Consider the following 57,414-nt stretch of genomic DNA (forward strand, 5'->3'; position numbering starts at 1 on the left):
CCCTCGCCGCCGACCCAGGCCGCGCTCTGGGCGCGTGAGCTGAAGGCGAGCGTTGCGCTAGGTGCTGGGTGCCTGGCCCCCACCGTGCGCTCGGACATGAACAGCCGGGCACCGATCTGCCTGGTGCAGATCCGTCGCCACGAGCTGAGCCACATCGGTCTCGCGTGGTGCCAGAACTGGTCCCCGAGACGGTTTCGACCGTAGCCCCGGAAGCGGCTCCGCCGAGTGCCAGCCGGGCACCGGCATCCGCAGGTCAACGACTCTCTCCGCTTGTGAATCTGGTCACAAACTCTACCCTGGCCGTCACGATCGGTGCCAGCATCCTGATCATGACCGATGGGGTTTCTGGACCTCCGGGCCGCCCGGACGGGTTCGATGTCTACCCCGATGGCTACGGGCAGTTGTTCGACAAGGCCGTCGAGGTCCTGTTCCGCGATGCGCGGGTGCGAGGCATGTGGCTGCACGGCGCATTCGGCCGCGGCGCCGCGGATTCCGCGAGCGACCTTGACATCAGCATTGCCATCGCCGACCCGGAGTTCGACGAATTCGCGGCGGGTTGGCGGGACTGGCTGGCCGAGATTACGCCGACGGTCAATGCCGACCCGATCGCCCCAGGGTGCTTCTTCGCGATGACCCCCGGGTGTGAGCGGGTGGACGTGATCAGCGAGCGTGTCAGCGACCTGACGACCACCCATCTCACCCGCCGCGTGCTGATCTTCGATCGCGACCGCCTGGACGCCACCATCCCGGCGCCCGATGACCCACCACCGAACCCCGAGACGATCGCGTACGTGATCAAGGAGACGTTGCGGACGGCGGCCAACTTCGACACCGTGGTCGTCCGGGACGACTGGCTGCTGGGCGTCGTATCCGTACAGACGGTTCACTCGCTGCTCTACCAACTCTTCACCGAAGCCAACAAGCCACAACCGCCGACCGGACCCAAGCAGTGGAGCTTCAAATTATCGCCACGACACCGGCGGCTGTTGGAAGCGTTGCCGGTGCCCCAGGCTGAGCGGGAGTCGGTGATGGCCGCACGGCAGGCGGCGTACGGCCTGTTCGTCGCCGAGGCACCGGCGATCGCGGACGCGTACGGCGTGCAGTGGCCGGCTGATCTTGAACGAACCGTAGGCAATCACCTCGACCGCAATGGCCTAGGTATTCCCCACTCCGCTTGACCGACTTGCGACCCGGAGTCCGACTGGAGGCACTGATGCCCGACCCGATCACTCCCCAACTGACCGCTGACTGGAACCGGCCACAGGCCTGGAAGCTCAACAGCTACGAGGATTCCGGCGGTTACGCGACTCTACGGGAGGCTCTGGCGCGGGAGCCCGGATCGATCGTCCAGGCGATCGAGGACTCCGGGCTGCGCGGCCGCGGCGGCGCGGGATTCCCGACCGGACGCAAGTGGGACCTGCTCGATCCCGACCGCAGCAAGCCGCGCTACCTGGTCGTCAACGCCGACGAGTCCGAGCCAGGCGCCTGCAAAGACATGCCGCTGATGATGGCCAGCCCACACAAGCTGGTCGAGGGCATCGCACTCACCTGCTACGGGATCGGCGCCCACCACGCCTTCATCTACGTCCGCGGCGAGGTCCTGCACGTCATCCGCCGACTCCGCCAGGCCGTCGCCGACGCGTACGCCGCCGGCTATCTCGGCCGGAACATCCTCGGCTCCGGATTCGATCTCGAAGTGATCGTCCACGCCGGCGCCGGCGCCCACATCTGCGGCGAGGAGACGGCGCTGCTGGAGTCCCTTGAGGGCTATCGCGGCCAGCCCCGGCTGCGACCGCCATTCCCCGCAGCCTCCGGGATCTACCAGTCGCCGACCTTGATCAACAACGTCGAGACCATCGCGTCGGTGCCCATGATCATCCGTAACGGCCCGGAATGGTTCCGGAGCGTGGGCACCGATCGCAGCCCCGGGATGGGCATCTTCTCCGTTTCCGGCCACGTTGCCCATCCAGGCCAGCTTGAGGTGCCGCTCGGCACCACCTTGCGTCAACTCCTTGACCTGGTCGGTGGCATCCGGACCGGACATCAGCTCAAGTTCTGGACCCCGGGAGGATCATCCTCGCCGATCTTCACCGCAGATCATCTCGACCTGCCGCTGGACTACGACTCGGTCATCCAGGCCGGGTCGATGCTCGGGACCCGATCGATCCAGGTGTTCGACGAGACCACGTCAGTCGTACGGGCCGTGCTGCGCTGGTCGGAGTTCTACCGGCACGAGTCCTGTGGCAAGTGCACACCGTGCCGGGAGGGCACCTGGTGGATCGTGCAGATCCTGCAGCGACTCGAAGCGGGCCAGGGCCAACCCGGTGACGTCGACAAGCTGCTCGACCTCTGCGACAACATCGCCGGTAAGGCGTTCTGCGGTTTCGGCGACGGGGCCATCGGCTGCGTGACCTCGGGTATCAGGTACTTCCGGGAGGAGTTCGATGCCGGGATGCACACCCCCGCCCGGGAACTCCTGCCATACGCGGCGAGCACGCGCCACGCGTCCGCGCCCGCCGCGCTCACCACATGACCCACCGAGGCCGGTGCGGGCGGGAGAGCAGCGGTTCCAGCTCGGCTGTCAGCGATCTTTCTGCCACACCGAAACGTGCTGCGTGCTCTCGCCGGTGAACGGAGACCCGATCCAGTCCTCCCATCGCGCGTACAGCTGCATGCCCGCCAGTTGGGCCGTCAGATCCAGCTTCGACGGCCACACATAGCGGAACGGGATCTCCCGATACTCCGCCGTCCCATCGCGGAAGACGATGTGGTGTGACGATGTCAGGTTGCTGATGGTGTTGAAGACGAGATAGACCAGCGAGAAGCCGCCCTCGACACGCGTCGTGGCCATGTCGCCGATGGTGACCTTGATCGACTCGCCGCCCGGCTTGTGCCGGAGTTGGTCCACCATCGCCCGGGACAGCTCGACGCCCTCGACCTCGACGCCCGCAGCGGCCAACGGCAACGCGATCCGGCCGGTTCCGATGGCAAACTCCAGAGCCGTATGCCAAGGTGTGGGCGTCCTCGTGCACCCTACTCGCCTGGATGCGCCCGGCGACGATTTCGCAGAAGGCACATCCTTTGGTGGTGGCACACGACTGCCGAACGACAGGGCCGAGATCAGCGATGCCGGTCATGCGCGCCACCCTGACATGGCCCAGCGCCGCACGCTACAGAAATGAGCTCAGCGAACTCGTCCCCGAACCGCCGCGCCAGCTACACCCTCCGCCAGTCGTGGACCGTGGTGTCGCCGAGCCACCAACCGGGGTGTCGCGCCGTGCGTGCGAGCTTGAAGTCATAGCCCGTGCCGGGCGTGAACTCCCGCGCGACCTCGTCGGCCTTGTCCAGGCCAACGCCTTTGTCGAGCGCGAGCTTGCCGCAGCTGGTCGAGAGTTGAACGTACGGTGACCCGAATCGAGAACCCGGTCGGACTTCCGTCGAGTCGACCGTGCAGCGTCTCCATTGCCGACCGGTCGAGTCCATCACGAAGAGCACCACCATGTACGCGATCGTCAGGAACACCAGGATCAGGAAGGCGAGCGTTGCGTACGAGCCGATCCGCTGCTTCGTCGTCGGCAGAGGACGCGGCGACGCGGCGTCGCGACTTCGCCTCGGTCTCGACCTTGGCAGTGACCTCGGAGATCTCCTCACCCCGACGCCCGACGCGAGGCGCGGGTTGGGCATGAGTCACATGCAGTCCCAGTGGTAGCGGATACCACTGGTGTCACCCGAGACGAGCGCGGCCGGGTCTCCGAACAGATGCCCGACGCCCGAATCCCCCCAGCCGCCGACGTCCATCGAGTCCAACTCGATGATCAGTGTCGCCGCAGCTGTGCCGACCGCCGGGTACGCTCCGCTCCCGCGCGGATCCTCCTGGGTGAAGGACGGATAGCCGCCGACTCGGCTGCCACCACCGAATTCCGTCAGGCCCGAGGACCCACCGCGGATGTACTCGTCGTAGACATAGGCCGGCTCCGATCGGCTCTCACCGAAGGCCATCGCCACCCGTTCCCAGACCGTGTCCTGGCGGACCTCAGCCGGCAGCTCGTCCCAGGACGGGATGCTGGCGCCCCGGCCGAAGCCGATCCTGGTCGGCCCGACGAACTCCATCGGCACCTCCTCCACGTGATCGGTCGGGGTCGGCGCGTCCGGCGCTGCCGCGGGTGCGGCCGAAAGGTCCGAGTACCAGCGGACCGAGAATCCGGCGGCGCCCGCGGTCTCGTCGAAGGTGAGCCCATAGGTCTCGTCGGTGTCGACGAACCACTGCAGCAGTCCGGCGGACGGGAATCCTTCCAGCACTCCGACCTCGGCGAAGTTGATCTGGCCGACGAAGAACTGCGGTCCGTGCTCGCCCTCCGGCCAGTCGCACCCCTGGGGTAGGTAGGGATGTCCGGTCAGGTAGCTCTGGGTCGGGTCACTCGCCGCGCCTCCGACCGAGATCGAGGCACACGACCGGGCCACGGCCGCCAACACGTCGCGGACCTGATCGGCGAGATAGGGACTGAGGCCTGCGGTCGACCTGGCCGGCTGTGACGGCGGGGTGATCTGCTTGCGCCAGCGATCCCAGAGGGCGTTCACGAGGTCAAGGCTACGGCCGGCAGCGGCCGCACCCGGTCACCAACGCGGGTTCGGCGGCACTCGCTGGCAGTGCGGGCAGCGGTAGGCCGACCGGTTCATGAAGTGCTCGCGCCGAATCAGATGGCCGCACCGAGGGCAGGATCTTCCGTCCTGTCCGTACGCCTTCAAGGACCGGTCGAAATAGCCGCTCTCGCCGTTGACATTGATGTAGAGCGAGTCGAAGCTGGTGCCGCCCTCGTCCAGGGCGAGTGCCATCACCTCCCGGGCCGCGTCCAGCACGGTGATCACCTGTTTGCGACTCATCGCATCGGTCGGCTTGGCGTAATGGGTCCTGGCCAGCCAGAGCGCCTCGTCGGCGTAGATGTTGCCGATCCCTGACACCACCGTCTGGTCGAGCAGGGCGCGCTTAATGCCGGTCCTGCGACGCCGGATCCGGTCGGCGACCGCGACCGGGTTGAAGTCCGGGTCGAAGGGGTCCAGGCCGATGTGCGCGATTTCGGCCGGCAGCAGGGCACCGTCGGCTGCCAGCGACAGTCCGCCGAACATCCGCTGGTCGACGAAATGCAGCTCCTGGCCGCTGTCGGTGAAACTGAATCGGATCCGGGTGTTGCGGACGTCGGGATGACCGTGGTCGGCGACCAGGAACTGGCCGCTCATGCCCAGGTGGGCCAGCATCGCGTCGCCGTCGGTGAACGGCAGCCAGAGATATTTGCCGCGTCTCCGCGGGACGTCGAAGGTACGACCGGTCAGTGTTGCTGCGAAGTCGTCAGGCCCGGCGAGGTGGCGGCGTACGGGCCGGGGATGCAGCACCTCGACCGAACTGATCATGCGTCCGGTGACCGCAGGCTCCAGCCCGCGCCGGACGACCTCAACCTCGGGTAGCTCCGGCACCGCTGTCGGGCCCGCCCGCCTGGTCCGACACCGCTTGCTCGTCCGCGGGCTGTGCCGCCATCTCGCGTACGGCGGCAAATGCGATGGCCGCCGCCTTCTGCTCGGCTTCCTTCTTGTTGCGGCCTTGGCCGGGTCCGTACGTCCGGCCATCCAGCAGCACGCTGGCGGTGAAGGTCTTCGCGTGGTCCGGTCCGGCCTCGGTGACCAGATACTGGGGGGCGGACAGCCCGGTGAGCGAGGACAGTTCCTGCAGGCTCGTCTTCCAGTCCAGGCCGGCGCCCAGGGTGGCGACCCGGTCCATCACCGGATCGAAGAGGTGGTGCACGAAGCGCCGGGACTGCTCGATCCCGTGCTCGACGAACACGGCTCCGATGACCGCTTCGGTGGTGTCGGCGAGGATGGACGACTTGTCGCGTCCGCCGGTGCTCTCCTCTCCGCGGCCGAGCTTGACCACCGCACCGAGGTCGAGCCCGCGCGCGACATCGGCGAGGGCCCGCGAGTTCACCACCGCGGCGCGGAGCTTGGCCAGCTGGCCCTCCGACATGTCCGGGTGGGTGGTGTAGAGATGCTCGGTGACGACCAGCTGGAGCACCGCGTCGCCGAGGAACTCCATCCGTTCGTTGGTCGGCAGGCCGCCCTGTTCATAGGCGTACGACCGGTGCGTCAGAGCGCGCTCCATCAGCTCGGGAGCGATGGTGATCCCGAGCTCGACGAACACCTCAAGCACGCCGGAGCGACCAGGCTCAGCGGCAGCCATAGCCGACAAGATCAGGAAGCGATGACCTGACGACGCTCGCCGCGCGGACCGTACTGGCCGCAGGACGGGCAGGCGGTGTGCGGCAGGTGCTTCTGGCGGCAAGCCGGATTGGCGCAGGTCACCAGGGTCGGCGCGGAGGTCTTCCACTGGGACCGGCGATGCCGGGTGTTGCTGCGGGACATCCGGCGCTTCGGAACGGCCACGATCAATCTCCTCGTACTTGTTGCCTGGACGTACTGAACAACGGGTTGCGGTCCAGCGATCAGTCCTGCTGCTGTGGCCACGACGCGAGCCCTGACCACCGGGGATCGATCGGGGCCGCGTGCTCGTGCTCCGGATCCTCGTTCAGGTCAGCCCCGCAATCGGGACACAGACCCGGACAATCCGGGCGACACAGCGGCTGGAACGGAAGCTCCAGCACGACCGAATCGCGCAGCACCGGCTCGAGATCGAGCAGGTCACCCTCAAGGTGCCTGATCTCGTCCTCGGTTTCGGCATCGCCGGACTCGTTGTCGGGATAGACGTACAGCTCCTGGAAGTCCACAACCGCGGTCTCGGTTATGTCCACCAGGCACCGAACGCACTGCCCCGCCAGCCGGACCTCTGCCGTCCCGGTCAGCAGCACCCCCTCGACCACCGCCTCGAGTCGCAGATCGAACTCGACGGGTGAGCCTTGGGGCACCCCGATCACATCGATCCCCAGCTCCGCCGGAGCCTCCGCGGTCCGCCGGACGAGCATCGACCGCCCGGCTCCGCGGCCCAGTTCGTAGGTGTCGACCACCAGGTCCGAACGAGCGTCGAGCGGGCGAGCTGCCGTAGCCACAAGCAGATCCCTTCAGCACAGCGGTCAGAACATCGTCATGACCGACGACAAACTTTACCGGGCGGGCGGCCTCGGTCCAAAACGATCGCTGAGCCTGTCGAAGCGGTGCCGCCCAACAAGCTCGGGATCTGCGTGTCAGTCGAGCGTCGGGAGTTCGGTCGTCCGGACCCGGCGATCCTCCTCGACGTGCGCACCGTTGCGCTCGGCCAGCCGCTTGCGGGCCGTCCGGACCTGGGAACTGGTCTTGGCCAGGACGGACTCGAAGCCTGCCATCCGGGAGTCGATGAACAGGTCCACCTCTCGCCGCAGCGCCGCGGCCTCCGCCTCGGCATCGGCGATGATCTTGGCGGCCTGCTCCTCCGCCACCTGGACCTGAGCACTGTGGGCAGCCTGCTGGAGGGCGTGCTGGTGGGCCTCGGCGATGATCCGGTCAGCCTCGGCCTTGTCCTGCGATGCCTGGTCGCGCTGTCCCTGGATGACGCCGCGAGCTTCCTCCAACTCAGCCGGCAGAGCGTCGGCCACGTCGTCGATGGCCTTCAGCACCTCGGCCCTGTTGACCACGCACGATGCCGACATCGGCATCGCCCGGGCAGACGCGATCAGCTCGCGCAACTGTTCCAGCCGAGCCTCAGTGGTCAGCTCCTCCGGCATTGGATGTCCATCCTCCCCAAAATGCTCTGCGTTCCGACGCGACTGCGCGGAAAGCAATGTAGTCCGCCGCCGTCCTGCTGATCGGCCTTCCTCGTCCAGTGTCCCGCTGTTGGGTGCCGATCACGAACTCGGAGCGAGCTTCTGCCGGGTGCGGGCGGCGATCTGCGGGGTGACGAACTGGTCGAAGCTGCCACCCAGCCGGGCGATGTCTCGGACCAGGCTCGACGACACCGCCGCCCATTGCGGTTCGGCGGGCAGGAACAGCGTCTCCAGACCGGTCATCATCCGGTTCAGCTGTGCCATCTGCGCCTCGTAGTCCAGGTCGACGGCCCCTCGGATCCCCTTCACGACGGTGCCGATCCGGTTGTCGCGGCAGTAGTCGACGGTCAGCCCGGCGAACTGATGCACCTCGACCCCGGGCAGGTCGGCCAGGGCCTCCTCGAGCAGCTCCACCCGCTCGCTCGGCTCGAAGAGCCCGGGTTTGTTCGGATTGAAGCCGACCAGCACGTGCACGTGGTCGAAGATGGCCGCGGTCCGGGTGATCACGTCCAGATGCCCCAGGGTCGGAGGGTCGTACGATCCCGGGCAGGCTGCTCGTCGCATTCGCGGGTTCCCCTATCGCTGCCAGAAGTGCAGGGTGGTCTCGCCGTACGGCTTGGCCCACACGTCGGCCGGGTCCTCGGGCCAGCTCAGGTCCTCGGTCCGGGAGGAGCGTTCGACGACCACCAGCGCCTCGTCGTTGATCCACCCCGATTCGAGCAGTGCCGCCAGGGTCCGGGACAGTGCCGCGGAATCCACCTCGTAGGGCGGATCGGCGAAGATCACGTCGTACGGTCCCGGCGGCGGCTGGGCGATGACGTCGTCGACCCGGCCGGTCCTGACCTGGACCTCGAGCTTCAGGGTGCGGGCGTTGTCGGCGATGATCCTGGCCGTCCGCCGGTCGGATTCGACCAGTAGCACCGGCGAGGCTCCCCTGCTCGCCGCCTCCAACCCCACCGCACCGGAGCCGGCGTACAGATCCAGGAAGGCCAGCCCGGCCAGGGACTCCTCGCTCGGGCTGCCGGCCGTGCCGGCCCACGACGCGATCACCGAGAACAGCGCCTCGCGGACGCGGTCGGTCGTCGGTCGGGTGCGGTCACCGGGCGGGGTCTGCAGCCGGTGCCCCTTGCGGGTCCCGGCGATGATCCTGCTCACTGGCAGCTCCTGGTTCGCGGGCAGCTCATGATCGTTCCAACCACTCCCCGGACAACGACTCGATCCGCTCAACCGTATCGGCAAGCCCGGGGTCGGTGAGTTCCGGATCGCCGGCGATGCAGTCGTCGGCGATCTCCCGGGCCTGACTGATCAGCTCGCGGTCCCGGAAGACGTTGAGCAGCCGCAGGCTGGAGCGGCGTCCGGCCTGGGCTGAGCCGAGCACATCTCCTTCGCGGCGCAGCCGCAGATCCTCCTCGGCCAGCTCGAAGCCGTCCCGAGTGGCCGCGACCGCGGTCAGCCGCTGGGCGGCCAGACTCTCGGGCGGACTCGAGCTCAGCAGCAGGCAGACGCCGGGATGCTGCCCCCGGCCGATCCGGCCGCGCAGCTGGTGCAGCTGGGAGATGCCGAACCGGTCGGCGTCGCAGATCACCATCATCGAGGCGTTCGGTACGTCGACGCCGACCTCGATCACGGTGGTGGCGACCAGGACGTCGATCTCACCGGCGGCATAGCGGCGCATGGTGTCGTCCTTGTCCTCGCCGCTCATCCGGCCGTGCAGCATCGCGACCCGCAGGCTGGACAGCGGGCCGGTGCTCAACTGGCTGTAGAGCTCCTCGACGGCCATCGCCGGCCGCTGCGGTCCCTCGCCCTCCTCGGGCTCGTCCTCAGCGATCCGGCCGTCCTCCCAGCCCTCGGCCTTGTCTCCGGCGGTGATCCGGGAGCAGACGACGTAGGCCTGCCGCCCGTCGGCGACCTCCTCCACGATCCGCTGCCAGGCACGATCGACCCAGGTCGGGCTGTTGACCATGTCGACCACCACCGATTGCACCGCGGCCCGCCCGGACGGGACCTCGCGCAGCACCGAGGTCTCCAGGTCACCGAAGCTGGTCATCGCCACCGTCCGCGGGATGGGGGTCGCGGTCATCACCAGGACGTGCGGCTGGGTCTCGGCCTTGCTGCTCAGCGCCGCCCGTTGTTCGACGCCGAACCGGTGCTGCTCGTCGACGACCACCAGCCCGAGATCGGCGAACTGGACCTGGTCGGACAGCAGTGCGTGGGTGCCGATGACGATGCCGGCCTCACCGCCGGCCGCGGCCAGCAGCGCCTCGCGCTTGCGGGCCGCGGGCATCGACCCGGTCAGCAGCGTCACCTGGGTCGCATGGTCGGCGGCGTCCAGGGTGCCGCCGGCGGCGAGTTCGCCGAGCATCCGGGTGATGGTCTGGAAGTGCTGGGTGGCCAGCACCTCGGTGGGTGCCAGGAAGGCGGCCTGGCCGCCGGCGTCGACCACCGCGAGCATCGCGCGGATCGCGACCACCGTCTTGCCGGAGCCGACCTCGCCCTGCAGCAGCCGTTGCATCGGGTGGTCGGCAGCCAGATCGGCGAAGATCTGGTCCGACACCAACTGCTGGCCCTCGGTCAGCGTGTAGGGCAGCTTCGCGTCGAAGGCGTCCAGGATCCCGTCGCTGCGCCGCGGCCTCGGCACCGAGGGATGCTTGCGGGCCTCGGACCGGCGATGGGCCATGGTCAGGCCGATCGCGAACGCCTCGTCGAACTTGAGCCGGCCCAGCCCGTCGGCCGCCTCCGCCCGGGTCTGCGGCTGGTGGACCGCCTTGTACGCCGCCAGCAGGTCCGCCACACCGGCCTGCTCGCGCACGCGCGCGGGCAGCGGATCCTCCATGCCGGCCAGCGAGTCCAGGGCCAGATTGACCGAATCCGCGATCGTCCAGGTGCGCAGTCTCGAGGTCGCCGGATACAGGCCGATCAGCTCGGTCCGGGTCACCTCCGCCAGGACCACGTTCTCCTTGCGACCGCCGGCGAAGCGGCCGTATTCGTCGAGCATGACGAATTCGGGATGGGCCAACTGGAGCTCGTCGCGGAACCTCCCGACCTTCCCGGCGAAGATGCCGCGGGAACCTTGGGACAGTTGCTTCTGCCAGTACGTGATCAGGTGCGGCTTGCCGAAGAACGCCAGTGTCAGGTAGCCGTGTCCGTCGGTGATCCTCGCTTCGAGCCGGCTTCGCGGTCCATTGCCGTGTTGGGACGTGCTGGCGACCTCGGCCAGCACTGCGACCTCCTCGCCCTCCTTGAGGGTCTTCAGGTCGCTCAGTTCGGTGCCCGACATGTAGCGGCGCGGAACGTGGGCCAACAGTTCCCCGACGGTGCTGATCCGCAGCTTCTCGAATTGTTTGGCGGTCTTGTCGCCGATCACCCCGTCCAGCTTCTTCGCGAGGCGGGCGTACGCGTCGGTGCGCCACCGGCTCACGGTCGTACTCACGGCGGCCAGCCTAGCCAGCGGCGCCGACAGCGTTGCGTTATAGGCTCAGCCACCGACATGGCCGGGGTGCCCGAACCAGCAGTACGGATCGGGCTGAGAACACACCCGCCGAACCTGATCCGGGTCATACCGGCGAGAGGGAGCCACCATGGCGGGAATGCCGCCGATCATGTTGTCGATCGCCGGGTCGGATCCGTCCGGCGGTGCCGGAGTCCAGGCCGATCTCAAGACCGCCACCGCGCTCGGCGCCTACGGCGCTGCCGTGATTACCTCGCTGACCGTGCAGAACACCCGCGGGGTCACCGGAATCCACCAGGTGCCGGCAGGCTTCGTCGCCGACCAGGCCCGCGCCGTCCTCGACGACCTGGACGTCGGCGCGATCAAGATCGGCATGCTCGCGACACCGGAGATCGCCGAAGCGGTCGGCTCGGTGCTGGCAGAGCATCCGGGGATCCCGGTGGTCCTCGATCCGGTGATGGTCGCGACCTCAGGAGACCGGCTGGTGACCGCGGAGACGACTGCGGTGATCATCGAGAAACTGCTGCCCGCAGCGACGCTGGTGACGCCGAATCTCGGCGAGACCGGGACGCTGCTGGTCGCCGAGCCACCCCAGAGCCCGGACGAGATGGTCACCGCCGCGATCCGGCTGCGTGAGCGGGGCTGCCCGGCCGCACTGATCAAGGGCGGACACCTCGACGGTCAGCGGGAAGTCCTGGTCGACGTACTGGCAGACGCCGGCGGCATCGAGTTGATCGAGGGGCCACTGATCGACACCGCCAACACCCACGGCACCGGCTGCACGTTGTCGTCGGCGATCGCCTCCCGACTCGCCTCCGGTGATCAGCTGCGGGACGCGATCCGAGCCGCCAGGACCTACCTGACCGGGGCGCTGAGGTCCGGCGCCGACCTGGAGATCGGCCGCGGCCACGGGCCGGTCGATCACCTCTGGGAGCGACACGAGGAGCAACGATGACCGGCTTCTGCGAGCAGGCCTGGCGTGGGGTCGGCGACTGGTTCGCCGCGATCACCGGACACCCGTTCCTGACCGGCCTGGCCGACGGATCGCTGCCCGAGCCGGTCTTCGACCGCTATCTGCTCGATGACGCGCATTATCTGACGGGCTATTCGGCGGCCCTGGCCGCGCTCTCGTCCCGGGCTATCGACCCGGATGGCCGGCTGCTGTTGGCCAGGTCCGCCGCCGGTGCCGTCGAGGGCGAGCGCCAACTGCACCGCGGGCACCTGGTGCCGCGCGGCATCGACCCGGACGCCCCGGGCGCTGCCGAGCCGAGCCCGACCTGTGTCGGCTATGTCGAGAGCCTGCGGGCCGCTGCGGCACTGGGCCCCTTCGCTGTCGGGATGGCCGCCGTGCTGCCCTGTTTCCGGGTGTACGCCGAGGTCGGCGCCTGGATCGTCGCGCAGCGGAAGCCGACTGCCGGCCACCCGTACCGGGACTGGATCGACACCTACGCCGATCCTGCTTTCGCCGAGATCGTACGGTCTGCCGAGGACTACACCGATCGGCTGGCCGAGGCGGCAGGCCGGCTGGAACAGGCGGCGATGCTGGCTGCGTACACTCGATCGACGCGCTTCGAATGGATGTTCTGGGACGCGGCCTGGCGGGGCGAACGCTGGCCGGAGGTCGACTGAACCCACCCCGGTGGCGGTCGATTCGCGATCCGGCCCCGGTTTCAGATATTCTTGTGCGGTTGCTCGGGCTCGGTCCCGGGCTGATCCATCTTCGTTGAACCTCAATCAGGAGTAACTCCAGTGGCAGCCGTGTGTGATATCTGCGCCAAGGGCCCGAGCTTCGGCCACAACGTGCCCTGGTCGAAGAAGAAGACCATCCGGCGCTGGAACCCCAACATCCAGCGGGTACGGGCGGTCGTCAACGGCACCCCGAAGCGCCTCAATGTGTGCACCTCCTGCCTCAAGGCCGGCAAGGTCACCCGCGCCGCCTGACCAAGCGCCACCCGACATAATCGAGGGCCCATCCCGATGGATGGGCCCTTGTCGTGTCCGCTCCTGTCGTCGGCCCCCTCGTCGTCGATCCCAGGCTTGACCGGTCAGGACTTGGTGAGGGCGGCCCTGACGAACTCCCGCAGCAGGGTGCGGCGACGCTCGTGGTCCGATTCGGGATCCTGCACAGACGCCGTGTAGATGCCGCTGACGGGCGACCAGGTGCAGGCCGCCGCGATCACCATCGCGATGATGTCGAACGGATCACCTGCCCGGATCGTGCCGGCCGCCTGAGCTTGCGCGATCGCCTCCAGCTTCGGCCGGTGGTCGTCGTTGTCGAAGAGCATCCCGGTGGGGCGGCGTTCGAGCCGGAACCAACCGGACAACCGGACGAGTTCCGGGTGCTCGACATTGGCGTCGTACAACTGGACCGCCCAGTCCCACAGATTGCCGCCGTCGAACGGCGCCGCCGACGTGATGCGATGGACCGAGTCCGCGATCACCGCGTCGAAGAGCCCGTCCTTGCTGCCGAAATAGGCGTACACCTGCGCCTTGTTGGTACGGGCCGCGCTGGTGATGCGGTCGATCCGCGCTCCGGCGATGCCCCGCTCGGCGAACTCCTGGGTGGCGGCGGCCAGCACCCGCTGCCGCGTCGCCAATCCCCGTTCGGTCGTTGGTGTGATCGGCATACATCGATTCTAAAGCGACCGACTGGTCGGTTGCCTGGATCGCGTACTGGACCTACTCTAAAACAAACCGACTAGTTTGTTTACAAGGAGACTTCATGCGCACCACCTCCGCCTGGCAGAGCTCGAACGGCTCGACCGACCTGGAACGCGTACGGATCGAACGCCGTGACCTGCGCGAGGACGACCTGGCCGTCCGCGTCGACTACTGCGGCATCTGCCACAGCGACCTGCATATGATCCATCGCACCACCGACGGCACCCTGGTACCGGGGCACGAATTCACCGGCACCGTGACAGCGATCGGTAGCGCGGTCACCGGATTCGCACCTGGAGACCAGGTCGCCGTCGGCACCATCGTCGACTCCTGCGGCACCTGCCGCGCCTGCCTGGCAGGTCGCGAGAACTATTGCGAGGCCTATCCGACACTGACCTACAACGGAACCGATCGGATCGACGCGACGACGACGATGGGCGGCTACAGCCGGGAGTACGTCGTCCGGGAGTCCTTCGCCTACCCGCTGCCCGCCGGGCTCGATCCGGCCGCTGCAGCTCCGCTGATGTGTGCGGGGATCACGGTCTGGGAACCGCTGCGCGCAGCCGGGATCGGACCGGGCAGCCGGGTCGCAGTCGCCGGACTCGGAGGTCTCGGTCACCTGGCGGTGAAGCTGGCCGTCGCCCTCGGTGCAGAGGTCACCGTGCTGAGCCGGAGCGCCGACAAGGAAGCCGATGCCCGTGCTCTCGGTGCGAGTCGGCTACTGCTGACCACCGACAGTGATCAACTCGCCGGAGCTGCTCGCCGCTTCGATCTGATCCTGGACACGATCTCGGCGACCCACGAGGTGAAGCCGTACATCGACCTGCTCGACATCGACGGCACGATCAGCCTGCTCGGCTTCTTCGGCCCGATCCCGGCCAACGTGATGGACCTGATGATGGGCAGCAAGAAGATCACGTCCTCGGGCACCGGCGGCCGGAAGGGAACCGCCGAACTGCTGGCCTTCTGCGGCGAGCACGGCATCGGCGCGGACATCGAGTTGGTGCCGTCGACCCAGGTGAGCGAGGCGCTGGACCGGCTCGAGCGCGGCGACGTCCGCTACCGGTTCGTCCTCGACCTGGCCGATCTCGACGAGAAGTAGGCCCCGACCTGGAAGCCCGGTCAGACGGCGACGACGACCGGGATGATCATCGGGCGGCGGCGGTAGGTGTCGCTGACCCATTTGCCGACCGTACGCCGGATCACCTGCTGCAGCCGGTGGGTGTCATCGACACCATCCTCGAGTGCATCGGTGAGCGCCTGGGTGATCCGGCCGCGTACGGCTTCGTACACGGTCGGGTCCTCCAGGAAGCCTCGGTCGTGGATGTCGGGACCGCTGAGCACGGTCTTGGCCCGCAGGTTGACCACCGTGACCACCGAGATGAAGCCCTCCTCGCCGAGGATCCGGCGATCGGTCAGCGCCGACTCGGAGATGTCTCCGACGGTCGAGCCGTCGACGAAGATGTAGTCACACTCGATCTGGCCGACCACCCGGGCCTGATGATCGCGCAGATCGACGACGGTGCCGTCCTCGGCGATGATCGTCCGCTCTCGCGGCACACCGGTCGCGACCGCGAGATCGGCGTTGGCGATCAGGTGCCGAGCCTCACCGTGGACCGGCATCACGTTGCGCGGTTTGAGCAGGTTGTAGACGTACAGCAACTCGCCGGCGCTGGCGTGGCCGGAGACGTGCACGAGTGCGTTGCCGCGGTGCACCACCCGGGCACCGAGCTTGGTCAGCCCGTTGATCACCCGATAGACGGCGTTCTCGTTGCCGGGCACCAGCGAGCTGGCCAGGAGCACCGTGTCCCCCGGTTCCAGCTTGATCGCCGGGTGCTCCCGGTTCGCGATCCGGGCCAGTGCCGACAGCGGCTCGCCCTGCGACCCGGTGGAGATCAACACGACCTGGTCGGGTCGGTAGTTGTCGATCTCGCGCAGGTCGATCAGGGTGTTCTCGGGCACCGTCAGGTAGCCGAGATCACGGGCCACGCCCATGTTGCGGACCATCGATCGGCCGACGTAGGCGACCTTGCGCCCGTACGCGACCGCGGTGTCCAACACCTGCTGGATCCGATGCACATGGGAGGCGAAGCTGGTCACGATCAGCCGCTGCTTGCTGGTCGCGAAGGTACGCTGCAGCGCCGGCAGGATGTCCTTCTCCGGCGTGGTGAAGCCGGGGACCTCGGCATTGGTCGAGTCGACCATCAGCAGGTCGACGCCCTCCTCACCGAGCCGGGCGAGCGCGCGCAGGTCGGTCAGCCGGCCGTCCAGCGGCAGCTGGTCCATCTTGAAGTCGCCGGTGTGCAACACGGTGCCGCCGGCGGTTCGTACGAAGACCGCCAGGCCGTCGGGGATGGAGTGGTTGACCGCAAGGAATTCCAGGTCGAAGCCGCCGAGCGTGACCCGGTCGCCCTCGGCGACCGGCCGCGGCTGGACGCCGGACAGCCGATGTTCCTTGACCTTCTCCGCCACCAGCGCCAAGGTCAGCCGGGAGCCGAGCAGCGGGATGTCGGGCCGCTGCCGCAACAGGTACGGCACCGCGCCGATGTGATCCTCGTGTCCGTGGGTCAGCACCAGGCCGACAACATCGGACAGTCGGTCGGCGATGGCATCGAAACCGGGCAGGATCAGGTCGACGCCGGGGTGGTCGTCCTCGGGGAACAACACCCCGCAGTCGATCAACAGCAACTGTCGGTTGATCTCGAGCGCGGCCATGTTGCGGCCGATGTCACCGAGGCCGCCGAGCGGAATGATCCTCAGGGTGTCCTTCGCCAGCCGCGGCGGGGTTCTCAATTTGGTCGCTGCCACGGACGAAAGGTTATCCGCTCGCGCCTGCGGCACCGATCCCGCGGGCTGTTCCTGCCGGTAGACGATGTCGAAGAATGTGAGCTAACTCACAACATAGAACGTGTAACTGCGGCACCCCCATCCGCAATGATTAAGAATAAGTCCGCGACTACCTGAACCCCCGAGCAGGCGGTCGCGGACTTTCTTCATGCTCACCGCTGCTGGTGCTCCCGCGCCCGTCACGTACCATCACGCCGTGACCGAGCATCCGATCGCCGACTCCGTACGCCTGGCCCTCGCGTCCGAGGCGGCTGACATCGCCGCGATCCAGCGGCGCAGCTGGGCCGACCGGCTGCCGGCGCCGATCGCCGACCGGATGCTCACCGACACGACGCTGGACGAGATGACCGAGATCTGGTCGGCGGCGATCACCCGCCCGCCGGAGGCACGGTTCCGGGTCCTGGTCGCTCTGGGTACCAGCCAGGCCGACGCAGAAGGCACCGGCTCAGGCGCCGCCCGGGTGGTCGGTTTCGCGACCACGGTGCCCAGCGACGACGCCGATGCCGACCCCGGCACCGACGGAGCAGTCGGGGAATTCGTCGTCGACCGGCCGGCGCAGCGCCAGGGACACGGCTCCCGGCTGCTCAACGCCACCGCGGACACCTTGCGCGCCGACGGCTTCACGCGGGCGCGCTGGTGGCTGGACACGACCGACGACGTCACCCGGACGTTTCTGACCGCGGCCGGCTGGCAGCCGGACGGCGCCCATCGCGAGATCGGCACCGAGGACGGCAGTTACCGGATCAAGCAGGTCCGCCTGCACACCGACATCAGCGAGCCGATCAGCGCGTCAGCGTGACGTCGGTGCCGCTGACACCCAGCACGATTCCCCGGGAGTCGGCGCGGGCACCGCTCCACTCGAGCCCGGATGCCAGCGGCGGCAATGGCACCCGGAAGAAGTCGCCGAACAGCCGGTCCATGAGGTCGCCGGAGGTGCGCCGACCGTCGACGCTGTACGACGCCTGGTCCAGGTAGAGCACACCACTGCGGTCGAGGGTCGGCTTTCCGGTGACCGCGGTGACGCTGCCCAGTTGCAGGGTGATGAAGCCGTCGGGCGTGCTGCGCTCGTAGGAGACCGGGATGCCGACCACTGTGGACACGGTGGCGTAGTCGATCGTCGCGGAACCGGTCAGGTCGCCGACGCCGAAGCTGCTGTAGGTGAGGTTGGGCCGGACATCGGCAAGTGTTGCGTCCAGCTCGGCGATCTGCAGCCGATGGCCCGTGTTCGGCACCGGTACATCCCGCGCGGTGATCGAGATCTTCCGGTAGTGGCGGCTTGCGACCTGGGTCAGGAACGGGAAACCCGCCAGCCGGACGACCGGACGTTGGTCCAGGTCGAGCGCGGTCTGGACCGTGGCCGCCAGCCGGTCGCCGACGATCCGGGGAGCCATCCGGTCCGCGGCGACGACCAGCGCGAGCCCGGCCAGCACGGTGACGAGCACGACTGCCAGGGTCCGACGCGGGGACGCCGGTGGAGCGCCCAGCGGCCGACCGCCACCATCCGGCCCGACCGGTCGCACGTCGTACGCCGACTGCCCGACCGGCGGCACCTGCGAAGTCCGTGGTGGTTCGAAGTCCGGGTATCCGGGTCCCGTGGTCATCGGATTCGGCTCATCCCAGGCCGAGGATGTCCTCGATGCCGATGGTCAGCCCGGGGCGCTCCCCGACCGCCCGGACGGCGGCGACCACGCCGGGCATGAACGATGCCCGGTCCAGCGAGTCGTGGCGGATCGTCAGGGTCTCGCCCTCGGAGCCGAGCAGCACCTCCTGGTGGGCGACCAGACCCCGCAGGCGTACACCGTGGACGTGGATCCCGTCGACCACGGCACCGCGGGCACCATCGATCTGCTGCACGGTCGCGTCCGGCACCGGTCCGAGACCGGACTCGAGCCGGGCCAGCGAGACCCGCGCAGCGGTCGCAGTCGCGGTCCCGGATGGCGCGTCGACCTTGTTGGGGTGGTGCAACTCGACGATCTCGACGCTCTCGTAGAAGCGGGCGGCCTGTTCGGCGAACCGCATCGTCAGGACCGCGCCGATCGAGAAGTTCGCCGCGACCACGATGCCCAGACCGGTCCCCTCCAGTCGCCTGCCGAGATCGTCCAGCCGCTCCTCGGTCAGGCCGGTTGTGCCGACCACCGCATGGAGCTGATGCTCGATGCACCAGTGCAGGTTGTCCAGGACGACGTCCGGCCGGGTAAAGTCCACGACCACGTCGGCAGTCGCTGCCGCTTCGCGGTCGTCGCCCGATCCGATGGTCGCCACCAGCTCGAGCCCGTCGGCAGCGGCCACCGCCCGTACGGTCTGAGATCCCATCCGGCCGTGTGCTCCGAAAACCGCAACCTTGATCACACCGGCAACCCTAGCGCTGCGCCCGGGTGCTTCAGTTGATCAACTTCTCCAGCCGCCTGGACGGTCGGCGCGGACCGACCAGGGCCAGCACCGGTGGCCGGCTGAGCAGGTCCGCCGCGACCTTGCCGATGTCGTCGCTGGTGATTCGGTCGTATTCGTCCAGCAGCTGCAGCACGGTCCGGGTGTCGCCGATCAGCTCGGCGGTGCCGAGCCGGCTCATCCGGCTCTGCGGACCCTCGTACGACAGCACCGTCTGGCCGCGCATCTGCCCCTTGGCGCGGACCAGCTCCTCTTCGGTCACGCCGTCTTCGGCGATCCCGGCCAGCTCATGGCGTACGAGTTCGAGGATCTCCTCGACCTTGTCCGGCGCGGACTGCCAGTCGACGCTCCACAGGCCGTGGTCGGTGTAGCTGGTCTCCCCTGCTTCGATCCCGTAGGCCAATCCGCGACGCTCACGGACCTCGACGAACAGCCGGGACGACATGCCGCCACCCAGGATCACCGACAGCAGCCCGATCGGGAACCGCTCGGCCTCGAAGATGCCCGGGCCGCGGTAGGCCAGCGACACCGTGCTCTGCTCGAACGGCCGGCGATCGGCGATCACCTGCGGACCGGCCTCGCCGAAGCCGCCGGCACGGACCCGACGCCGCGCTGCCGGATCACCGAAATCACCGATCGCCGCCAGCTGCTCGACCAGATGATCATGGTCGACCTGGCCGGCGGCCGCGACCACGATGGAGCCTGGGTGGTAGCTGCGGCGCCAGTGCCGGACGATCTGCTGCCTGGACAGCGCGTTGATGCTCTCCTCGGTGCCGATCACCGGCAGCCCGAGACCGGGATGCGGCAACAGGTGGTCCGAGACCATCTCCTGCACCGACTCGACCGGGTCGTCGCCGTGCATGGCGATCTCGTCGAGGATCACCGCACGCTCGGCCTGCACATCGGTCGTCCTGATCACCGACGAGGTGATCATGTCCGACAGCACGTCGACGGCGAGATCACTGTTCTCCGCCAGCACCCGGGCGTAGAAGCAGGTGTGTTCCTTGGTGGTGTACGCGTTCAGCTCGCCGCCGACCGACTCGATCGCCGCCGAGATCTCCTCCGGATTGCGACGCCGGGTGCCCTTGAAGAGCACATGCTCCAGGAAATGCGACGAGCCGTTGATCTTCTCCGTCTCGTCCGCCGAGCCGACTCCCGCGAAGAAGCCGACGCTGAAGGTGTGGCTGTGCGGCATCCGCTCGGTGACGACACGGAGGCCGTTCAGCAGCACCGTGCGGCGGACATCTCCGCCGAGGTACTGCCGAGCGGCCCTCGAACCAGCCTTGCTCGTCGGACCAGGTTGGCGAGCCATCAGGCCTCGGCGGGTGCCGGCTCCTTCTCGCCCTCGGCAGCCTCTTCGATCACCGGGACCAGCGACAGCTTGCCCCGGTCGTCGATCTCGGAGATCTCGACCTGGATCTTCTGGCCGACGCTGACCACGTCCTCGACCGCCTCGACCCGTTTGCCACCAGCCAGCGGACGCAGCTTGGAAATGTGCAGCAGGCCGTCCTTGCCGGGCAGCAGCGACACGAACGCACCGAAGTTGGTGGTCTTGACGACCGTACCGAGGTAGCGCTCGCCCTTCTCCGGCATCGTCGGGTTGGCGATGGCGTTGATCATGGACCGGGCCTGCTCCGCGGCCGAACCGGCCTCGGCGCCGACGTAGATGGTGCCGTCGTCCTCGATCGTGATCTGGGCGCCGGTGTCGTCCTGGATCTGGTTGATCACCTTGCCCTTGGGGCCGATGACCTCGCCGATCTTGTCGACCGGGATCTTCAGGGTGATGATCCGCGGTGCGTACAGGCTCATCTCGTCGGGCTGATCGATGGCCTCGGCCATTACCTCGAGGATCGTCAGCCGGGCGTCCTTGGCCTGCTTCAGAGCGGCCGCCAGCACGTCGGCGGGAATGCCGTCGAGCTTGGTGTCCAACTGCAGCGCGGTCACGAAGTCCGGGGTGCCGGCGACCTTGAAATCCATGTCGCCCATGGCGTCCTCGTCACCGAGGATGTCGGTGAGCGTGACGTAATGGGTCTTGCCGTCGACCTCTTCACTCATCAGGCCCATCGCGATACCGGCCACCGGCGCCTTCAGCGGGACACCCGCATTGAGCAGCCCAAGGGTGGAGGCGCAGACCGAGCCCATCGAGGTCGAACCGTTGGAACCGAGGGCCTCGGAGACCTGACGGATCGCGTACGGGAACTCCTCGCGCGTCGGCAGCACCGGCACGATGGCCCGCTCGGCGAGCGCACCGTGACCGACCTCGCGCCGCTTCGGCGAACCGACCCGGCCGGTCTCACCGGTGGAGAACGGCGGCATGTTGTAGTTGTGCATGTAGCGCTTGGTCTTGTCCGGACCAAGATTGTCCAGCCTCTGCTCCATGCCCAGCATGTTCAGCGTGGAGATGCCGAGGATCTGGGTCTCGCCGCGCTGGAAGAGCGCCGAACCGTGCACCCGCGGCACGATGCCGACCTCGGCCGACAGCGTACGGATGTCAGCCAGGCCGCGGCCGTCGATGCGGACCTTGTCGGTCAGCACCCGCTTGCGGACGATCTTCTTGGTCAGCGCGCTGAAGGCCCCGGAGATCTCCTTGTCCCGACCCGGGAACTGCGGCTCGAGCTCGGCCTTGACGATCGCCTTGTACTCGGCGATGGCGTCGTTGCGGGCGGCCTTGCCGGCAATCTGGGTGATCCGGTCCAGCTCGGCCGAGGCCTGCGCCTCGACGGCGGCGAAGACGTCGTCCTCGTAGTCGCGGAAGATCGGGAACTGCGCGGTCTCCTTGGGGAATTTCGCGGCCAGCTCGGCCTGGGCGTCGCAGAGCACCTTGATGAAGGGCTTGGCGGCCTCCAGACCCTGAGCGACGACCTCCTCGGTCGGCGCGGTCCGGCCGGCCTGGACCAGATCCCAGGTCTGCTCGGTCGACTCGGCCTCGACCATCGCGATGGCCACGTCACCGTCGGGCAGCACCCGGCCGGCGACGACCATGTCGAAGGCGGCGTCGACCAGCTGCGACTCATCGGGGAAGGCGACCCACTGGTCACCGATCAGCGCGACCCGCACACCGGCCACCGGGCCGGAGAACGGCAGCCCCGCCAGCTGGGTGGACATCGAGGCCGCGTTGATCGCGACGACGTCGTACAGCTTGTCCGGGTTCAGCGCCAGCACCGTGATGACGACCTGGACCTCGTTGCGCAGGCCCTTGACGAACAGCGGGCGCAGCGGGCGGTCGACCAGCCGGCAGGTCAGGATCGCCGACTCCGAGGGGCGACCCTCGCGACGGAAGAACGAGCCGGGGATCTTGCCCGCGGCGTACATCTTCTCCTCGACGTCGATCGTCAGGGGGAAGAAGTCGATGGCATCGCGCGGCTTTGACTGCGCGGTGGTCGCCGACAACAACATGGTGTCGCCGTCGATGTAAACCGCTGCCGATCCGGCGGCCTGCTGGGCAAGCCGACCGGACTCGAAACGGATGACGTGATTTCCGAGGGCACCGTTGTCGATGACGGCCTCGGAGAATTCAATACCTGGTCCCTCCACGGGGACTCCTCTCGTGTGTGCGATCGCACCCACACTCACAGGGTCCCGGGATCACAGTCCGAGAGGCGATCTCGGTCCAGGTCTGTACTGGAGGCCGGTCTTCGATCGAGGTCCGCGGGCCTGTCCGCCGCGCCGGTGCGCAGTGTCTTCCCGAAAACCACTACCGAGGACCGGGACTACCGGATCCATCGGACCCTGAGCCCGTTGAAGGGCAAAGCGTGGGGGCAATCATTCTCTAATTGCTCTGTGTTCAGTTGTGCTACGGCCGATTATCCAGGCCAACCCGGGTGAATCGCCAACCTGACACCCGGGACCTACGAGAAGAGCGGCCCCCCTTGCCTCGGAGGACCGCTCTTATCGATTCAGCGCCGCAGACCCAGGCGCTCGATCAGGGACCGGTAGCGCTGGATGTCGTTCTTGGCGATGTAGTTCAGCAGTCGGCGCCTCTGGCCCACCAGGAGCATCAGACCACGACGGCTGTGGTGGTCGTGACGGTGCTCCTTGAGGTGCTCGGTCAGGTGGGCGATCCGCTTGCTGAGCAGTGCGACCTGGACTTCCGGGGAACCGGTGTCGCCCTCAGTGGTCGCGTACTCGTCGATGATCTTCTTCTTCTCGGCAGCGTCGATCGACACTAGCTCTCCCTTCGAATCCGTTGCGCGGCGCTCCCGGATGGGTGAGAATCTCTTCACCCGCTGTCACTCGGTGTGGCTGGGAGCTCTTGGGCTTCCGCGGCCGATCAAACGGCGTCCCAAGGTTACCAGCGGGTTGCGATCCGTCCCAATCGTCGCGCCCGGGCGCTCGGTGCCGCCTCCGACGCCCTCGCTTCAGTTCCGTGCCCTTGCTTCCGTTGCCCGGGAAGCGGGCGCGCCAGCGTGAAGCAAGAGCCGTACGAACTGCCGTGCGTCGCCGATTCCGTACGGCTCTGTCCCGGCGTCACACCAGCGCGGTGGAACAGCGCAGCTCGACCAGCGGTGGGGTGAAATCCCGCTGGTCGTCGATCTTGACCTCCCCGTCCGGCTGCCAGCCCTGCCGGCGGTAGAAGGCGATCGCGCGGTCGTTGCCCCGCAGGACCCACAGGTAGGCGTGGGAGTACCCGAGCCCGACCAGTCCGTTGGTTGCAGCCGAGAACAGCGCCGTGCCGATCCCCCGCCGCCAGAAGTCGGGATGGATGTTGAGCGCCCACAGCTCGCCCCAGCCGTCGTCGACGTCGTCGCGCGGCGGACCGTACGAGGTGAAGCCCGCGATCCGGTCATCCACCATCGCCACCAGCGTCGTCGCATCCGATCCGCCCTCGACGATGGTCCGCCGCCACCGCTCGGCCCTGGCCCCGGCGTCCAGCCGGCTGAGATATCCGCTCGGCATCAGGCCCCGGTAGCCGATCTGCCAGGCGGCGACATGCGCCGCCCCCAGACCGTCGGCGTCCTCGGCGGTCGGCTCACGGATGACTACCTCCACACTACGGTCCACGCCACGTGACCTTAGGACACTGCCGCAACCTCGTTATGCTCCCCGGTGTGATCACGGTCGCCGCTCTGAGCCCCTCCGTCGACCTGATGTATCTGGTCGACCATCTCAAGCTGGGGGCCATCCACCGCCCGGCGGCCGTCCGGGTGGCCGGTGGCAAGTCGCTCAACCTGGCCCGCGCCGCGGCCACGCTGGGAGCGGATGTAGCGGCAGTCGCCGTCCTCGGCGGCGCGACCGGGGACTACATCGAGCAGGAGCTGGTCAAGGCCGGAATCGGCATCCGATCGGTCGGCTCCCCCGGCGAGACCCGGGTCTGCGTCTCGGTCGCGGGCGCCGACCAGGACGGGCTGACCGAGTTCTACCCGTACGCCCCCGAAATTCCGCCCGAGGTGTGGTCGGCCTTCCGGACCCGGCTGGCGGGCATGATCGCGTCCCGTCCCGGCTGGCTGGTGATCAACGGCAGCGCGCCCCAGGGACTGGACGACTCGGCGTACGCCCAGGTCGTGGAGATGTCGCACCAGTCCGGACTGAAGGTCGCGGTCGACACCCACGGTCCGGTGCTGGCCGCCGCGGTCGATCGGGCACCGGATCTGGTCAAGATCAATCGCTACGAGGCCGCCGAGCTGGTCGGCGTGGATGCCGACAGTGCCGACCTCGAGGCATTGGCCGCGGTCATCGGCGAGCGGACCGGCGGCCAGGTGATCATCACCGACGGCCGGGCTGGTGCGGTCGGCCGGGCGGCCGACGGCGCGACTCATCTGATCAGCCTCCCGGAAGCGCTCAACGGCCGCTACCCGGTCGGCAGCGGGGACGCATTCCTCGGCGGCTGGCTGGCAGCGACCGACATCGGCGCGAGCCCGGCAACGGCTCTGCGGCTGGCGACCGGCTGTGGCACGGCCAACGCTCTCCTGCCGGGCCCGGGCAATCTCGATCCGGAGACCGCACGCGAGGTCGCCGACCGCTGCACCGTACGCAGCCTTTGATCTGCTCGCATACCCGTTACTCTCGGCATGTAACCACCGTTAGGCGGCGATAACAGCGAGAGGACAGCGGGGTGACGGGTGTCGGTGTTCCGGCCGCAGAACTGGCTCGACCGCCTGTTCGCGATCAGCATCATCCTCAAAGGTCTGGACGGACTGGGCGAGTTGATCGCCGGTCTGTTCCTGCTGTTCGTCCGCCCCCGGACGGTCAACCGGATCGTCGTCGTGCTGACCCGAGGCGAACTGCGGGAGGATCCGCGGGACTTCGTCGCCACGCACCTGGTCGCCGCCGCCCACCGTCTCGACGTCCACAGCCTGCTGTTCGTCGCGATCTATCTGCTCGCCCACGGCGTGATCAAGGTCGTCCTGGTCGCGGCCCTGCTGCGCAACAGGTTCTGGGCCTACCCGTGGATGCTGGTCGCACTGATCGCCTTCATCGCCTATCAGGCGTACGAGATCGTGATCGAGCCGCGCATCAGCCTGATCCTGCTGACGATCTTCGACATCATCGTTGTGCTGCTGACGTGGAGGGAGTACCGGGTACAGAAGCAGCGCCGAGCGCCGACCGACTAGCCGCCGATCAGCAGGGTCCTGGCGCGGTCGATGTCGCGGTGCATCTGATCGATCAGCGCTTCCATGCCTTCGTACTTGACCTGCCCGCGCAACCGGTGCTCGAAGTCGACCGCGATCTCGATCCCGTACAGCTCCAGATCGGTCCGATCGAGTACGTAGGTCTCCACCCGCCGGTTCTCCCCGACGAAGGTCGGGTTACTGCCGACCGAGATGGCGGCCGGCCAGCGCTCAGCGTCCGGGTGGTCCAGGCAGGTCAGCCAGCCGGCATAGACGCCGTCGGACGGAACCGCCATCCCCTCGGGAACCGGCACGTTGGCCGTCGGGAAACCCATCTCCCGCCCGCGCTGGGCGCCCTTGATCACCACGCCCCGCACGCGGAACGGGCGATCCAGGAGCCGGCAGGCCTGCTCGACGTCGCCGGCGGCGATGGCCGCCCGGATCGTGGTCGACGAGTCCGGCTGACCGGCGGCACTGGACAGCGACACCGGACTGACCGCGAAGCTGTCGTCTTCCTTGCCAAGTCGGGTCAACAGGCTGACGTCTCCCGCCGCCCGGAAGCCGAAGCGGAAATTCTCCCCGACCATGATCAGATCCGGGTGCAGCGGGCGCAGCACCTCGTCGACGAAGTGCTCCGGCGCCCAGGACGCCACCTCATCGGTGAAGTTGACCACGACGACCTCGTCAACTCCGGACGCGTGCAATAGGTTCTCGCGTTCGTCGAGGGTGGTGAGCAGCAGCGGCGTCCGGTCGGGTCGGATCACCGACATCGGGTGCGGCCAGAAGGTCACTGCGATCACCGTGCCCTCACCGGCTGCCGCCCGGGCTGCCGAGATGAGTTGCTGGTGCCCGCGGTGGACGCCGTCGAAGTTGCCGATCACGACGACCCGGGCAGTGCTCATGGTCGCAAGTTAATCACGAGACGAAGACCGCCTCCGGTACGGCGTCGCCACCGTCCGGGCGGTACAGCGCGAGGAATTCGCCGTCGCCGGCCAGCAGCGCTGTCAGGCCGTCCAGCCGCATCCCGGGCAGTCGCCGGCCGCTGCGCACCCAGGCCGTCAGCTGGTCGTCGAGCTCGCGGATCGGGAAGAGCTCACGCGCCACGGTGCCGATGCCGATCAGGCTGCCGGCCACTCCCGGTGTCCTGGGCTTATCGAAGGACGAATCGTCCGCCAACTGCTCCAGCGTTGCCGCCTGCCCGACCGCGAAGACCCCCGAGCGGGTCCGCCGCAGGCTGGTCAGATGTCCGCCCGTGCCGAGAGCGGCGCCGAGGTCGCGGGCCAGCGCCCGGATGTAGGTCCCGGACGAACAGGTCACGTCGACATCGAGGTCGACGACCGGGACGCTGCCGTCGTCCGGGCCGACGACTAGATGATCATGGCGGCCGAGCAGGTCGAAACGGCTCACGGTGACCGGCCGCGCGGCCAACTCGACCGCCTCGCCGGACCGGACCCTGGCGTAGGACCGGACGCCGTTGATCTTGATCGCCGAGACTGCCGACGGCACCTGCCGGATCTCACCGGTGAGGGCACGGATCTCTTGTGCCAGCAGGGATTCCTCGACTCCGACAGCACCGTTCGCACGGGTGATCTCACCCTCGGCATCATCGGTCACCGTACTGACCCCGAGCCGGATCGTGGCCCGGTACTGCTTCTCGTTGAGCGTCAGGTACCCCAGCAGCCGGGTAGCCCGCTCGATGCCGATCACCAGCACCCCGGTCGCCATCGGATCCAGAGTGCCTGCATGGCCGACCTTGCGGGTGCCGGCGATCCGCCGGATCCGGCCGACCACCTGATGGGAGGTCAGACCGGCCGGCTTGTCGACGACCAGGATGCCGGAGGGCGGCGGGTCAGCCTTCTTTGCCATCGGGTGCGTCGGATCCGTCCTCGTCCGGCTCGTCGTGCTTGTACGGGTCGGCCTCCCCTGCATAGCTGGCACCTTCGCGGCGCTTGGCCACCTCGTCGTCGCGCGCCTTCGCCGCGGCGATCAGCTCGTCCAGCTGCCGGGCCGTCTCCGGCACCGCATCCGGTACGAACGCCAGCGTCGGGGCGAATCGCAGCCCCAGCCGCTTGCCGACCGTGGAGCGGAGCAGACCGGTGGCCGACTCCAGCGCGGCTGCGGTACCGGCCCAGTCCCCCCCATCGATCGACCCAGTCTCCCCGAGCACGGTGTAGAAGATCGTCGCCTCCCGGGTGTCGCCGGTCAGCCGTACGTCGGTGATCGTGACGAACCCCAGTCGCGGATCCTTGATCCGGTTGTGCAGCATCTCGGCAACGATCGTCTTGATCTGATCTGCGAGTTTCAGCACACGTGGCGATGGCATAGCGGACCTTTCCCTAGTCCTGTCTGTCTAGTCCCGGGGCACCGGCTCGGTCAGGTCGGCCCAGATCTGGTCTGCGACCTGTTCCGGGCCGTCACCCGGTTCGAACTCATCCTGCAATTCTTCGGCGATCTCCGACATCGCCTTGCTGGGCTGGGTGGACAGTGCCCGTTCCAAGCGACTCCGGAACAACGGCAGCAGTACGCCGGGCACCAGCAGGAGGCCCCGCGGGCGCACCCGGAGATCCACCTGGATCAGCCAGCTCTCGACGGTCGACTGTTCGACCCGGAACGTTCCGCCGACCTTGACCGCCGCGGAGCGTGCCGAGAACCGGGCCTGTGGTTCGGAGAACCAGAAGTCGTGCAATCTGATGCCGGCCTCGAGCCGCACCGACCGGCCGAAGATCGCCGGCATACCGGACGGCATGCCCACCTCGGCCGCCATTGACGCCGACTGTGGAGCATCCGGCCCGTCCAGTTGCACCCAGCCGGAGGACCGGATGGTTCCGGTACTGCGGCCGGGATCCGTACCGAACACCTCGGCCCTCAGCAGGCTGCTCTGATCGGAGGTGACCGTGAAACGGAACGGGCCGCCGTCGCGGATCTCGACCGCTGCCGGCATGTCGGCGGCACCCTCGGCGTCAGGATCGAGCTCGTACGTCGCACCGACCTGGCCCGCGACCCCGCCGACCAGGCGCAGCTCCGGGTGCCGACGGCCGTCGACCGTTGCCACGCCACCGTCGGAGAAGTCGACCGTCCGGCAGCGGGCGATCAGGATCGGGACCGCGTCGATGAGCCGCTCGACGTCGATACCCGGAACTCGAACCGAGCACCGAAGTCGAGCCACTCACCTACTCCGATCCGTTCAATCCGATCCTGATCAATCCGATCCCGGCCAATCCGATCCGGACCAGCCGTTTCCCGGTCCTGCGACCGGATGCGGGTCAGTCCCGCGGCTTCTCGCGCATCTCGTACGTCTCGACAACGTCCCCGACCTTGATGTCGGAGTAGTTGCCCAACGTCAGACCGCACTCGAAACCCTCGCGGACCTCGGTGACATCGTCCTTCTCCCGCCGAAGCGAGTTGATCGACGTGTCGGCGATGACCACACCATCGCGGAGCAACCGTGCCTTGGCGTTGCGCCGCATGATGCCGCCGGTGACCATACAACCCGCGATGACGCCGGCCCGGGAGGACCGGAAGATGTCGCGGATCTCGGCCGTACCGAGCTGGGCCTCCTCGTAGATCGGCTTCAGCATGCCCTTCAGAGCAGCCTCGATCTCGTCGATCGCCGCGTAGATCACCGAGTAGTACCGGATGTCGACACCCTGACGGTCGGCCATCTCCGTGGCCTTGCCCTGGGCTCGGACGTTGTAGCCGATGATCACCGCGTTGGAGGCGGCCGCCAGGCTGACATTGGTCTCGGTGATGGCACCGACACCGCGGTCGATGACCCGCAGCGAGACCTCGTCGCCGACGTCGATCTTGGTCAGCGCGTCCTCCAGAGCCTCGACCGAACCGGAGCTGTCGCCCTTGAGGATGAGCAGCAGTTCCTGGGTCTCGCCCTTCTCCAGCTGCTCGAACAGCTGATCCAGCGTCTTGCGCCGAGCGCCGGCAGCCTGAGCGGCCATCCGGGCCCGTGCCTCACGCCGGTCGGCGATCTGGCGGGCCGTACGGTCGTCGTCGACGACGATGAAGCTGTCGCCGGCGCCGGGAACGGCAGTCAAGCCGAGCACCTGGACCGGCATCGAGGGCGGAGCCTCGTCGACGGTCTCGCCGGTGTCGTTGAGCAGCGCGCGGACCCGGCCGTGGGCCGGGCCGGCGACGATCGAGTCACCGACGTGCAAGGTGCCGCGCTGGACCAGGACCGTGGCCACCGGGCCGCGGCCCTTGTCCAGGTGCGCCTCGATGGCAACACCCTGGGCGTCCATCTCCGGGTTGGCCCGCAGATCCAGTGCCGCGTCGGCGGTCAGCACGATCGCCTCGAGCAGGTCGTCCAGACCCTGGCCGGTGATCGCGGAGACGTCGACGAAGATCGTGTCGCCGCCGTACTCCTCGGGCACCAGGCCGTACTCGGTCAGCTGACCGCGCACCTTGGTCGGGTCGGCGCCTTCCTTGTCGATCTTGTTGACCGCGACCACGACCGGCAGATCGGCTGCCGTCGCGTGGTTCAGGGCCTCGATCGTCTGCGGCATCACACCGTCATCGGCCGCAACCACCAGAACGGCGATGTCGGTCGACTTGGCACCACGGGCACGCATGGCGGTGAACGCCTCGTGACCCGGGGTGTCGATGAAGGTGATCTTGCGTTCCTGATCGTCGACCTCGGTCGCGACCTGGTAGGCGCCGATGCTCTGGGTGATGCCACCCGCCTCACCGGCGACCACGTTGGTCTTGCGCAGCGCGTCCAACAGCTTGGTCTTGCCATGGTCGACGTGACCCATGACGGTGACCACCGGCGGGCGCGGGGCGAGATCGTCGTCGCCGCCCTCGTTCTCGCCGAACTCGATGTCGAAGCTCTCCAGCAGCTCCCGGTCCTCGTCCTCGGGCGAGACGACCTGGATGTCGTAGTTGAGCTCAGTGCCCAGCACCTGCAACGTGTCGTCGGCGACCGACTGGGTCGCGGTGACCATCTCGCCGAGGAAGAAGAGCGCCTGCACCAGTGCTGCCGGATCGGCGTTGATCTTCTCCGCCAGATCGGTCAGTGAGGCGCCACGGGCCAGCCGGATGATCTGTCCGTCGCCCTTGGGTACGCGTGCACCGCCCAGCGACGGCGCCTCCATCTCGTTGAACTCTTGACGCCGCTGCTTCTTGGACTTGCGGCCACGACGCGACGGACCGCCCGGGCGACCGAAGGCGCCCTGGGTGCCGCCACGGCCACCACGACCGCCACGACCTGCCGGTGCGCCACCGCCACCGCCGGGACCGCCACCGGGCCCACGACCGCCGGCACCGGGACCACCACGGCCACGGGTACCGCCGCCGGGACCACCACGGCCACGGGTGCCGGTCGGACCGCCGAGCTGGCTGTTGCTCTGCCGGGGCATCATCGCCGGGTTCGGGCGCGGCATGCCCGGAGCACCGCCGGCCGGGCGGGGTCCACCCGGACCGCCCTGACCGCCACGACCTGCCGGCGGACGCGGGATACCCGGGCGCGGCGCGCCCTCCGGACGTGCCGGACGGGAGGTGCCCATGCCCTGGGAGGAGGAGAACGGATTGTTGCCAGGACGCGGACCCGACGTACGCGGCCGCTGACCGCCGCCGCTGGGCAGGCCACCGGTCGAACCCGGACGCGGGCCGGGACGGGGACCAGCCGGACGCGGAGAACTGTCACGGGAATCGCGACGCGGACCACGCGGGTCGCCAGGCCGGGAATCGCCCTGCCGGAATTCGTTCTGCCGCTCGCTCGGGCGGAAGTCATTGGACCGTCCGTCGCGCGAACGGCCATCGCCCTCTCCAGAGCGCGGGCCAGCGGGACGAGGTCCCGGCCGCGGACCCGGGGTCGGGCGGCGCGGCGCGGCGGACGGAGTGCCCTCGGCCGGAGCTGCCGGCGCATCGGTCGACGACGCAGCGGCCGACCCGGTGTCGTCGGCCGGTGTCCGCGGCGCCGGAGCCTGGGTGGTCTCCGGCGTCGGTGCAGCAGCCGTGGGCGCCGGGGTTTCGGCTGGGTGGGCCGACGACGTACGAGTCGCCGGAGCGGCAGCCGGGCCAGGCCGCGGTGCGGTCGGGCGGGCGGATGTCTCGGGCTGCGCGCTTGCGGTCTCGGCCGCCGACTGCGCCGAACCGTTGGTGCCGCTCCCGTTGGTCTCGATTGGTGCCGGCACGGCGGCGGGGGCGGCAGGTGCCGCCTTCTTGGCGGCGCGTCGGCCGCCCTTCTTGATCGGCTCGTTCGCCAGCCTCTCCTTGAGGCGGCGTTCGACGGGCGCTTCAACGGTCGACGAAGCCGACCGGACGAATTCGCCCATGTCTTTCAGCGTTGTCAGAACGTCCTTGCTGGTGACTCCGAGCTCCTTCGCGAGCTCATAGACTCGGACCTTTGCCACTACTCTCCCTCAGTGCGGTCCAAGTCGGTCACCGCCCACGGACGCGGGTGGTGTCTTGGACCAGTTAGTTGTTGTGCGTGCTCATTGAGCAGTACTCATCGAGTGGTCATGAGCGTTAGCCCACCTTCTGGTTCCAGACCCGGGCAACGGTCGTTGCCCGGCGTACTTCACTGCGCGCCCCGGACAGGCCGAGGCGCGCGGATTCAGTTGAGAACTCTATCCAACCCCGGCGCGTTTCGCCTAAGCGGCCCCGGCCTTCGCGGCGACCGCAGTCAATCGGCTCAGCAGCAACTCACGGTCGGCGACGGCGCCGAGCGCCCGGTTCAGTGCCCGTTTCCGGAGCGCCTGTTCCCAGCAGCTCTGACGGGGGTGCAGATAGCCACCCCGGCCCGGTGCCGATTGCCGGCCGTCCACCGCGATGCCCCCGTCGCTGCGGACGAGTCGGATCAGATCAGCCTTGTTGTCCCGGCCGCGACACCCAAGACAGGTACGAACCGGTTCCACGGACTCAGCCTATCCGCCTGGTCCAACTTGTTTCGACTGCGACTTCGGCCAGAACTCGACCTCCCGACCGTCAGGCCTCGAAAGTCGTGACAACACGAGTTTCGCGGCCCGATCCGGCCGATTTCCCGCCCGGAAGTCGCGACAACTCGACTTTGCCGGCGGGCCGGGCGGATCGTACGAACGTAGCGCCTGTGGATAGCGCGCCCTGCGGGGAGACGGAATCCCGCACGCTTCGGACATGGACCGTACGACTCCGCCGTTCAGCCGGACCGAGGCGATCAAAGCCGGACTGACCCCCGACAGGCTCGCCGGACCGCAATACCAACGGTTATTCCGTGGCATCTACGCCGGTGCCGGTCTCGCTCCCGACGTCCGGACCCGGGCCCGGGCAGCGCTGCGACTCGCCGCGCCCGACGGCTTCGCCAGTCATCACACCGCCGCGTTGCCCTACGGTGCCGTACCTCCGCCTTCGGCGGACACGCACGTCAGCCGCCGGACCAAGACCGGCCGCAGCGTCAAGCGAGGACTGATGGTCCATCTCGCCTCCGAGAGCACGACCACGATCCGCTTCGCCGGCATCCCGATCTCCACGCCAGAGCAGTGTTTCCTGGAGATCGCCGCCGCAGGTGCGAACCTCGTCGAGTTGGTGGTACTCGGAGACAGCCTTGTCAGGAAGAACCGAACAACGCCGCAGCAGCTCGTCGATGCCGCCGAGTCATCCCGCGGCTACCGCGTGCGGATGGCCCGGCGCGCGGCCGGGTACGTACGCGACGGTGTTGACTCGCCGATGGAATCGCGGCTGCTCATGCTGATCGTCCTCGCCGGACTGCCGGAGCCGAAGGTCAATCTGATCCTCTGGACCGCCGACGGCCGGTACGAATTCCGGTTCGATCTCTGGTAAGAGGCATACCGGTTGATCGTGGAGTACGACGGCGATCAGCACGCCACCGACGCGCAGCAGCGCAAGCACGACCTGCTGCGCCGCGAGGAACTCGATCGCCGCGATCTGAGAATGCTCATCTTCATTTCGGGCGACCTCTACAAGACCCCGTCCGCGACGCTCGAGCGGATCTACCGAGGCCTCGTCGACCGTGGTGCCAAGGGACTTCGCCCGACGTTCCGCGAGGAGTGGCGCCGCTACTTCCCGGAGCAAAACTGACCGGGCCGCGTCGAAGTCGAGTTGTCACGACTTCCACGCCCCGATCAAGCCGTACGCGACCGCAAACTCGAGTTGTCACGACTTTCGGGCGGGCGACGTGGCTCAGTCGTCGGCGGCGGGCTCGGCCGGGGCGGTGTCGGAGCGGATGTCGATCCGCCAACCGGTCAGCCGCGCGGCGAGCCGGGCGTTCTGGCCCTCCCGGCCGATGGCCAGCGACAGCTGGTAGTCCGGGACCACGACGCGGGCGGCGCGGGCGCGTTCGTCGACGACCGTCACCGACGAGACCTTGGCCGGACTCAGCGCCTGGCCGACGAAGGTGGCGGGGTCGTCGGAGTAGTCGATGATGTCGATCTTCTCCTCGTTGAGCTCGTGCATCACCGCCCGGACCCGCTGCCCCATCGGCCCGATGCAGGCACCCTTCGCGCTCACGTTCGGATCGTTGCTGACCACCGCGATCTTGCTCCGGTGCCCGGCTTCCCGGGCCACCGCCTTGATCTCGACGGTGCCGTCGGCGATCTCGGGCACCTCGAGCTTGAAGAGTCGCTCGACCAGCGCCGGATGCGTCCGCGAGACGACCACCTGGGGCCCGCGGGTCTCCTTGCGGACCGATACCACGTACACCTTGATCCGCGCCCCGTGCCGGTAGGTCTCCCCCGGCACCTGCTCGGCCTGCGGCATGATCGCCTCGATCCTGCCCAGGTCGACCAGCACCGTACGCGGATCGTGTCCCTGCTGGACGACGCCGGAGACGATGTCGCCCTCGACGCCGGAGAACTGACCGTACTTCTGCTCGTCCTCGGCATCGCGCAGCCGCTGGAAGATCACCTGGCGCGCGGTCGAGGCGGCCACCCGGCCGAAGCCCTCAGGGGTGTTGTCGTATTCGCCGATCTTGTTGCCCTCGGCGTCCAGCTCGGGCGCCAGCACCCGCACGTGACCGGACTTGCGGTTGAGTTCCACGCGCGAGCCGGGCACGGCGTTCGGCGTCTTCTCGTACGCCGACATCAACGCTTCCTCGATCGCGTTCACCAGCAGCTCGAAGGGGACATCCTTCTCGCGCTCCATCAGCCGTAGTACGGAGATGTCGATGTCCATGTCAGTTCTCCCTTCCCGCCGGGTCGTTGCGCCCAGGTCCGTTGGATTTGGGCCGATTGAGCTCGACCTGGACCAGCGCCTTGCGGATCTCTGAGTACGTGATCGGTCGCGCCGTCCCGTCGACGTCCAGGCTGACCTTCTCGTCGTCGGACTCAATGATCCTGCCGGTCACCGGATCGCCCTCGGTCAATGTCACCGTGACCAACCGGCCCACATTGTGCCGCCAGTGTCGCGGCAGAGTCAGGGGGCGGCTCACCCCGCGCGAGGTGACCTCCAGCGTGTACGGCCCCGCGCCGGTCTCCTCCGACGAGTCGAGTGCACCGGAAACCGCCTTGGTCGCCTCGGCGATGTCGTCGAGGGAGGGTCCGGTGCCGTCCGGACCGTCACCGTCGACGACCACCCGGACGACGCTGCGCCGACCCGCCGGTTTGATCTCCACCGCATCGAGATCGAGCCCGAACTGGGCGATCACCGGCTCGACGACCGCGGCGATCTGCTCAGCCTTCATCGCAGCGCACGACCCATCTCAAACCCGGGCCGGGCGGCCAAGACCACCTGCAGATGCATCACGCTGTCGTCCTTCGATCCGGTTGTGTCGTGCGGTTGTGTGCTGGTCATCATCGCACAGTGGGATACTCTCGTGCCGCAACAAAATGCGACGAGCTCGAAGGTGCAGGGTCCGGGGGTGACGGGTCGGAGGTGACCGGGATCGAACGGTGCGGCCGGATGCCCTTCGACAACTTCCTGGCACCGGCGGCGGCCCAGTCCCGGACGACCGGTCGCCGGGCGTTCCTGGCCCTCGCCGCCGCTGCCGGGCTCGGTCTGACGGGATGTACGTCCGGCGGCGCGAATCCGCCGGGACGCTCGGGATCCTCGGCGCCGAGCGTGCAACCGCCGACGCCGACACCGCTCCCCGGAACCGACGACGCCGCCGCGCGGGAGCAGGAGCTCGCCACCTTCGCCACCGCGGCCCTGCAGCACTTCGCCACGAAGCTCTCGACCGCCGACCATGATCTGCTGCACCGACTCCGCAACGCCCACCTGATCCACGTGACGGTCCTGCGGCAAGCAGACCCCACAGTCATCCTGACGTCGGCGTCCACGAGCAGCGCACCGACGGCGCCCACGACACCGACGGCGCCCACGACACCGACGGCGCCCACGACACCGACTGCGACGGGCAGCGCGACCCCGGGCGACGGTTCATCGTCGGCCCCTGCCGCGCTCGGGCACAGTGTGTCGTCGACCCTGGAGAAGCTGAGCAAACTCGAGACGACGGCGTCGAAGGTCTATGCCGCCTCGGCCGCCGACCCCGACGGCCCGGACAACCGGCACGATCAACTCGCCCTGTTGTGGGGATCGCTGGCGACGGCGGCGGCCGGTTACGGCGCCGCCTGCCGGTCCGGCGCGGACCCGGGAGGCTCACTGGCCGGCGGCCACCGGGCCGACGTCGAGCTCCCCGACGACGCGGACGTCGCGATCCAGCACCTGATCGCCCAATGCGACGCGATCATCTTCGGCTACCAGGCAGCGATCGCGGCGCTTTCGGGATCCCGCGCCGACCGGGCCCAGGACCGGCTCGCCGACTACCGGGCGCTCAGGGACCAGCTGGCCGCCGAACTCACCGCGCACAAGGTCACCGTCCCGGCGTCGCACGCCGGCTACCGGCTGCCGGTCCAACCGAAGAGCTCGTCGAGCGCCGGCAAGCTGATCGGTCTCATGGAGACCGCGGTGCTGCCCTACTTCGGACAGTGGCTGGCGGTCGCCGAACCGAGCGCCCGCCCCGGCGTGCTGCGGTATCTGACCGACACCGCCGAGCGCGTGCAGGACTGGTCGCCCCGGATCATCGTCTGGCCGGGCTACCCGACCACCTGATCACCACCTGATCACCACCTGATCACGGACCCGGCCTTCAGCCGCGGACCGCTGCCAGGATCCGATCGGTCACCTCGGCGACCGGAACATCCTGCCGCTCGCCCGAGCGGCGGTCGCGCACCTCGATCACGCCGTCGGCCAGACCGCGTCCGACCACCACGATCGTCGGCATCCCGATCAGTTCGGCATCGGCGAATTTGACGCCGGGAGTGGCCTTGCGATCGTCGAGCAGCACCGAGACGCCCATCTCGTGCAGCCGGGAGGCCAGGTCGTTGGCCGCAGTGATCGCCTCGTCACCCTTGCCGGCGACCACCAGCTGGACGTCGTACGGCGCCAGCTCACGGGGCCAGGCAAGTCCCTTGTCGTCACTGGTGTTCTCGGCGACCGCGGCAACCGCACGGGAGACCCCGATTCCGTACGAACCCATCGTGACGGTGACGAGCTTGCCGTTCTGGTCAAGGACCTTCAGGCCGAGGGCGTCGGCGTACTTGCGGCCCAGCTGGAAGATGTGGCCCATCTCCATGCCGCGGGCCAGGTGCAGCGGTCCGGAGCCGTCCGGTGCCGGGTCGCCCTCCTTGACCTCGGCCGCCTCGATCGTGCCGTCGGGGGTGAAATCGCGTCCGGCGACAAGATCGAAAACGTGCCGCCCGGGCTCGTTGGCGCCGGTCACCCAGCGGGTCCCGGTGACCACCCGCGGATCGACCAGGTATCTGATCTTGGTCGACGACTCCAGGCCGAGCGCCTGCGGGCCGATATAGCCCTTGACCAGGCCCGGATGATCTTTGAAATCGTCCTCGCCGAACGGTTCCGCCTCGGCCGGATCGAGCTGAGCGCCGAGCCGCTTCATGTCCACCTCGCGGTCGCCGGGCAGGCCGATCGCCAGCGGCTCCTTGGTGCCGTCCGGGTGCACGACCATCAGCAGCACGTTCTTCAACGTGTCGGAGGCCTGCCACGGGCGATCCGCACGCGGGTGCTTCTCGTTGGCGACCGCGACCAGGGTCTCGATGGTCGGCGTGTTCGGCGTGTCCTCGACATGTGCGGCCGGGGCGTCGTCGTACGGCAGCGGCTCCGGGATCGCGGTGCTGACCGCCTCGACGTTGGCGGCGTAGCCGCCCGGCGAGCGGACGAAGGTGTCCTCGCCACTATCGCCGATCGCCAGGAATTCCTCACTCGCCGAACCGCCCATCGCGCCCGACATCGCGCGCACGATCGCGTACTCGAAACCGAGCCGGTCGAAGATCCGGATGTAAGCGTCCCGATGAGCCTGGTACTGCTTCTCCAGCCCCTCGTCGTCGATGTCGAAGGTGTAGGAGTCCTTCATCACGAACTCGCGGCCGCGCAGCAGCCCTGCCCGCGGACGGGCTTCGTCGCGGTACTTGGTCTGGATCTGGTAGAGCGCCAGCGGCAGGTCCTTGTAGGAGGAGCACATCTCCTTCACCAGCAGGGTGAAGATCTCCTCATGGGTCGGCCCGAGCAGGTAGTCGCTGCCCCGCCGGTCCTTGATCCGAAAGATGTTGGGTCCGTACTCGTCCCATCGCCCGGTGGCCTCGTACGGCTCGCGCGGGAGCAGCGCCGGCAGCAGGATCTCCTGGCTGATCGGATCCATCTCCTCGCGGACGATCCGCTCGACGTTGCGCAGCACCTTGTAGCCCAGCGGCAGCCACGAGTAGACCCCCGGAGCGGTGCGGCGGATGTAGCCGGCCCGAACCAGCCAGCGATGGCTGGGCACCTCCGCGTCGGCCGGATCTTCCCGAAGGGTCCGGACGAACAGCTCCGTCATGCGGGTAATCACTGACTGCGATCCTCTCTGGTGACCGGTGTGGACGCCGGTCAGACTCTATCCCGAGGAGCCCGTACGACGCCTGGCATATCGGCTGCGCAGGTCGCCGGGATCAGCGGGCTCGAGCAAGAGCCGGTCGCGTGCCGGATCGTGCTCCACGATCCGTACCTGCAGCGAATCACCCGGCAGCACGTAGTCGCTGACCTCGACGAAACTGTCCAGGCCGAGCGCCTGCTTGACCTCCGAAGCACCGAGCAGGCCGCGGAACTGGTCCACCAGGACCAGCGCGTAGTTGCGACCGGTGGTCAGCACCCGCCCCAGGTAGACCTTGCCGGACTCCAGCGGCGGGCGATGGCTGCCGCTGTCCGGATCGATCATCGGGAATTCGTTGTGCACCGCCATCTGGGTGAGGATCGACTCGCTGGCCTCGGCCAGCGTGAGCGCCAGCTGATCGACCTGATCCATCAGATCGGCCATGTGCCGGGACAGGTCCAGGAACAGCCCGGGCAGCGCCGCATCGCCGGACTTGTAGGAATTCTCGTGGGTCAGCTCACCCCAGGCGTCCTGCATCATGGTGCGGATCTGCACCTCGCAGGGGACCTGGACCGGTCCGTCCGGGTCGTCGACAGTGATCTTGAGCAGGTAGTGCAGCGAGCGATATCCCGAGGCCTTCGGATTGCGGATGTAGTCCTTCGGGTCGCCGACCTGCTCCAGCTTCGACCCGTACGCCGCCGCGACCGCCTTGGCCGCGAGGTCGACATCGCGCAGCGTCTTGCAGATGATCCGTAAGCCCACGATGTCGAAGATCGAATTCTGGACGTCCTCGATGCACTGCGGCATGCTGATCTCGCGGTTGCGGACCCGGCGCTCGATCTTCTCGGCGATCCGCGCCTTGCTCTTGATCCGACTGCTGGACACCTTGACCCGGTCCGGATCGTTGACCGCGCACTCGGTGTCGATCGATTCCTGCAGGAGTGCGGTGAGTTCTTCCTCGGCGAGCTCCCAGCGGCGCATCAGCCGGTCGGCTGTCTGATCGACCAACTCCTGCAGCTCTTCGTCGATTGCGGGCACGAACGGAGTCTAGGTCGGGATTCTGACGTCCGCCCGTACGTCCCACGGAGAGATCGAACGCTTTCCCGCCGGCATCTCCGCCTTGTCGGAACCCCAAGCTTTGAGCGTACGCATCCTCGCACCAGTTCGTACCGGCTTCGTACCGGCGTGTAGCGCCCGTCTGCTCGAACTTTGAGTTCGCGATCGGGGCGGATCCCGGGGGAAAATCGGCAGCAGCAGGAAGCCGACGCATTCAGTAGAGGATCGTCGCGAACTCGCCGGCCTGGCGGAAGCCGACCCGGGCGTATGTCGCCCGCGCCGGCGCGTTGAAGTCGTTGACGTAGAGCGAGACCACCGGGGCGATCCGGCGGGCGTACTGAACGACAGCGGCCATCATCGCGGGGGCCAGGCCGCGGCCGCGCAGCGACGGGTCGAGCCAGACACCCTGAACCTGGGTGACTCCGGCCGAGACGGAGCCGAGATCGGCCTTGAAGATCACCCGATCGCCGTCGACGACACCGAAGGCCCGCCCGGACGTGATCAACTGTCGTACGTAGTAGCGGTAGCCGGCCGGATTGCCCTGCAGCGGGGAGACGCCGACCTCCTCGGTGTACATCCGGACCGCGGCGCGGTAATAGGCATCCCAGTGCGTGATGGTCATCGGCTTGACGCCGGGATCGATCGGCACCAGCGGGTCGGTGTCCATCGCCAGCACCGGCTGGTGCTCCCGCACCTCCCTGGTCTGGGACCAGACCGATCCCCACAGGGCGCTGAGCTGCTGCCAGAGGTCCATCGCGGCGGGTGCAGGTCCGATGATGGACGAACACATCCGGCGCGGCCCGGCGTACTGGGCGAAGGCCGCCACCGCCTGAGGTGAGGCGTTCACCGGGACCAGGTTGGAGCCGGCGTGACACATCGCCCGGAGCCGTCCGTCCTCCTCGTAGCCCCAGATCGGGCAGCCGAGATCACGCGCCTCCAGACCCGAGCTGCGGACCCGGGAGGCGACGAAGACATTGTCGATCGGTGAGGCGGCCAGAAGGCGTACGGCACCGTCGGTGTCGGCGGCAGTCAACACCCGAACCCCGGATCGCAGCACTGTCTCGCTCATGCGGCCGACCTCCCTTCGTGGGCCCGTCGAAACCCCACTCGGGGAGAACCTACCGCGATTCAGCCGACGCTGACCTGTGGTGTGCCCTCAACCTCGCCCATCTCATCGGCGATCCGCATCGCTTCCTCGATCAGAGTCTCGACGATGTCGCTCTCCTTGACCGTCTTGACGACCTCGCCGCGGACGAAGATCTGGCCCTTGCCGTTGCCCGATGCGACGCCGAGATCGGCCTCACGGGCCTCGCCGGGACCGTTCACGACGCAGCCCATCACGGCGACGCGGAGCGGTACCGTCAGGCCCTCGAGACCGGCGGTCACCTCGTCGGCGAGTTTGTAGACGTCCACCTGGGCCCGGCCGCAGGAGGGGCAGGAGACGATCTCGAGCTTGCGCGGCCGCAGGTTCAGCGACTCCAGGATCTTGGCACCGACCTTGACCTCCTCGACCGGGTCGGCCGAGAGCGAGACCCTGATGGTGTCGCCGATCCCCTTGCTCAACAACGCGCCGAAGGCGACCGAGGACTTGATCGTGCCCTGGAACGCCGGCCCGGCCTCGGTGACGCCGAGGTGCAGCGGGTAGTCGCACTGCTCCGCGAGCTGCTCGTACGCCTTGATCATCACCACCGGGTCGTGGTGCTTGACCGAGATCTTGAAGTCCCGGAAGCCGTGTTCCTCGAACAGGCTCGCCTCCCACAGCGCGGACTCGACCAGCGCCTCCGGAGTGGCCCTGCCGTATTTGGCCAGCAGCCGCTTGTCCAGCGAGCCGGCGTTGACGCCGATCCGCAAGGACACGCCGGCCTCGGTCGCCGCCTGGGCGATCTCCTTGACCTGGTCGTCGAAGGCCTTGATGTTGCCGGGGTTGACCCGCACGGCGGCACAGCCGGCCTCGATCGCGGCGAAGACGTAGCGCGGCTGGAAGTGGATGTCGGCGATCACCGGGATCTGCGACTTCTGCGCGATCGCCGGCAGCGCGTCGGCGTCGTCGGCGCTCGGCACAGCAACCCGGACGATGTCACAACCGGCCGCGGTGAGCTGGGCGATCTGCTGCAGGGTCGCGTTGATGTCGGCGGTCAGCGTGGTGGTCATCGACTGCACGCTGATCGGCGCGTCACCGCCGACCTCGACCTTCCCCACCTTGATCTTGCGCGACTTGCGCCGCGTCGCCAGGGTCTCGGGAGGCATTGCGGGCAGTCCCAGGTCGATCGTCGTCATCTTCTCGCTTCTCTCTAGAACGGCTTGATCGGATCGATCACGTCGGCGACCACCAGGATCAGGCCGCTGATGCCGATCACCGCACCTACAACATAGGCGACCGGGAGCATCTTCGCCGTGTCGGCATGGCCCGGATCCGGCCGGCCGAACACCCTGGCCAGCCACCGCTTCACCGCTTCGTACAACGCCCCGACGATATGACCGCCGTCCAAGGGCATCAAGGGCACGAAGTTGAACAATGCCAGTGACAGGTTGACCGTGCCCAGCAGCAGGAACATCTGCGCGGCCTTGGTCGAGACGTTGACATCGCCCGTCGAGGCCACCTCGCCGGCGATCCGGCTGGCGCCGACGATGCTCATCGGGCCGTTCGGATCGCGCTGCTTACCGGTGACCAGGTTGGCCGCGGTGTTGTAGACCCGTACCGGGAACCGGATGATCACATTGCCCAGCTGTTCGCTCATCGACCACAGCTGGCCGACCACGAAGACCGGGCCGCCGTGCACCATCTGCTGGGCCGGGCTGAAGCCGAGGAACCCGGCCTGCACGATCTTGGACGGATCGGTGTTGGACTCGACCCCGGTGATCACGGTGTGCACGGGCCTGAGGTCGACATTCTGACCGCCACGCCGGACGGTGATCCGGGCCTCATGATCAAGATTGTCGCGGATCAGGTCCGACAGCTGGTTCCAGCTGGTCACCCGGGTGCCGTTGAAGACAGTGATCACGTCACCGTCGCGCAACCCGGCCCGGACTGCCGGCGTCTGCGGGTCACCGGGGCGGCACTGCCGCTGGGCAGGATCGCTGCTGGTCTGGCGGGCGATCGGGATCACGCACTCGCTGACGGAGGCGACCTGTGCGGTGGATTGCGGCAGTCCGTAGCTGAGGCTGACGATCAGGATCGTCACGAAGGCCAGGATCAGATTCATCGTCGGCCCGCCGAACATGATGATCAACTTCTGCCAGGTCTTCTTCTGGTAGAAGAGCCGGCCGTCGTCCTCGGGTGAGATGTCCTCCCATTCGGCCTGCCGGGCGGAGTCCGCGATCGATTGGAAGATGCCGGTCCGGACCGTACGCAGCTTGCCCGAGGCCGGATCGGGCGGATACATCCCGATGAATTTGCAGTAGCCGCCGAGCGGGACGGCCTTGATGCCGTATTCGGTCTCGCCCCGCTTGGTCGACCAGAGCGTGCGGCCGAAGCCCACCATGTACTGGGTGGTTTTGACGTCGAAGATCTTGCCGGGGACCAGGTGCCCGATCTCATGCAGGGCGACCGAAACCATGATCATCGCGAAGAACACGATGGCGCCCGCGAGGTAGATCAGGATGTGCACGCGTTTACTCCTGCTGTCCGGCTATCAACTGCACCGCACGCTGCCGGGCCCATCGGTCGGCGGTGAGCACCGCATCCAGCGTGAGGTCGTCGTCACTGACCAGCGTCGAGCGTACGTTGCCGGCCGAAATTCCCGCCGGACCCTGGTCCGACGTGTGCTCGCCAGGATGCTCGGCAGTGTGTTCGGCGGTGTGTTCGGAGAGGACGGCGGCCGCGATGTCGGTGATCGCGTTGAAGCCGATCCGCCGGTCGTGGAATGCGTCCACGCACTCCTCGTTGGCGGCATTGACCACCGCCGGAGCGGTACCGCCGAGCTTGCCGGCCCGGCGGATCAGGCCGACAGCCGGGAACGCCTCGTCGTCGAGCGGCTCGAAGGTCCACGAGCTGGCCTTCGTCCAGTCCACGGCACGGGCCGAGCCGGGCAGCCGTTCCGGCCAGCCGAGGGCCAGCGCGATCGGCAGCCTCATGTCCGGCGGCGAGCACTGGGCCAGGGTCGAGCCGTCGACGAACTGCACCATCGAATGGATCATCGACTGCGGATGCACCACCACGTCGACCCGGTCGAGATCGATGCCGTACAGCAGATGGGCCTCCAGCACCTCCAGCCCCTTGTTGACCAGGGTGGCCGAGTTGGTCGTGATCACGCGGCCCATGTTCCAGGTCGGATGGGCCAGCGCCTGCTCGGGCGTGGCGCCGGCCATCTGCTCGCGGGTCATGCCGCGGAAGGGGCCGCCGCTGGCCGTCACGATCAGCCGGTCGACCTCCTCCGCCCGGCCGCCGCGCAGGCACTGGGCGATCGCCGAGTGCTCGGAGTCGACCGCGACGATCTGACCGTCGCCAGCCGCCGACGTGACCAGCCGGCCGCCGATCACCAGGGACTCCTTGTTGGCCAGCGCCAGCGTCGTGCCCTGGGCCAGGGTGGCCAGAGTCGCGGTCAATCCGGCGGCACCGGTGATCGCGTTGAGCACGATGTCGCAGCCGTACGCCGCCAGCTCGTCGGAGGCCGTCGGCCCGGCCAGGATCTTCGGCAGCTTCACCTCGCCGCGGTTCCAGCCACGCCGGGAGACCTCGGCGTACAAGGCCAGCTGCAGGTCCTGGACGGCGGTGGCCTGCGCGACGCCGACCACCGCCGGCCCGAAATCGAGCACTTGACGGGCCAGCAGACTGATGTTCGAACCGCCGGCCGACAATCCGACCACCCGGAAGAGCCCGGGGCGGGCGCCGACGACCTCCAGCGCCTGGGTGCCGATCGAACCGGTGCTGCCGAGGATGACGACGTCGCGGACCTGCCGGGTGTTCACCGGTCCAGTCTTCCAGTTCCTCATGCGTCCAGTTCCAGGGACGGCTCGTCCTTGGTGGACAGCGTGAGCACCGCCTCCTCGACCGCTGCATAGCCCTCGATCTGCTTTTCCACGCTGCGCAGCCGGACGGCGAGATCGTCCTCGCGCTGGTTTCCGGTCAGGTCGACCGCAGCGACCAGGTAGACCCGCCCCGGACCGACGAACTCGACGTGCAAGTAGGTGATCCGCTCGATGTCGGGATGGCGCAACAGCTGGTTCAGCACCGCGTTGCGCAGCTGCGAGCTGATCTCCTGGCCGAGCAGGAAATTCCGGTTCCGCTGGATCAGTACCACCGCGATGATGCCGAGCAGGACGCCGACCGCGATCGATCCGAGCGCATCCGGAATCGGCGATCCGGTGAGCTGGTGCAGCCCGACGCCCAGGCCGGCCAGGATCAGCCCGACGAGGGCGGCCGAATCCTCGAAGAAGACCGCGCGCAAAGTCGGATTGGAGGTGTCCAGGACGAACTCCAGCGTGTGTTCGGTGCCGAAGTCGTCAGCCGAGCCGCGCGCCTGCCGGAACGCCTGCAGGAAGGAGGTGCCCTCGAGGATGAAGGAGATCCCGAGCACGATGTAGTTGATCAGGAAGTGCTCGGCCGGCTCACCGCTGCCCAACTCCTGGGCTCCGTGCATGATCGAGACCACGGCGCCCGCGGTGAAAAGGCCAAATGCCGCGAACATGCTCCAGACGTAACTGTCCCGGCCGTAGCCGAACGGGTGACTGGCGTCGCGGCCCCTGCGGCCGGAACGGTCGGCGATCAGCAACAGGATCTCGTTGGCGGTGTCGGCCCAGGAGTGCGCCGCCTCAGCCACCATCGAGGCCGAGGAGGTGATCACCGCGGCGATCGTCTTGGCGATCGCGATCAGCAGGTTGGCGCCGAGCGCGATCAACACTGTGGTCAGACTCTCCCCGTCCTCGGAGGGAGCGTCCAGCCGTGCGTCCTTGGCATCCACAGAGAGATTCTCCCGCTTCGTCAGGAATTTCGCGGCCCGGCGCGGCCGAGGTCGCTTCGAGTCACCGCGCCGATCACCTCGGCGACGCGGGACAGCGTGAAGACGTCCTCCAGACTGACCGGACGCCCGGTGCTGTCGGACAGCGGGACCCGCCAGTTCGGGTACTGGTCGGTGGTGCCGGGCAGGTTCTGTGCCCGACGGTCCCCGGTCGCGTCCACCAGGGCGACATTGATCAGTTGTGCCGGGGTGAGCGCCAGATAGCGGTGCAACGCGATCAGCTGCCGATCGACAAGATCACGATCGATCCTGTGCTCGGCCTCGTCGGCCAGATGTTGATCTTGCTCGGCCAGCACGCCGGCAGCGACCAGCTCGGCCAACCACGCCGATCGCGCTTGTCGATCGGCCGCCACCTCATCCTCGTACGGCCTGGTCAGCAGGCCGAGCCGGGCCCGCAGGCGTACGTGATCACCGGCGAGATAGGCGGCATTGGGCGGCAGGTCGTGGGTGGTGGCCGAGGCCAGGCAGGACTCGCGCCAGCTGCCGGGCGGCTTCGGCATGCCGTCGTCGTCGTTCTCGAACCACAAGATCGACGTTCCGAGGATCCCGCGCTCCCCGAGATAGCTCCGGGCCCGAGGATCGACGGTGCCGAGGTCCTCACCGACCACCACCGCCCCGGCCCGTTCGGCTTCCAGGGCAAGGATGCCGACCAGCGCGGCGTAATCGTAGTGCAGGTAGGCACCGGCCCCGGGACCCGCGCCGTCGGGGATCCACCAGAGCCGGAACAACCCGATGATGTGGTCGATCCGCACAGCCCCGGCATGCCGCAGCACCGAGCGAACCAGCCGGACGAAGGGCTGGTACCCGTCGGCTGCGAGCCGGTCGGGCCGCCACGGTCGCTGGCTCCAGTTCTGCCCGTTCTGGTTGTACGCGTCCGGTGGCGCTCCGACGCTGATGCCGTCCGCGTACAGGTGCTTCCGGCCCCAGGTGTCCGCGCCACCCGGGTGCACCCCGACCGCCAGATCGGGCATCAGCCCCAATCGCATGCCGGCGTCCAGACACTCCTGTTGGGCTCGGGCCAGTTGCTCGTCAGTCACCCATTGCAGCCAGCGATGGAAGTCCAGCCGACCGAGATGATCATGGACGAAGACCCGGACGGCCACGGAGTCAGGATCCTGCAACGCGTCCGGCCAGGCCCGCCAGTCGGACCCGTACTGTTCCGCGATCATGCACCAGGCGGCGAAATGATCAAGGTCGACACCTTCGCGCTCGAGGAATGCCTGGTAGGCCTTCTCCCGAACGTCATTCCGCGGCTCGGCGAAGATCAATTGCAGGGCCCTGAGCTTGGCGCCCCAGATCGCATCGCGGTCGATCCGGGCGCTGCCCCAGATGTCGTCATCGGTGCGGTCGGACGTGGCCGCGGTGTAGCGCAGGCCGTCGATCACCCGGCGGGTCGCGTCGTCGATGCCGGCGTACTCGGGGATCAGTTCCGGCCGGAGGTAGATCGGGTTGACGAACCGGCGGCTGACCGGCAGATAGGGCGACGGCTCGATGGGCGCTCGCGGCTCGGCGGCATGGATCGGGTTGATCAAGATGTAGTCCGCGCCGTGTTCGGCAGCCGACCAGCGGCCCAACCGCGCAAGATCATCGAAGTCCCCGATCCCCCACGACCCCCGGGAGCGCACGCTGTAGAGCTGAATGGCCAGGCCCCACTGCTGCGCTCCGGCAGACCGCCCGGGTCGCGCCGGCGTGACGATCAGCGGAGCGCTCCATCGGTGATCGTCGGTCTCGAGTCGCAGCAGGTGGTAGCCCTGCGGCAGGTCCGGCAGCGGAGTCGGGTGCAGTTCGACACCGTCGGCCGCGTCGACGGTGGTGCCGGGTCCCAGCGCGACGTCGAGTCGGTCACCGGTCTCCGTCTCGACGTACACCCGGGCGGCACGACCGGCGGGCAGCCGGACCGGGACCGACTCCGGATGATCATCTCGGGTCACCCAGCACACCGGCAGTCCGGGGCGGCTGGCTGCGGCGCGACGCTCGGACGCCGCCCGTTCTGCCGTCTCCGATGTCGATGCGTCCAGATCGAGTGCCGCGAGGACGGCGATCACGGTGTCGTCTGCGACCTGCCGGCGTCCGCCGCGCCAGTCGTCGTACTGAGTGGCGATCCCGACCTCGGCGGCGAGCTCGGACAGGTGGTTCCGAGCAGGATCCGGGGCAACTGACATGGGCCCAACCTAGACGACAAACACCCGGTAGCCGTCGGCTACCGGGTGCCTGCCCGAGACAGACCTGATCCGCTTACTGAGCCTGATCAGCTGCGGTGTGAGAGGCTCCGCTCGTTGCCACCCATGAGGAGTCCTGCGACACCCCACAGGATGGTGGCGATCGCGGCCAGCCAGATCAGTCCGGTCAGCGACGGCATGATCGCCACGGCGAGGACGCCGAGGACGACGCCGAGTCCGCCCATGATCAGGCCATAGACCCAGTCACGGTGCCCGGAGGACCGTTCCAGCAGGTCGGCAACGAATTCCAGGCCACCGATCACGAAGGCCCAGACACCGGTCATCCACAGCATCGTGGTCAGCGATGCTCCAGTCACCACCATGGCCAGGATGCCGAACACGATGCCGATCAGTCCGGCGACACCGCGGAGCAGTCTCGGTGTGCCACGGCGACGCGCCGCCTCGACTCCGTTGGCGACGCCGTCCAGGATCGCGAAGATCCCGACCAGCAGGGCGAAGGTTCGCAGCGTGCCTGCCGGTAGCAACCAGACGAATCCGAGGATGCCGAAGATCACGGCCAGAGCGCCGCGGGTCACCGACCACGGCCACACCTTTGCAGCAGTTGAGCCAAACTCATGGCTCGGTTGGAGAACAGCCATTGAAGCCACCTTTCGTACGAATGCACGATCCGGGGACAGCCCATAGCGGGGAGCGAGGGATCTCTCGGCTGATACTTCCTGTAATAGCGCTCGGATGGTCTTTATTCCATTCCCAGGAGACCCTCGGACCAGTTCGCGTTCGCTGATTCTGTTGCCGACGATCGGGCCGTCGTGGCGTGTCGCCCCGGGCGAGGTCATCCTTGGTCACAAAGCCAGCGGCTCGACGTTCACCGGCAGAATTCCGCCGGGATCGCCTCTCGCCACTCCCTCCGCGTTCACCTTGAGCGAACCCGACTCAACTCTGGAATCAGATCGCATCGGGCGTCGTTGCCTGTGACATGACCGCCGAAAACCAAGCGACACCCCAGAAGTTGCCCGTGCTACCGCTCTCCGACGCGGTGGTGCTCCCGGGCATGGTGATCCCGATCGAGCTGGATGAGTCGGAGGCCCGCGCGGCGGTGGACGCCGCCCAGACCGCTGAGGACCGGCTGCTGCTGGTCCCGCGCCCGGACGGGGAGTACGCCCCGGTTGGCACGATCGCCGTCCTCGAGCAGGTCGGACGACTGCCCAGCGGCGAGCCCGCCGCCGTGGTCCGCGCCGAGTCCCGTGCCCGGATCGGTGCCGGAGTGCTCGGCCCCGGTGCCGCGCTGTGGGTCGAGGCCCACGAGATCGAGACGATCGTCAGCGATGAGTCCCGCGCCGTCGAACTGGCAGCCGAATACAAGTCCCTGGTGATCTCGATCCTGCAGCAACGCAACGCCTGGCAGATGATCGACTCCGTCCAGAAGATCACCGACCCCGAGCAACTGGCCGATACCGCCGGCTGGGCCCCCTATCTCGACCACGACCAGAAGGTCGCGCTGCTGGCCGAGCCGGATGTCGTGGCTCGACTTGAGTCGCTGATCGGCTGGACCAAGGACCATCTCGCCGAGCAGGAGGTCGCCGACCAGATCGGCAAGGACGTCCGCGAGGGCATGGAGAAGACCCAGCGCGAATTCCTGTTGCGCCAACAGCTCGCTGCCATCCGCAAGGAGCTCGGCGAGGACGACCCGGACGGCGCCGACGACTACCGGAGCCGGGTCGAACAAGCCGATCTGCCCGATGATGTCCGCAAAGCTGCCCTGGCCGAGGTCAACAAGCTGGAGCGGACCAGCGAGCAGTCGCCCGAGACGGGCTGGATCCGCACCTGGCTGGACACCATCCTGGAGATCCCGTGGAGCGTCCGCACCGACGACTCGGACGATCTCGGCAGGACCCGCGAGGTGCTGGACGCCGATCATGCCGGCCTGGACGATGTCAAGCAACGGCTGGTTGAATTCCTGGCCGTGCGGCAACGGCGCAACCGCCGCGGCCTGTCGGTGATCGGCGGCCGGGGTTCCGGCGCGGTGCTGTCCCTGGTCGGACCGCCCGGTGTCGGCAAGACGTCGATCGGCGAATCGGTGGCCCGTGCGCTGGGACGCAAGTTCGTCCGGGTGGCCCTGGGCGGGGTCCGCGACGAGGCCGAGATCCGCGGCCACCGGCGGACCTATGTCGGTGCCATGCCGGGCCGCATCGTCCGCGCCATCACCGAGGCCGGGTCGATGAATCCGGTGATCCTGTTGGACGAGATCGACAAGGTCGGCGCCGACTACCGGGGCGATCCGGCGGCGGCGCTGCTCGAGGTCCTGGACCCCGCGCAGAACCACACCTTCCGCGATCACTACCTGGAAGTCGATCTTGACCTGTCGGACGTGCTGTTCCTGGCCACCGCCAATGTCTTCGACACCATCCCGCAGCCGTTGCTGGACCGGATGGAGGTCGTGACGCTGGACGGCTACACCGAGGATGAGAAGATCGCGATCGCTCGCGAGCACCTGCTCCCCGACCAGCTGAGCAAGGCCGGCTTGGAGACCGACGAGGTCAAGATCACCGACGAAGCACTCGGACTGATCGCCCGCGAATACACCATGGAGGCTGGCGTACGGCAGTTGCAACGTGCGATCGCCAAGGTACTGCGGAAGGCGACCGTCCAGCTGGACTCCCAGCCCGGCTCCGGAAGGTCCGACCGTGAGGACGGTGACGATGCGAGCGGCGATGATCATGGCACCATCACTGTCGACACGGACAACCTGAACGAGTACCTGGGTCGCCCGCGGTTCACGCGGGAGAGCGCGGAGCGGACGTCGGTACCGGGAGTCGCGACCGGTCTGGCCGTGACCGGCGCCGGCGGCGACGTCTTGTTCATCGAGGCCACCGAGATGGACGGCGACGCCGGCATGATCGTGACCGGTCAACTGGGTGACGTGATGAAGGAGTCGGTACAGATCGCGCTGTCCTACCTGCGGTCCCGGGGACAGTCCGGTGATCTTGCCCAGAAGCGGATCCACGTGCACGTGCCGGCCGGAGCGGTGCCGAAGGACGGGCCGAGCGCGGGTGTCACGATGACCACGGCGCTGGCGTCGTTGGCCTCCGGGCGACCGGTGAAATCCAGCGTCGGCATGACCGGCGAAGTGACCTTGCAGGGCAAGGTGCTGCCGATCGGCGGCGTCAAGCAGAAGTTGCTTGCGGCTCATCGCGCCGGGCTGACCGATGTGATCATCCCCAAGCGCAACGAGCCGGATCTGGATGACCTGCCGGACTCCGTGCGCCAGGCGCTGACCATCCATCCGGTCGGCGATGTCTCCGAGGTGCTGGCTATCGCGTTGGAGGATGCGCGCACGGTGCACGACCTGGCCGCCTGATCCGATCGCCTGATCAAACCATTCGAAGGGGCCCCGATCCATTTCGGATTGGGGCCCTTCTACATCTAGGGAACAGGGTGGGTTCGCGTCTAGACTGTCGGAAAATCCGCGACGCCGTGGTCCCGGTGTGTCCCGTTCCCCCGCACATCCGAGGTGATCTGGTGGCCTACCCAGAGATGTCTGCATTTCGACCGCGCGGAGCCGAGCGCGTCCAGGCGGTGCAATGGGTCACCGACCTGCTCCGGATGGAATTCCTGTACGCGCGCACAACCGAACCGCTGCCCAGCGAGGATGCGCTGATCAAGAAGTTCAAGGTCAGCCGGGGTGTGGTCCGCGAGGTGCTGCAGGTGCTGCGCCAGCAGGGCATGATCGAGCGCGTCCGGGGCGCCGGGACCTTCGTGTTGTCGCCGGGACCGTTGCTGCACGAGCTCGACGAGTCCCGCGATCTTGCCCAGGACGTGAATTCCGTGACGCCCAGGATCGCCATCCACACGCGATATGCGGGCCTGCACAGCTGTACCGGGGTCGTGGCCTCCAAACTCGGCATCGACGTCGGCGATGAGATCGTGATCATGGAATCGCTGACTGCACTGGACGGGTTCCCGATCAGCATCAGGACCGCATTCCTGCCGGCCGACCCGTTCGCGGTGATCATCGACAACCCGTCGATCAATCTTGACCGGTCCCCGTACGAGGTGATCAGCGAGGTGATCAAGGAACCGGTGGGCGACACGGATCTGGAGATCAGCTGCTCCAACGCCGATGCGTTGTGCGCCGCCGAATTGCGGGTGCCGATCGGCTTCGCGCTGCTGGACACCAATCGCGTAGTGCACGCGGTCGGCGGCAGTCGGCTGGAATTCAGCATCAGCCACGCCCGTGCCGACCGGCTGGCGTTCACCCATGTGATGCGGTCCTCGGCCGCTCAGAACAGGTTGCGGGCCGAGACCGGCGAAGCGCTCACGGTCGGCGACCCGACGATCTGAACGCCCGGCCGAGCCGCGACCCTCAACCGCGCGGTGACCGGCGAGTGCTGCGAAGATGGCGGCCATGGGACCGCTCTACTTCGAGGACTTCACCGACGGCCAGACCTTCACCACGCCGGGCCGGACGATCACCGAGGCCGACGTGATCAGCTTCGCTGCCTGGACCGGGGACAACAACCAGATCCACACCGATGCGGAGTTCGCCCGACAGACCCGCTACGGTCAGCGGATCGTGCACGGCATGCTCGGCGCTTCGCTGTGCCTGGGCCTGATCGCCAGGATGGGTGCCTTCGAAGGCAGCGCCGTCGCGCTGCTGGGGATCGACGGATGGCGATTCACCAATCCGGTCTTCATCGGCGACACCCTGACCTGCACGGTGGAGATCGTCGGCAGCCGACTCACCAGCAAAGGCACCACCGGCGTCGTGCAGCGTGAGCTGAAGTTGATCAATCAGCGCGGCGAGGTCGTCCAACAGGGTCGGATGGACATCCTGATGTTGACCCGGGCCGCGGCGATCTGATCATCGTCGCGGTCTTTCGACAGGCTCAGGAACTCGTTCGACAGGCTGAGGAACCCCTCCCGATCAGGCGGCCATCAACGCGTCCACCGGCGGCACCAGGAGGTGGTGCTCGGTGACCTGCTGGAGGGTATGGGCGACCTTGAGCACCGTCGCCTCGGCGAAGGGGCTGCCGATCACCTGCATCGACAGCGGCAGGCCGCTGCTGCTCAGTCCCACCGGGACGGCGACCGCGGGCAATCCGCAGAGATTCCAGTGCCCGGTGTAACTCGGCTTGGCCAGCCGGCTGCTCGCATCCATGGCATCGGCGCGTTCGGCGGGTGTCGGCGCCGACGGCGTGATGATCACGTCGTATTCGCCGAGTACCTTCGCGACCTGCTCGGCCCAGAAGGTACGGAACCGGTTCGCCTGGGCGTAGTCGGCTGCGGTGTAGAACGCGCCGCGTCCCAGCGTCGGCCGGGTGAATCGGCCGTAATCCTCCCAGCGGTGCACCAGATTGTCGCGGTGGTAGGCGTACGCCTCACCCACCATGATGATGTGGTTGGCGTCCTTTGCCTCGGCTGCGTGATCGAGGACGATCTCGTCCGAGGTCGCGCCGAGCCCGACGAGCTGGTTGACAGCGGCCAGGACCGCCGAGCGCTGCTCCGGGTCGAGCGCTTCGTGCTCGAAGAAGTACGGCACCGGCAACGCGATCTTGAGACCCTCCACCCCGCCGGCGAGCAGTTCGGAGTACTTGGGGACGTCGACCTTGGCAGCGTTCGGGTCACCGGCGTCGTAGCCGGCCATCACCTCGAGCAGCAGGGCGCAGTCCAGGGCGCTGCGCGCCATCGGGCCGATACTGTCCAGGCTGAACCCGAGCGGCACGACACCGTTCTTCGGCACCCGCCCGAAGGTGACCTTGAGGCCGGTGTGCCCGTTGACACAGGCCGGTCCGCGGACCGAGCCGCCGGTGTCGGTCCCGAGCCCGCCCAGCGCCAATTGTGCGGCGGTGGCGACGCCGGTGCCCGAGCTCGATCCCGCCGGGGTGTGGGCGACGTTCCACGGGTTGTGCGGGATCGGGAAGCCCTTGTCCGGGTCCGGCAGCCCGCAGGCGAACTCGCTGGTCGTCGCCTTGCCGACGAACACCGCACCCGCGGCGCGCAGCCGGGCGTTCACCACGGCGTCAGTGCCGTGGCCCCAGTCGGGCGCGAGCACCCGGCTATTGGCCGTCGTCGGTGCGCCCTTCATCGCGATGATGTCCTTGATCGCCAGCGGAATGCCCTGCAGGGCGCCCTTGTCGATGCCGGCCGCGAAATCCGCGTCGGCTGCGGCGGCCTGTTGCATCGCCGCGTCCTCGGTGATGACGACGTAGGCGCCGAGCGCGTCGTTGAGGGACAGGGCACGGTCCAGGATGGTGCGGGTGAGCGTGGTCGAGGTCAGCGTCCCGGACCGCAGCGCGGCGCCGGCCTCGGCGATCGTCAGATTGGTCTTGACGGTGCCCGGGGCGTCGGGGCCGACCTCGGTCTGCGTCGTCTTGGTGTCGGTCATGGTCGTTGATCAGTCCTCGGGTCGGTGATGAGCTTCAGTCGGTGTGCTGCAGGACTTCAGGCGGTGTAGTAACGGGCCGGATCGAATCGGGTGGCCGGCTCGACGAACTCCAGTTCAGGCAGGTAGAGCGCGTCCGCGCCCGCACGCACCTTCGGGAAGTCCTTGATCATCTGCGCCTTCTCCTCGGCGCTGGGGGTCAGCTGCGCGGCGGCCAGCAGTCCGGTGACGATCTGCTCGGTGGTGATCTGCTCGGCGGTGATCTGCTCGGCGGTGGTGCTGCCGGCAGGGCCGGCGGCGCTCTCGGTCATGCGAATCTCCTTCGGTTTCGGACGATGCGGACCCGCCGACGTCGACGAGTCACCTCGGGCGGGGCGGTTCAGGCGACGGCGATGATCTGTTCGTAATCGACGGCATTCGCGTAGGCCTGCCCGACCCGCAGCAGCAGGTCGTCGCCGAAGCGTGGGCCGACCAGCTGGACGCCGACAGGCAGCCCGTTCTTCTTCTCCCCGGGGATCGACAACGCAGGATGGCCGGTGAAGTCGAACGGCTGGGTGTTCTGCGATGAGTGGGAGTTCGCTGACCGGGTGAGTGCGAATTCCAGTGCCTCCAGGCGATCCTGGATCGGCTCGTACTTCGGCGCCTGCATCGGCGTGGTCGGCATGATCAACACGTCGACGTCGGCCAACGCGCGGTCGTAGGCGCCGATGAAGAACGGCCTGACATTCTGGGCCCGAGCGTAGAGCCGGCCGCTGAAGTAGCGACGGCTGTAGGCACCGGCCAGCAGCGTGAGCACGCCGCGCGGGTCGAGCTGGTCGTTGTGGTGCTGCCAGAGCCGGGTGATCGCGGTGATCGTGTCCTCCGGATAGAACGTCCGGGCGAACGCGCCGAAGATGCCGGTGCCCCGGATCGCCAACGCACCCTCGGCGCCGAGCGCCTTCTGTGCCAGGCTGACCGTCTGGTGCTCGGGGACCGAGACCTCGCTGAGCTTGGCACCCAGTCCGGCGAGGACATCGGCGGCCGCATGCACGGATTCGCTGACGTCGGGGGTGGCGTGGGCGAAACCTTCGGTCATGATGCCGACCCGGAGTCCCTCGACACCCTCGTCGAGCCTGCTGGTCGCGTCGTAGTGGTCCGGCACCTCCTTGGTCTGGCGCGGGTCAAGGCCGTCGTAGCCGGCAACCGCCTCCAGTGCGATCGCGCAGTCGGCCACCGTGCGGGCCATCGGTCCGGTGTAGTCGATGCTCTGGTCCGAGCCGAAGGTGATTCCGAAGTGCGACACCAGACCGAAGGTCGGCTTGAGCCCGACGATGCCCGACCAGGAGGCCGGCATCCGGATCGAGCCGCCCTGATCTCCGCCGTAGCTGATGTCGACCTCCCCGGCAGCCAGCGCGGCCGCCGAACCCGACGACGAGCCGCCGGTGAGGTGATCGGGATTGTGCGGGTTCTTCGGCCGGCCGTAGTCGCCGAAGCCGCCGCCGAAGCCGAATCCGCCGGCCAGGCCGTTCATCACGTTCTTGCCGATGATCTCCGCCCCCTGTTCCAGGGCGCGGCTGACCACGGTTGCGTCGTAGTCGGCGATGTGGCCTTCCATGGCGTAGGCGCCGAAGGTCAACGGCAGTCCGGCGACGGCGATGTGGTCCTTGTAGCTGACGGTCTTGCCGGTCAGCAGTCCGTCCGCGGCGCCCGGGATGGAGCATTTCCACATCCAAGCGCCGTACGGGTCCTCCTCGGCGCTGGGCCGGTAGCCGGCATCGCGGTTGCCCGGATATCGCGGCGGGATCACCGTCGGACGAATCTGGAGGAACTCGTCGAAGTTGGCGAGCATGGTCGCCAACTGGCGTTGGTAGGCGGCGGCTTCGTCAGCGGTCAGGGTGATGCCGAGATGCTCGGCTACTTCGGTGACGTCGGCCGCGGAAGGGATGCGATACATGGCGTCCTTCCTCAGGAGTGGGGATGAGGACACCTTGGCCGAGTCTGTGTTACACCGGCGACCTTCACAGGTTCACACCGTGTTAAGCCGATCCGATCACCGCCCGAACCGCCGCTGACTTGGTCAAATGTCGGCGGTGGTCGGCAGCTACGCCGTTCCTCCGCCTCGACTCCTCGGCCTCGCCCCCGCTGCTTCGACGCTTGGTTGGGCAGCCGGTTGCCGGTTCGCCTACTTCTCCGCGGCCCAGTCGGGCGCGGTCAGGCCTCCTCGTACCACGGCACGAGGACCGCACGCGCCAGGGTGTGCGAATGCAGGTTGAAGCCGAGGAAGGCGTTGCTGGCGTCCTCCGGCACCCCGAGCGACTCGACGTCGACGGCGTGCACGGCGACGAAGTAGCGGTGCTTGCCGTGACCGCTGGGCGGAGCGGCGCCGAGATAGCGCTTCAGGCCGCCGTCGTTGGCCAGCTGGTACGCACCGTCCGGCAGCCCGGTCCTCGACTCGTCACCGGCGCCGGACGGCAGGCTGGTCGCCGAGGCGGGGATGTCGACGACGGCCCAGTGCCAGAAGCCCGAACCGGTCGGGGCGTCCGGGTCGTACACGGTGACCACGAAACTCTTGGTCTCCTCGGGGAAGCCGCTCCAGGACAGCTGGGGCGAGACGTCCTGGCCGCCCGCCCCGAAGATGCCGCTGACCTGGGCATTGGGCAGCTCAGCCCCATCGGCGATATCGGTGCTGGTGAGGGTGAAGGACGGCACTTTGGCGATGGCGTCGTACGGAGTTGTCATAGTCCCGAGGTTAGCCGCAGCCCGATCCCCTGGCCCGCTGTCCTGCCCCCGGACTGGACAAGCAGCTCGTTACTGGAAGAGCCGGAAATCCTCGTACTCGAATCCTGGCGAGACCAGACAGCTGGCCAGCGCGTCGTCGGCGCCGGGAAGCGTACGCTGCCAGACACCGGGCGGGATGATCAACTGCGGCAGCTGGCCGGCTGCGAAGTCACTGCCGAGGACATACGACCGGGGCTCGGTGTCCGGCTGGTCGCCGTCACCGCCGAGCTGGATGGTGATCATCCCCGGACCCTGCCAGACCCAGATCTCGGTCGCAGCGACCGAATGCCAGGCCGAGACCTCTCCGGCCGGCAACAGGAAGTTGATCAAGGTCGACGCGCGGCGGGTGCCACCCGGCAGATCGACCTCGACCTCGACCTCGGACCGGAACGTCTCCCGGAACCAGCCGCCCTCGGGATGCGGCTGCAGATCGAGCAGCCGCGCCGTCTCAGGGCGTTCACTCATCGCTTCCGTCATCGCAGCCGGACGCCGCTGTCAGTTCTCGAGAGCCGCGAGCTGACCGCACGCCGCCGCGATGTCCTGGCCACGGGTGTCGCGTACGGTGCAGGCGACGCCGCCGGCGTTGACCCGGCGGACGAATTCCCGCTCGACCGGCCTCGGGCTGGCGTCCCATTGCGACCCCGGA

At 68.0% G+C, this 57,414-nt stretch carries 57 protein-coding genes and 1 riboswitch (1 of these 58 running past the window's edge); of the genes, 15 read left to right on the top strand and 42 right to left on the bottom strand.

All coding sequences use genetic code 11. The annotated features are described in order from the left end of the window. Positions 1-329 precede the first annotated feature (329 nt). Positions 330-1,178 (top strand): hypothetical protein, encoded by an 849-nt coding sequence (locus tag IEY07_RS13580; protein WP_188895916.1) that lies wholly within the window; start codon positions 330-332, stop codon positions 1,176-1,178. 35 nt (positions 1,179-1,213) lie between these two features. Further along, positions 1,214-2,533 (top strand): NADH-quinone oxidoreductase subunit NuoF, encoded by a 1,320-nt coding sequence (gene nuoF, locus IEY07_RS13585; RefSeq protein WP_188895917.1) that lies wholly within the window; start codon positions 1,214-1,216, stop codon positions 2,531-2,533. Positions 2,534-2,581: 48 nt separating this feature from the next. Here the strand turns inward: nuoF and IEY07_RS13590 are convergent, their stop codons facing one another. The 11 genes from IEY07_RS13590 to IEY07_RS13640 form a co-directional block, all read right to left on the bottom strand. Continuing rightward, on the bottom strand, positions 2,582-3,094 hold the full coding sequence (locus IEY07_RS13590; RefSeq protein ID WP_308422942.1) for a class I SAM-dependent methyltransferase: 513 nt from the start codon (positions 3,092-3,094) through the stop codon (positions 2,582-2,584). Between the two features lie 122 nt (positions 3,095-3,216). Further along, positions 3,217-3,522 (bottom strand): hypothetical protein, encoded by a 306-nt coding sequence (locus IEY07_RS13595; protein WP_188895918.1) that lies wholly within the window; start codon positions 3,520-3,522, stop codon positions 3,217-3,219. Between the two features lie 165 nt (positions 3,523-3,687). After that, complete coding sequence (locus IEY07_RS13600; RefSeq protein WP_188895919.1) at positions 3,688-4,578, bottom strand: YwqG family protein; 891 nt, start codon at positions 4,576-4,578, stop codon at positions 3,688-3,690. Positions 4,579-4,614: 36 nt separating this feature from the next. Beyond that, positions 4,615-5,469 (bottom strand): bifunctional DNA-formamidopyrimidine glycosylase/DNA-(apurinic or apyrimidinic site) lyase, encoded by an 855-nt coding sequence (mutM, locus tag IEY07_RS13605; RefSeq protein WP_188895920.1) that lies wholly within the window; start codon positions 5,467-5,469, stop codon positions 4,615-4,617. After that, positions 5,447-6,226, bottom strand: a complete 780-nt coding sequence (rnc, locus tag IEY07_RS13610) for a ribonuclease III (protein WP_188895921.1) — start codon at positions 6,224-6,226, stop codon at positions 5,447-5,449. The genes mutM and rnc overlap by 23 nt, the downstream gene beginning before the upstream one ends. A gap of 11 nt (positions 6,227-6,237) precedes the next feature. Then, positions 6,238-6,429: a 50S ribosomal protein L32 gene (gene rpmF / locus IEY07_RS13615; protein ID WP_188895922.1), complete on the bottom strand. Its 192-nt coding sequence runs from the start codon at positions 6,427-6,429 to the stop codon at positions 6,238-6,240. Positions 6,430-6,488: 59 nt separating this feature from the next. Continuing rightward, on the bottom strand, positions 6,489-7,049 hold the full coding sequence (locus IEY07_RS13620; RefSeq protein ID WP_373288850.1) for a YceD family protein: 561 nt from the start codon (positions 7,047-7,049) through the stop codon (positions 6,489-6,491). Positions 7,050-7,184: 135 nt separating this feature from the next. Continuing rightward, positions 7,185-7,700 carry a hypothetical protein gene (locus IEY07_RS13625; protein ID WP_188895923.1) on the bottom strand — a complete coding sequence of 172 codons (516 nt, stop codon included), beginning with the start codon at positions 7,698-7,700 and terminating at the stop codon, positions 7,185-7,187. Between the two features lie 120 nt (positions 7,701-7,820). After that, positions 7,821-8,303, bottom strand: coding sequence for a pantetheine-phosphate adenylyltransferase (gene coaD / locus IEY07_RS13630; RefSeq protein ID WP_188895924.1), 483 nt, complete (start codon positions 8,301-8,303; stop codon positions 7,821-7,823). Positions 8,304-8,315: 12 nt separating this feature from the next. Beyond that, complete coding sequence (gene rsmD / locus IEY07_RS13635) at positions 8,316-8,894, bottom strand: 16S rRNA (guanine(966)-N(2))-methyltransferase RsmD (RefSeq protein ID WP_188895925.1); 579 nt, start codon at positions 8,892-8,894, stop codon at positions 8,316-8,318. A 25-nt stretch (positions 8,895-8,919) separates the two neighbouring features. Further along, entirely contained in the window at positions 8,920-11,187 is a 2,268-nt protein-coding gene (locus IEY07_RS13640) for an ATP-dependent DNA helicase RecG (protein WP_373288853.1), read from the bottom strand. Between the two features lie 34 nt (positions 11,188-11,221). Further along, positions 11,222-11,328: riboswitch (TPP riboswitch) on the top strand. On the opposite strand from IEY07_RS13640, the gene thiD reads away from it, so the two are divergent. From thiD to rpmB, 3 genes are all read left to right on the top strand, one after another. Continuing rightward, complete coding sequence (gene thiD / locus IEY07_RS13645) at positions 11,318-12,142, top strand: bifunctional hydroxymethylpyrimidine kinase/phosphomethylpyrimidine kinase (RefSeq protein WP_229670086.1); 825 nt, start codon at positions 11,318-11,320, stop codon at positions 12,140-12,142. (Overlaps the previous riboswitch by 11 nt.) After that, positions 12,139-12,816 (top strand): TenA family protein, encoded by a 678-nt coding sequence (locus tag IEY07_RS13650; RefSeq protein WP_188895926.1) that lies wholly within the window; start codon positions 12,139-12,141, stop codon positions 12,814-12,816. Before thiD ends, IEY07_RS13650 begins: the two co-directional genes overlap by 4 nt. Before the next feature lie 120 nt (positions 12,817-12,936). After that, positions 12,937-13,128, top strand: a complete 192-nt coding sequence (gene rpmB, locus IEY07_RS13655; RefSeq protein ID WP_188895927.1) for a 50S ribosomal protein L28 — start codon at positions 12,937-12,939, stop codon at positions 13,126-13,128. Positions 13,129-13,232: 104 nt separating this feature from the next. Here rpmB and IEY07_RS13660 read toward each other — a convergent pair whose 3' ends face one another. Next, positions 13,233-13,814: a TetR family transcriptional regulator gene (locus IEY07_RS13660; RefSeq protein WP_188895928.1), complete on the bottom strand. Its 582-nt coding sequence runs from the start codon at positions 13,812-13,814 to the stop codon at positions 13,233-13,235. Between the two features lie 95 nt (positions 13,815-13,909). Between IEY07_RS13660 and IEY07_RS13665 the strand changes: the two genes are divergently transcribed. After that, on the top strand, positions 13,910-14,950 hold the full coding sequence (locus IEY07_RS13665; RefSeq protein ID WP_188895929.1) for an NAD(P)-dependent alcohol dehydrogenase: 1,041 nt from the start codon (positions 13,910-13,912) through the stop codon (positions 14,948-14,950). A gap of 20 nt (positions 14,951-14,970) precedes the next feature. Here IEY07_RS13665 and IEY07_RS13670 read toward each other — a convergent pair whose 3' ends face one another. After that, the gene (locus IEY07_RS13670) at positions 14,971-16,656 is read right to left on the bottom strand and encodes a ribonuclease J (protein ID WP_188895930.1); all 1,686 of its coding nucleotides are present in this window, start codon (positions 16,654-16,656) and stop codon (positions 14,971-14,973) included. 235 nt (positions 16,657-16,891) lie between these two features. Between IEY07_RS13670 and IEY07_RS13675 the strand changes: the two genes are divergently transcribed. Beyond that, the gene (locus tag IEY07_RS13675) at positions 16,892-17,494 is read left to right on the top strand and encodes a GNAT family N-acetyltransferase (protein WP_229670087.1); all 603 of its coding nucleotides are present in this window, start codon (positions 16,892-16,894) and stop codon (positions 17,492-17,494) included. Here IEY07_RS13675 and IEY07_RS13680 read toward each other — a convergent pair. From IEY07_RS13680 to IEY07_RS13705, 6 genes are all read right to left on the bottom strand, one after another. Further along, complete coding sequence (locus IEY07_RS13680) at positions 17,478-18,296, bottom strand: LmeA family phospholipid-binding protein (RefSeq protein WP_188895932.1); 819 nt, start codon at positions 18,294-18,296, stop codon at positions 17,478-17,480. The two genes, IEY07_RS13675 and IEY07_RS13680, sit on opposite strands and share 17 nt — an antisense overlap. 10 nt (positions 18,297-18,306) lie before the next feature. Next, a complete protein-coding gene (dapB, locus tag IEY07_RS13685) occupies positions 18,307-19,044 on the bottom strand; it encodes a 4-hydroxy-tetrahydrodipicolinate reductase (protein WP_188895933.1) in 738 nt (245 codons plus the stop codon). A 31-nt stretch (positions 19,045-19,075) separates the two neighbouring features. Then, a complete protein-coding gene (locus IEY07_RS13690) occupies positions 19,076-20,395 on the bottom strand; it encodes a M16 family metallopeptidase (protein ID WP_188895934.1) in 1,320 nt (439 codons plus the stop codon). Further along, positions 20,395-22,617: a polyribonucleotide nucleotidyltransferase gene (locus tag IEY07_RS13695; RefSeq protein ID WP_188895935.1), complete on the bottom strand. Its 2,223-nt coding sequence runs from the start codon at positions 22,615-22,617 to the stop codon at positions 20,395-20,397. The genes IEY07_RS13690 and IEY07_RS13695 overlap by 1 nt, the downstream gene beginning before the upstream one ends. A gap of 362 nt (positions 22,618-22,979) precedes the next feature. Beyond that, entirely contained in the window at positions 22,980-23,243 is a 264-nt protein-coding gene (gene rpsO / locus IEY07_RS13700) for a 30S ribosomal protein S15 (RefSeq protein WP_188896077.1), read from the bottom strand. A 307-nt stretch (positions 23,244-23,550) separates the two neighbouring features. Further along, positions 23,551-24,084 (bottom strand): GNAT family N-acetyltransferase, encoded by a 534-nt coding sequence (locus IEY07_RS13705; protein WP_188895936.1) that lies wholly within the window; start codon positions 24,082-24,084, stop codon positions 23,551-23,553. Between the two features lie 47 nt (positions 24,085-24,131). Here IEY07_RS13705 and IEY07_RS13710 point away from each other — a divergent pair, with 47 nt between their 5' ends. Next, positions 24,132-25,064: a 1-phosphofructokinase family hexose kinase gene (locus IEY07_RS13710; protein WP_188895937.1), complete on the top strand. Its 933-nt coding sequence runs from the start codon at positions 24,132-24,134 to the stop codon at positions 25,062-25,064. A 78-nt stretch (positions 25,065-25,142) separates the two neighbouring features. Beyond that, the gene (locus IEY07_RS13715; protein ID WP_188895938.1) at positions 25,143-25,634 is read left to right on the top strand and encodes a DUF2127 domain-containing protein; all 492 of its coding nucleotides are present in this window, start codon (positions 25,143-25,145) and stop codon (positions 25,632-25,634) included. Here IEY07_RS13715 and IEY07_RS13720 read toward each other — a convergent pair. The 6 genes from IEY07_RS13720 to IEY07_RS13745 form a co-directional block, all read right to left on the bottom strand. After that, on the bottom strand, positions 25,631-26,533 hold the full coding sequence (locus IEY07_RS13720; RefSeq protein ID WP_188895939.1) for a bifunctional riboflavin kinase/FAD synthetase: 903 nt from the start codon (positions 26,531-26,533) through the stop codon (positions 25,631-25,633). The genes IEY07_RS13715 and IEY07_RS13720 overlap by 4 nt on opposite strands. A gap of 13 nt (positions 26,534-26,546) precedes the next feature. Then, a complete protein-coding gene (gene truB, locus IEY07_RS13725) occupies positions 26,547-27,497 on the bottom strand; it encodes a tRNA pseudouridine(55) synthase TruB (protein WP_188895940.1) in 951 nt (316 codons plus the stop codon). Continuing rightward, positions 27,481-27,954: a 30S ribosome-binding factor RbfA gene (rbfA, locus tag IEY07_RS13730; RefSeq protein ID WP_188895941.1), complete on the bottom strand. Its 474-nt coding sequence runs from the start codon at positions 27,952-27,954 to the stop codon at positions 27,481-27,483. The genes truB and rbfA overlap by 17 nt, the downstream gene beginning before the upstream one ends. Positions 27,955-27,981: 27 nt before the next feature. Then, on the bottom strand, positions 27,982-28,797 hold the full coding sequence (locus IEY07_RS13735; RefSeq protein WP_188895942.1) for a hypothetical protein: 816 nt from the start codon (positions 28,795-28,797) through the stop codon (positions 27,982-27,984). A 97-nt stretch (positions 28,798-28,894) separates the two neighbouring features. Continuing rightward, positions 28,895-31,993: a translation initiation factor IF-2 gene (infB, locus tag IEY07_RS13740; RefSeq protein ID WP_188895943.1), complete on the bottom strand. Its 3,099-nt coding sequence runs from the start codon at positions 31,991-31,993 to the stop codon at positions 28,895-28,897. Between the two features lie 240 nt (positions 31,994-32,233). Further along, the gene (locus tag IEY07_RS13745) at positions 32,234-32,497 is read right to left on the bottom strand and encodes a YlxR family protein (RefSeq protein WP_188895944.1); all 264 of its coding nucleotides are present in this window, start codon (positions 32,495-32,497) and stop codon (positions 32,234-32,236) included. Positions 32,498-32,735: 238 nt separating this feature from the next. Here IEY07_RS13745 and IEY07_RS13750 point away from each other — a divergent pair, with 238 nt between their 5' ends. Beyond that, positions 32,736-33,398, top strand: a complete 663-nt coding sequence (locus tag IEY07_RS13750) for a hypothetical protein (RefSeq protein WP_188895945.1) — start codon at positions 32,736-32,738, stop codon at positions 33,396-33,398. Between the two features lie 18 nt (positions 33,399-33,416). Then, a complete protein-coding gene (locus IEY07_RS13755; RefSeq protein WP_188895946.1) occupies positions 33,417-33,656 on the top strand; it encodes a putative endonuclease domain-containing protein in 240 nt (79 codons plus the stop codon). Between the two features lie 102 nt (positions 33,657-33,758). Here the strand turns inward: IEY07_RS13755 and nusA are convergent, their stop codons facing one another. Both nusA and rimP read right to left on the bottom strand, forming a co-directional pair. Beyond that, positions 33,759-34,748, bottom strand: coding sequence for a transcription termination factor NusA (nusA, locus tag IEY07_RS13760; protein ID WP_188895947.1), 990 nt, complete (start codon positions 34,746-34,748; stop codon positions 33,759-33,761). Position 34,749: 1 nt separating this feature from the next. Further along, complete coding sequence (gene rimP / locus IEY07_RS13765) at positions 34,750-35,256, bottom strand: ribosome maturation factor RimP (protein WP_188895948.1); 507 nt, start codon at positions 35,254-35,256, stop codon at positions 34,750-34,752. A 191-nt stretch (positions 35,257-35,447) separates the two neighbouring features. On the opposite strand from rimP, the gene IEY07_RS13770 reads away from it, so the two are divergent. Further along, the gene (locus IEY07_RS13770) at positions 35,448-36,623 is read left to right on the top strand and encodes a DUF4439 domain-containing protein (protein WP_229670089.1); all 1,176 of its coding nucleotides are present in this window, start codon (positions 35,448-35,450) and stop codon (positions 36,621-36,623) included. Between the two features lie 37 nt (positions 36,624-36,660). Here IEY07_RS13770 and IEY07_RS13775 read toward each other — a convergent pair whose 3' ends face one another. The 9 genes from IEY07_RS13775 to IEY07_RS13815 all read right to left on the bottom strand — a co-directional run bounded on the left by IEY07_RS13775 (position 36,661) and on the right by IEY07_RS13815 (position 48,267). Further along, positions 36,661-38,403, bottom strand: a complete 1,743-nt coding sequence (locus IEY07_RS13775) for a proline--tRNA ligase (protein ID WP_188895950.1) — start codon at positions 38,401-38,403, stop codon at positions 36,661-36,663. A gap of 57 nt (positions 38,404-38,460) precedes the next feature. After that, positions 38,461-39,474: a RelA/SpoT-related domain-containing protein gene (locus tag IEY07_RS13780; RefSeq protein ID WP_188895951.1), complete on the bottom strand. Its 1,014-nt coding sequence runs from the start codon at positions 39,472-39,474 to the stop codon at positions 38,461-38,463. Positions 39,475-39,706: 232 nt separating this feature from the next. Then, positions 39,707-40,561, bottom strand: a complete 855-nt coding sequence (locus tag IEY07_RS13785) for a GNAT family N-acetyltransferase (protein WP_188895952.1) — start codon at positions 40,559-40,561, stop codon at positions 39,707-39,709. 59 nt (positions 40,562-40,620) lie between these two features. Continuing rightward, positions 40,621-41,769, bottom strand: a complete 1,149-nt coding sequence (ispG, locus tag IEY07_RS13790; protein ID WP_188895953.1) for a flavodoxin-dependent (E)-4-hydroxy-3-methylbut-2-enyl-diphosphate synthase — start codon at positions 41,767-41,769, stop codon at positions 40,621-40,623. Positions 41,770-41,783: 14 nt separating this feature from the next. Continuing rightward, positions 41,784-43,100 carry a M50 family metallopeptidase gene (locus tag IEY07_RS13795; protein ID WP_188895954.1) on the bottom strand — a complete coding sequence of 439 codons (1,317 nt, stop codon included), beginning with the start codon at positions 43,098-43,100 and terminating at the stop codon, positions 41,784-41,786. Between the two features lie 4 nt (positions 43,101-43,104). After that, a complete protein-coding gene (gene dxr, locus IEY07_RS13800) occupies positions 43,105-44,424 on the bottom strand; it encodes a 1-deoxy-D-xylulose-5-phosphate reductoisomerase (RefSeq protein ID WP_188895955.1) in 1,320 nt (439 codons plus the stop codon). Further along, positions 44,421-45,392, bottom strand: a complete 972-nt coding sequence (locus tag IEY07_RS13805; RefSeq protein ID WP_229670091.1) for a cation diffusion facilitator family transporter — start codon at positions 45,390-45,392, stop codon at positions 44,421-44,423. Before IEY07_RS13805 ends, dxr begins: the two co-directional genes overlap by 4 nt. Positions 45,393-45,412: 20 nt before the next feature. Beyond that, positions 45,413-47,611, bottom strand: coding sequence for a 4-alpha-glucanotransferase (malQ, locus tag IEY07_RS13810; protein WP_188895956.1), 2,199 nt, complete (start codon positions 47,609-47,611; stop codon positions 45,413-45,415). A gap of 86 nt (positions 47,612-47,697) precedes the next feature. Continuing rightward, a complete protein-coding gene (locus IEY07_RS13815) occupies positions 47,698-48,267 on the bottom strand; it encodes an HdeD family acid-resistance protein (RefSeq protein ID WP_188895957.1) in 570 nt (189 codons plus the stop codon). Positions 48,268-48,605: 338 nt separating this feature from the next. Here IEY07_RS13815 and lon point away from each other — a divergent pair, with 338 nt between their 5' ends. The 3 genes from lon (at position 48,606) to IEY07_RS13830 (ending at position 52,490) form a co-directional block, all read left to right on the top strand. Continuing rightward, positions 48,606-50,987 (top strand): endopeptidase La, encoded by a 2,382-nt coding sequence (gene lon / locus IEY07_RS13820; RefSeq protein WP_188895958.1) that lies wholly within the window; start codon positions 48,606-48,608, stop codon positions 50,985-50,987. A 161-nt stretch (positions 50,988-51,148) separates the two neighbouring features. Continuing rightward, entirely contained in the window at positions 51,149-51,970 is an 822-nt protein-coding gene (locus IEY07_RS13825) for a GntR family transcriptional regulator (RefSeq protein ID WP_188895959.1), read from the top strand. A gap of 64 nt (positions 51,971-52,034) precedes the next feature. Beyond that, positions 52,035-52,490, top strand: coding sequence for a MaoC/PaaZ C-terminal domain-containing protein (locus IEY07_RS13830; protein WP_188895960.1), 456 nt, complete (start codon positions 52,035-52,037; stop codon positions 52,488-52,490). A 63-nt stretch (positions 52,491-52,553) separates the two neighbouring features. On the opposite strand, the gene IEY07_RS13835 is transcribed toward IEY07_RS13830, so the two are convergent. The 6 genes from IEY07_RS13835 to rlmN all read right to left on the bottom strand — a co-directional run. Further along, positions 52,554-54,014: an amidase gene (locus IEY07_RS13835; protein ID WP_188895961.1), complete on the bottom strand. Its 1,461-nt coding sequence runs from the start codon at positions 54,012-54,014 to the stop codon at positions 52,554-52,556. A gap of 56 nt (positions 54,015-54,070) precedes the next feature. Then, complete coding sequence (locus IEY07_RS13840) at positions 54,071-54,322, bottom strand: hypothetical protein (protein ID WP_188895962.1); 252 nt, start codon at positions 54,320-54,322, stop codon at positions 54,071-54,073. Positions 54,323-54,390: 68 nt separating this feature from the next. Beyond that, positions 54,391-55,944, bottom strand: a complete 1,554-nt coding sequence (locus IEY07_RS13845) for an amidase family protein (RefSeq protein ID WP_188895963.1) — start codon at positions 55,942-55,944, stop codon at positions 54,391-54,393. Between the two features lie 257 nt (positions 55,945-56,201). Further along, complete coding sequence (locus IEY07_RS13850; RefSeq protein WP_188895964.1) at positions 56,202-56,729, bottom strand: YbhB/YbcL family Raf kinase inhibitor-like protein; 528 nt, start codon at positions 56,727-56,729, stop codon at positions 56,202-56,204. Between the two features lie 69 nt (positions 56,730-56,798). Beyond that, positions 56,799-57,233: a cupin domain-containing protein gene (locus IEY07_RS13855; RefSeq protein WP_188895965.1), complete on the bottom strand. Its 435-nt coding sequence runs from the start codon at positions 57,231-57,233 to the stop codon at positions 56,799-56,801. Between the two features lie 30 nt (positions 57,234-57,263). Continuing rightward, positions 57,264-57,414: the 3' portion of a dual-specificity RNA methyltransferase RlmN gene (gene rlmN / locus IEY07_RS13860; RefSeq protein ID WP_188895966.1), read on the bottom strand. The gene runs 974 nt beyond the window's last position; 151 of the gene's 1,125 nt are visible here — the last part of the coding sequence; its start codon lies off the right edge, out of view — the gene reads right to left on this strand; the stop codon is at positions 57,264-57,266.

The organism is Microlunatus endophyticus, assembly GCF_014646195.1.
GTDB classification, from domain to species: Bacteria; Actinomycetota; Actinomycetes; order Propionibacteriales; family Propionibacteriaceae; genus Microlunatus; species Microlunatus endophyticus.

What these genes read in the sequence shown, in the direction of transcription:
- IEY07_RS13580 (WP_188895916.1), top strand. Translation starts at nt 330, where the DNA reads ATGACCGATGGGGTTTCTGGACCTCCGGGCCGCCCGGACGGGTTCGAT.
- IEY07_RS13845 (WP_188895963.1), bottom strand. Translation starts at nt 55,944, where the DNA reads ATGTATCGCATCCCTTCCGCGGCCGACGTCACCGAAGTAGCCGAGCAT.
- IEY07_RS13785 (WP_188895952.1), bottom strand. Translation starts at nt 40,561, where the DNA reads ATGAGCGAGACAGTGCTGCGATCCGGGGTTCGGGTGTTGACTGCCGCC.
- rbfA (WP_188895941.1), bottom strand. Translation starts at nt 27,954, where the DNA reads ATGCCATCGCCACGTGTGCTGAAACTCGCAGATCAGATCAAGACGATC.
- dxr (WP_188895955.1), bottom strand. Translation starts at nt 44,424, where the DNA reads ATGAGGAACTGGAAGACTGGACCGGTGAACACCCGGCAGGTCCGCGAC.
- nusA (WP_188895947.1), bottom strand. Translation starts at nt 34,748, where the DNA reads ATGGACATCGACATCTCCGTACTACGGCTGATGGAGCGCGAGAAGGAT.
- IEY07_RS13625 (WP_188895923.1), bottom strand. Translation starts at nt 7,700, where the DNA reads ATGCCGGAGGAGCTGACCACTGAGGCTCGGCTGGAACAGTTGCGCGAG.
- IEY07_RS13720 (WP_188895939.1), bottom strand. Translation starts at nt 26,533, where the DNA reads ATGAGCACTGCCCGGGTCGTCGTGATCGGCAACTTCGACGGCGTCCAC.
- IEY07_RS13775 (WP_188895950.1), bottom strand. Translation starts at nt 38,403, where the DNA reads ATGACGGAGCTGTTCGTCCGGACCCTTCGGGAAGATCCGGCCGACGCG.
- IEY07_RS13660 (WP_188895928.1), bottom strand. Translation starts at nt 13,814, where the DNA reads ATGCCGATCACACCAACGACCGAACGGGGATTGGCGACGCGGCAGCGG.
- coaD (WP_188895924.1), bottom strand. Translation starts at nt 8,303, where the DNA reads ATGCGACGAGCAGCCTGCCCGGGATCGTACGACCCTCCGACCCTGGGG.
- IEY07_RS13750 (WP_188895945.1), top strand. Translation starts at nt 32,736, where the DNA reads ATGGACCGTACGACTCCGCCGTTCAGCCGGACCGAGGCGATCAAAGCC.
- rimP (WP_188895948.1), bottom strand. Translation starts at nt 35,256, where the DNA reads ATGAAGGCTGAGCAGATCGCCGCGGTCGTCGAGCCGGTGATCGCCCAG.
- malQ (WP_188895956.1), bottom strand. Translation starts at nt 47,611, where the DNA reads ATGTCAGTTGCCCCGGATCCTGCTCGGAACCACCTGTCCGAGCTCGCC.
- IEY07_RS13665 (WP_188895929.1), top strand. Translation starts at nt 13,910, where the DNA reads ATGCGCACCACCTCCGCCTGGCAGAGCTCGAACGGCTCGACCGACCTG.
- rnc (WP_188895921.1), bottom strand. Translation starts at nt 6,226, where the DNA reads ATGGCTGCCGCTGAGCCTGGTCGCTCCGGCGTGCTTGAGGTGTTCGTC.
- IEY07_RS13815 (WP_188895957.1), bottom strand. Translation starts at nt 48,267, where the DNA reads ATGGCTGTTCTCCAACCGAGCCATGAGTTTGGCTCAACTGCTGCAAAG.
- IEY07_RS13690 (WP_188895934.1), bottom strand. Translation starts at nt 20,395, where the DNA reads ATGGCTCGCCAACCTGGTCCGACGAGCAAGGCTGGTTCGAGGGCCGCT.
- ispG (WP_188895953.1), bottom strand. Translation starts at nt 41,769, where the DNA reads ATGACGACGATCGACCTGGGACTGCCCGCAATGCCTCCCGAGACCCTG.
- IEY07_RS13835 (WP_188895961.1), bottom strand. Translation starts at nt 54,014, where the DNA reads ATGACCGACACCAAGACGACGCAGACCGAGGTCGGCCCCGACGCCCCG.
- nuoF (WP_188895917.1), top strand. Translation starts at nt 1,214, where the DNA reads ATGCCCGACCCGATCACTCCCCAACTGACCGCTGACTGGAACCGGCCA.
- IEY07_RS13680 (WP_188895932.1), bottom strand. Translation starts at nt 18,296, where the DNA reads ATGACCACGGGACCCGGATACCCGGACTTCGAACCACCACGGACTTCG.
- lon (WP_188895958.1), top strand. Translation starts at nt 48,606, where the DNA reads ATGACCGCCGAAAACCAAGCGACACCCCAGAAGTTGCCCGTGCTACCG.
- IEY07_RS13850 (WP_188895964.1), bottom strand. Translation starts at nt 56,729, where the DNA reads ATGACAACTCCGTACGACGCCATCGCCAAAGTGCCGTCCTTCACCCTC.
- thiD (WP_229670086.1), top strand. Translation starts at nt 11,318, where the DNA reads ATGGCGGGAATGCCGCCGATCATGTTGTCGATCGCCGGGTCGGATCCG.
- IEY07_RS13855 (WP_188895965.1), bottom strand. Translation starts at nt 57,233, where the DNA reads ATGAGTGAACGCCCTGAGACGGCGCGGCTGCTCGATCTGCAGCCGCAT.
- truB (WP_188895940.1), bottom strand. Translation starts at nt 27,497, where the DNA reads ATGGCAAAGAAGGCTGACCCGCCGCCCTCCGGCATCCTGGTCGTCGAC.
- IEY07_RS13650 (WP_188895926.1), top strand. Translation starts at nt 12,139, where the DNA reads ATGACCGGCTTCTGCGAGCAGGCCTGGCGTGGGGTCGGCGACTGGTTC.
- IEY07_RS13830 (WP_188895960.1), top strand. Translation starts at nt 52,035, where the DNA reads ATGGGACCGCTCTACTTCGAGGACTTCACCGACGGCCAGACCTTCACC.
- IEY07_RS13840 (WP_188895962.1), bottom strand. Translation starts at nt 54,322, where the DNA reads ATGACCGAGAGCGCCGCCGGCCCTGCCGGCAGCACCACCGCCGAGCAG.